This window comes from Kribbella solani (assembly GCF_014205295.1).
GTDB lineage: Bacteria > Actinomycetota > Actinomycetes > Propionibacteriales > Kribbellaceae > Kribbella > Kribbella solani.
Map to the genome: position 1 here is coordinate 6623688 of NZ_JACHNF010000001.1, position 57296 is coordinate 6680983.

Annotated in this window: 54 protein-coding genes and 2 tRNA genes (2 of these 56 cut by a window edge); 43 read left to right on the forward strand and 13 right to left on the reverse strand. The window is 68.3% G+C overall.

Translation table 11 applies throughout. The annotated features are described in order from the left end of the window. The 10 genes from HDA44_RS30620 to HDA44_RS30665 form a co-directional block, all read left to right on the forward strand. Positions 1-772: the 3' portion of a carbohydrate ABC transporter permease gene (locus HDA44_RS30620; protein ID WP_337906605.1), read on the forward strand. Its footprint begins 125 nt before the window's first position; the window shows 772 of its 897 coding nt (coding positions 126-897); its start codon lies off the left edge, out of view; its stop codon occupies positions 770-772. Then, entirely contained in the window at positions 769-1554 is a 786-nt protein-coding gene (locus HDA44_RS30625) for an SDR family NAD(P)-dependent oxidoreductase (protein ID WP_238352585.1), read from the forward strand. The genes HDA44_RS30620 and HDA44_RS30625 overlap by 4 nt, the downstream gene beginning before the upstream one ends. Then, positions 1542-3269, forward strand: coding sequence for a heparinase II/III domain-containing protein (locus HDA44_RS30630; RefSeq protein ID WP_184840357.1), 1728 nt, complete (start codon positions 1542-1544; stop codon positions 3267-3269). Before HDA44_RS30625 ends, HDA44_RS30630 begins: the two co-directional genes overlap by 13 nt. Then, on the forward strand, positions 3262-5193 hold the full coding sequence (locus HDA44_RS30635; RefSeq protein ID WP_184840359.1) for a heparinase II/III family protein: 1932 nt from the start codon (positions 3262-3264) through the stop codon (positions 5191-5193). Before HDA44_RS30630 ends, HDA44_RS30635 begins: the two co-directional genes overlap by 8 nt. A gap of 59 nt (positions 5194-5252) precedes the next feature. Then, positions 5253-5891: a hypothetical protein gene (locus tag HDA44_RS30640; RefSeq protein ID WP_202887649.1), complete on the forward strand. Its 639-nt coding sequence runs from the start codon at positions 5253-5255 to the stop codon at positions 5889-5891. Positions 5892-5928: 37 nt separating this feature from the next. After that, positions 5929-6981, forward strand: coding sequence for a DUF1565 domain-containing protein (locus HDA44_RS30645; protein WP_184840361.1), 1053 nt, complete (start codon positions 5929-5931; stop codon positions 6979-6981). After that, entirely contained in the window at positions 6981-8231 is a 1251-nt protein-coding gene (locus HDA44_RS30650; protein WP_184840363.1) for a GDSL-type esterase/lipase family protein, read from the forward strand. Before HDA44_RS30645 ends, HDA44_RS30650 begins: the two co-directional genes overlap by 1 nt. 10 nt (positions 8232-8241) lie before the next feature. After that, positions 8242-10776, forward strand: coding sequence for a polysaccharide lyase 8 family protein (locus tag HDA44_RS30655; protein ID WP_184840365.1), 2535 nt, complete (start codon positions 8242-8244; stop codon positions 10774-10776). A 41-nt stretch (positions 10777-10817) separates the two neighbouring features. After that, the gene (locus HDA44_RS30660) at positions 10818-11792 is read left to right on the forward strand and encodes an acetylxylan esterase (RefSeq protein ID WP_184840367.1); all 975 of its coding nucleotides are present in this window, start codon (positions 10818-10820) and stop codon (positions 11790-11792) included. Between the two features lie 88 nt (positions 11793-11880). Then, positions 11881-13719, forward strand: coding sequence for a glycoside hydrolase family 127 protein (locus tag HDA44_RS30665; protein WP_184840369.1), 1839 nt, complete (start codon positions 11881-11883; stop codon positions 13717-13719). Positions 13720-13781: 62 nt separating this feature from the next. Here the strand turns inward: HDA44_RS30665 and HDA44_RS30670 are convergent, their stop codons facing one another. Together HDA44_RS30670 and HDA44_RS30675 are read right to left on the reverse strand one after the other, a co-directional pair. Continuing rightward, a complete protein-coding gene (locus tag HDA44_RS30670) occupies positions 13782-14990 on the reverse strand; it encodes a TerC/Alx family metal homeostasis membrane protein (RefSeq protein WP_184840372.1) in 1209 nt (402 codons plus the stop codon). After that, positions 14987-15562 carry a helix-turn-helix domain-containing protein gene (locus tag HDA44_RS30675; protein ID WP_184840374.1) on the reverse strand — a complete coding sequence of 192 codons (576 nt, stop codon included), beginning with the start codon at positions 15560-15562 and terminating at the stop codon, positions 14987-14989. Before HDA44_RS30675 ends, HDA44_RS30670 begins: the two co-directional genes overlap by 4 nt. 39 nt (positions 15563-15601) lie before the next feature. Between HDA44_RS30675 and HDA44_RS30680 the strand changes: the two genes are divergently transcribed. Together HDA44_RS30680 and HDA44_RS30685 are read left to right on the forward strand one after the other, a co-directional pair. Continuing rightward, positions 15602-16123 carry a GNAT family N-acetyltransferase gene (locus tag HDA44_RS30680; protein WP_184840376.1) on the forward strand — a complete coding sequence of 174 codons (522 nt, stop codon included), beginning with the start codon at positions 15602-15604 and terminating at the stop codon, positions 16121-16123. A gap of 59 nt (positions 16124-16182) precedes the next feature. Then, the gene (locus HDA44_RS30685; protein ID WP_184840378.1) at positions 16183-16674 is read left to right on the forward strand and encodes a GNAT family N-acetyltransferase; all 492 of its coding nucleotides are present in this window, start codon (positions 16183-16185) and stop codon (positions 16672-16674) included. Positions 16675-16705: 31 nt separating this feature from the next. On the opposite strand, the gene HDA44_RS30690 is transcribed toward HDA44_RS30685, so the two are convergent. Beyond that, positions 16706-17683 (reverse strand): M23 family metallopeptidase, encoded by a 978-nt coding sequence (locus tag HDA44_RS30690; protein WP_319043287.1) that lies wholly within the window; start codon positions 17681-17683, stop codon positions 16706-16708. Positions 17684-18023: 340 nt separating this feature from the next. Between HDA44_RS30690 and HDA44_RS39020 the strand changes: the two genes are divergently transcribed. The 11 genes from HDA44_RS39020 (at position 18024) to HDA44_RS30740 (ending at position 28725) form a co-directional block, all read left to right on the forward strand. Continuing rightward, positions 18024-18098, forward strand: coding sequence for a putative leader peptide (locus tag HDA44_RS39020; RefSeq protein ID WP_420488556.1), 75 nt, complete (start codon positions 18024-18026; stop codon positions 18096-18098). An 88-nt stretch (positions 18099-18186) separates the two neighbouring features. Continuing rightward, positions 18187-19080 carry an ABC transporter permease subunit gene (locus HDA44_RS30695; protein WP_184840382.1) on the forward strand — a complete coding sequence of 298 codons (894 nt, stop codon included), beginning with the start codon at positions 18187-18189 and terminating at the stop codon, positions 19078-19080. After that, positions 19077-19829, forward strand: coding sequence for an amino acid ABC transporter ATP-binding protein (locus HDA44_RS30700; RefSeq protein ID WP_184840384.1), 753 nt, complete (start codon positions 19077-19079; stop codon positions 19827-19829). Before HDA44_RS30695 ends, HDA44_RS30700 begins: the two co-directional genes overlap by 4 nt. Further along, positions 19829-20773, forward strand: coding sequence for an ABC transporter substrate-binding protein (locus HDA44_RS30705; protein WP_184840386.1), 945 nt, complete (start codon positions 19829-19831; stop codon positions 20771-20773). The genes HDA44_RS30700 and HDA44_RS30705 overlap by 1 nt, the downstream gene beginning before the upstream one ends. Positions 20774-20992: 219 nt before the next feature. Further along, entirely contained in the window at positions 20993-21811 is an 819-nt protein-coding gene (locus tag HDA44_RS30710; protein WP_337906606.1) for an ABC transporter substrate-binding protein, read from the forward strand. A gap of 8 nt (positions 21812-21819) precedes the next feature. Beyond that, complete coding sequence (gene ssuE, locus HDA44_RS38295) at positions 21820-22875, forward strand: NADPH-dependent FMN reductase (RefSeq protein ID WP_184840390.1); 1056 nt, start codon at positions 21820-21822, stop codon at positions 22873-22875. Continuing rightward, positions 22872-23960: an LLM class flavin-dependent oxidoreductase gene (locus HDA44_RS30720; RefSeq protein WP_184840392.1), complete on the forward strand. Its 1089-nt coding sequence runs from the start codon at positions 22872-22874 to the stop codon at positions 23958-23960. The genes ssuE and HDA44_RS30720 overlap by 4 nt, the downstream gene beginning before the upstream one ends. Beyond that, positions 23957-25273: an NtaA/DmoA family FMN-dependent monooxygenase gene (locus HDA44_RS30725; RefSeq protein ID WP_184840394.1), complete on the forward strand. Its 1317-nt coding sequence runs from the start codon at positions 23957-23959 to the stop codon at positions 25271-25273. The genes HDA44_RS30720 and HDA44_RS30725 overlap by 4 nt, the downstream gene beginning before the upstream one ends. Then, the gene (locus HDA44_RS30730; protein ID WP_184840396.1) at positions 25270-27168 is read left to right on the forward strand and encodes an FAD/NAD(P)-binding protein; all 1899 of its coding nucleotides are present in this window, start codon (positions 25270-25272) and stop codon (positions 27166-27168) included. The genes HDA44_RS30725 and HDA44_RS30730 overlap by 4 nt, the downstream gene beginning before the upstream one ends. Beyond that, positions 27158-28255, forward strand: coding sequence for an LLM class flavin-dependent oxidoreductase (locus HDA44_RS30735; protein WP_184840398.1), 1098 nt, complete (start codon positions 27158-27160; stop codon positions 28253-28255). Before HDA44_RS30730 ends, HDA44_RS30735 begins: the two co-directional genes overlap by 11 nt. Next, positions 28252-28725 carry a DUF1684 domain-containing protein gene (locus HDA44_RS30740; RefSeq protein WP_184840400.1) on the forward strand — a complete coding sequence of 158 codons (474 nt, stop codon included), beginning with the start codon at positions 28252-28254 and terminating at the stop codon, positions 28723-28725. The genes HDA44_RS30735 and HDA44_RS30740 overlap by 4 nt, the downstream gene beginning before the upstream one ends. An 18-nt stretch (positions 28726-28743) precedes the next feature. On the opposite strand, the gene HDA44_RS30745 is transcribed toward HDA44_RS30740, so the two are convergent. Continuing rightward, a complete protein-coding gene (locus tag HDA44_RS30745) occupies positions 28744-29376 on the reverse strand; it encodes a DUF899 family protein (RefSeq protein ID WP_184840402.1) in 633 nt (210 codons plus the stop codon). Between the two features lie 189 nt (positions 29377-29565). Here HDA44_RS30745 and HDA44_RS30750 point away from each other — a divergent pair. The 3 genes from HDA44_RS30750 (at position 29566) to rpmG (ending at position 29988) form a co-directional block, all read left to right on the forward strand. After that, positions 29566-29638 (forward strand) — tRNA-Thr (locus HDA44_RS30750). 45 nt (positions 29639-29683) lie between these two features. Then, positions 29684-29757, forward strand: a tRNA-Met gene (locus HDA44_RS30755). Positions 29758-29820: 63 nt separating this feature from the next. Next, on the forward strand, positions 29821-29988 hold the full coding sequence (gene rpmG / locus HDA44_RS30760; protein WP_167205752.1) for a 50S ribosomal protein L33: 168 nt from the start codon (positions 29821-29823) through the stop codon (positions 29986-29988). A 72-nt stretch (positions 29989-30060) separates the two neighbouring features. On the opposite strand, the gene HDA44_RS30765 is transcribed toward rpmG, so the two are convergent. Beyond that, the gene (locus HDA44_RS30765; RefSeq protein WP_337906612.1) at positions 30061-30807 is read right to left on the reverse strand and encodes a hypothetical protein; all 747 of its coding nucleotides are present in this window, start codon (positions 30805-30807) and stop codon (positions 30061-30063) included. 71 nt (positions 30808-30878) lie between these two features. Between HDA44_RS30765 and HDA44_RS30770 the strand changes: the two genes are divergently transcribed. The 7 genes from HDA44_RS30770 to HDA44_RS30800 all read left to right on the forward strand — a co-directional run bounded on the left by HDA44_RS30770 (position 30879) and on the right by HDA44_RS30800 (position 35491). After that, positions 30879-31301, forward strand: coding sequence for an FAS1-like dehydratase domain-containing protein (locus HDA44_RS30770; protein WP_184840404.1), 423 nt, complete (start codon positions 30879-30881; stop codon positions 31299-31301). Next, on the forward strand, positions 31298-31699 hold the full coding sequence (locus HDA44_RS30775; protein ID WP_184840406.1) for a MaoC/PaaZ C-terminal domain-containing protein: 402 nt from the start codon (positions 31298-31300) through the stop codon (positions 31697-31699). The genes HDA44_RS30770 and HDA44_RS30775 overlap by 4 nt, the downstream gene beginning before the upstream one ends. After that, the gene (locus tag HDA44_RS30780) at positions 31696-32721 is read left to right on the forward strand and encodes a UDP-N-acetylmuramate dehydrogenase (protein WP_337906613.1); all 1026 of its coding nucleotides are present in this window, start codon (positions 31696-31698) and stop codon (positions 32719-32721) included. The genes HDA44_RS30775 and HDA44_RS30780 overlap by 4 nt, the downstream gene beginning before the upstream one ends. Positions 32722-32959: 238 nt before the next feature. Beyond that, positions 32960-33715, forward strand: coding sequence for a DUF559 domain-containing protein (locus tag HDA44_RS30785; protein WP_337906614.1), 756 nt, complete (start codon positions 32960-32962; stop codon positions 33713-33715). Positions 33716-33806: 91 nt separating this feature from the next. Beyond that, positions 33807-34190 (forward strand): discoidin/SUN/FTP domain-containing protein, encoded by a 384-nt coding sequence (locus tag HDA44_RS30790; protein WP_184840410.1) that lies wholly within the window; start codon positions 33807-33809, stop codon positions 34188-34190. Between the two features lie 225 nt (positions 34191-34415). Continuing rightward, the gene (locus HDA44_RS30795) at positions 34416-34742 is read left to right on the forward strand and encodes a hypothetical protein (RefSeq protein WP_184840412.1); all 327 of its coding nucleotides are present in this window, start codon (positions 34416-34418) and stop codon (positions 34740-34742) included. Beyond that, positions 34742-35491, forward strand: a complete 750-nt coding sequence (locus HDA44_RS30800; RefSeq protein WP_184840414.1) for a helix-turn-helix domain-containing protein — start codon at positions 34742-34744, stop codon at positions 35489-35491. Before HDA44_RS30795 ends, HDA44_RS30800 begins: the two co-directional genes overlap by 1 nt. Positions 35492-35528: 37 nt before the next feature. On the opposite strand, the gene HDA44_RS30805 is transcribed toward HDA44_RS30800, so the two are convergent. After that, positions 35529-36152 (reverse strand): 2'-5' RNA ligase family protein, encoded by a 624-nt coding sequence (locus HDA44_RS30805; RefSeq protein WP_184840416.1) that lies wholly within the window; start codon positions 36150-36152, stop codon positions 35529-35531. 11 nt (positions 36153-36163) lie between these two features. Then, the gene (locus HDA44_RS30810) at positions 36164-37480 is read right to left on the reverse strand and encodes an NsdA family TPR-like regulatory protein (protein WP_238352586.1); all 1317 of its coding nucleotides are present in this window, start codon (positions 37478-37480) and stop codon (positions 36164-36166) included. A gap of 320 nt (positions 37481-37800) precedes the next feature. On the opposite strand from HDA44_RS30810, the gene HDA44_RS30815 reads away from it, so the two are divergent. After that, positions 37801-38307: a hypothetical protein gene (locus HDA44_RS30815; protein WP_184840418.1), complete on the forward strand. Its 507-nt coding sequence runs from the start codon at positions 37801-37803 to the stop codon at positions 38305-38307. On the opposite strand, the gene HDA44_RS30820 is transcribed toward HDA44_RS30815, so the two are convergent. After that, a complete protein-coding gene (locus tag HDA44_RS30820) occupies positions 38300-39670 on the reverse strand; it encodes a TrpB-like pyridoxal phosphate-dependent enzyme (RefSeq protein ID WP_184840420.1) in 1371 nt (456 codons plus the stop codon). The genes HDA44_RS30815 and HDA44_RS30820 overlap by 8 nt on opposite strands. Positions 39671-39798: 128 nt before the next feature. Further along, a complete protein-coding gene (gene tsrT, locus HDA44_RS30825; RefSeq protein ID WP_184840422.1) occupies positions 39799-41469 on the reverse strand; it encodes a tryptophan 2-C-methyltransferase in 1671 nt (556 codons plus the stop codon). Between the two features lie 255 nt (positions 41470-41724). On the opposite strand from tsrT, the gene HDA44_RS30830 reads away from it, so the two are divergent. Then, the gene (locus HDA44_RS30830; protein ID WP_202887652.1) at positions 41725-41988 is read left to right on the forward strand and encodes a helix-turn-helix domain-containing protein; all 264 of its coding nucleotides are present in this window, start codon (positions 41725-41727) and stop codon (positions 41986-41988) included. On the opposite strand, the gene HDA44_RS30835 is transcribed toward HDA44_RS30830, so the two are convergent. After that, the gene (locus HDA44_RS30835) at positions 41960-43315 is read right to left on the reverse strand and encodes a tryptophanase (protein ID WP_238352587.1); all 1356 of its coding nucleotides are present in this window, start codon (positions 43313-43315) and stop codon (positions 41960-41962) included. The genes HDA44_RS30830 and HDA44_RS30835 overlap by 29 nt on opposite strands. A 212-nt stretch (positions 43316-43527) precedes the next feature. On the opposite strand from HDA44_RS30835, the gene HDA44_RS30840 reads away from it, so the two are divergent. From HDA44_RS30840 to HDA44_RS30850, 3 genes are all read left to right on the forward strand, one after another. Continuing rightward, positions 43528-44580, forward strand: a complete 1053-nt coding sequence (locus HDA44_RS30840) for an AraC-like ligand-binding domain-containing protein (protein ID WP_184840427.1) — start codon at positions 43528-43530, stop codon at positions 44578-44580. A gap of 103 nt (positions 44581-44683) precedes the next feature. Further along, the gene (locus HDA44_RS30845; RefSeq protein ID WP_184840429.1) at positions 44684-46132 is read left to right on the forward strand and encodes a helix-turn-helix domain-containing protein; all 1449 of its coding nucleotides are present in this window, start codon (positions 44684-44686) and stop codon (positions 46130-46132) included. Positions 46133-46216: 84 nt separating this feature from the next. Then, entirely contained in the window at positions 46217-47683 is a 1467-nt protein-coding gene (locus HDA44_RS30850; protein WP_184840430.1) for an MFS transporter, read from the forward strand. Positions 47684-47687: 4 nt separating this feature from the next. On the opposite strand, the gene neuC is transcribed toward HDA44_RS30850, so the two are convergent. Beyond that, the gene (neuC, locus tag HDA44_RS30855) at positions 47688-48851 is read right to left on the reverse strand and encodes a UDP-N-acetylglucosamine 2-epimerase (RefSeq protein WP_184840432.1); all 1164 of its coding nucleotides are present in this window, start codon (positions 48849-48851) and stop codon (positions 47688-47690) included. Further along, a complete protein-coding gene (locus HDA44_RS30860; RefSeq protein WP_202887656.1) occupies positions 48851-49987 on the reverse strand; it encodes a DegT/DnrJ/EryC1/StrS family aminotransferase in 1137 nt (378 codons plus the stop codon). Before HDA44_RS30860 ends, neuC begins: the two co-directional genes overlap by 1 nt. 171 nt (positions 49988-50158) lie before the next feature. Here HDA44_RS30860 and HDA44_RS30865 point away from each other — a divergent pair, with 171 nt between their 5' ends. Genes HDA44_RS30865 through HDA44_RS30875 form a run of 3 tightly spaced genes read left to right on the forward strand, consistent with a single transcriptional unit; the run spans position 50159 to position 53705 of the window. Further along, a complete protein-coding gene (locus tag HDA44_RS30865; RefSeq protein WP_184840434.1) occupies positions 50159-51454 on the forward strand; it encodes a nucleotide sugar dehydrogenase in 1296 nt (431 codons plus the stop codon). Then, entirely contained in the window at positions 51451-52401 is a 951-nt protein-coding gene (locus HDA44_RS30870) for an NAD-dependent epimerase/dehydratase family protein (protein ID WP_184840436.1), read from the forward strand. The genes HDA44_RS30865 and HDA44_RS30870 overlap by 4 nt, the downstream gene beginning before the upstream one ends. Then, complete coding sequence (locus HDA44_RS30875; RefSeq protein ID WP_184840438.1) at positions 52401-53705, forward strand: glycosyltransferase; 1305 nt, start codon at positions 52401-52403, stop codon at positions 53703-53705. The genes HDA44_RS30870 and HDA44_RS30875 overlap by 1 nt, the downstream gene beginning before the upstream one ends. A gap of 5 nt (positions 53706-53710) precedes the next feature. On the opposite strand, the gene HDA44_RS30880 is transcribed toward HDA44_RS30875, so the two are convergent. Continuing rightward, complete coding sequence (locus HDA44_RS30880; protein WP_184840439.1) at positions 53711-55126, reverse strand: amidase family protein; 1416 nt, start codon at positions 55124-55126, stop codon at positions 53711-53713. A 201-nt stretch (positions 55127-55327) separates the two neighbouring features. On the opposite strand from HDA44_RS30880, the gene asnB reads away from it, so the two are divergent. Both asnB and HDA44_RS30890 read left to right on the forward strand, forming a co-directional pair. Further along, positions 55328-57163, forward strand: coding sequence for an asparagine synthase (glutamine-hydrolyzing) (gene asnB, locus HDA44_RS30885; RefSeq protein WP_184840442.1), 1836 nt, complete (start codon positions 55328-55330; stop codon positions 57161-57163). A gap of 4 nt (positions 57164-57167) precedes the next feature. After that, positions 57168-57296, forward strand: the 5' end (the start) of a protein-coding gene (locus tag HDA44_RS30890; RefSeq protein WP_184840443.1) for a polysaccharide pyruvyl transferase family protein. Its footprint extends 687 nt past the window's final position; the window shows 129 of its 816 coding nt (coding positions 1-129); its start codon is at positions 57168-57170; its stop codon lies beyond the right edge, outside the window.

Below are 57296 nucleotides of genomic sequence, written 5' to 3' on the forward strand. Positions count from 1 at the left end.
CACCTCGGTCAAGACCCCCGGCGACATCGCCGCGGTGCCGCCCCGGCTGTTCCCGACGAAATGGGCCTTCGGCAACTACGTCGACGCCTTGCGCGCGGCGCCGTTCGCGACGTACGCCCGGAACAGTTTCGTGATCGCGATCAGTCACACCCTGCTGAACGTGGTGATCGCGTCGATGGCCGGGTACGCGCTCGCGCGACTGCGGTTCCGGGGCAGTTCGCTGATCTTCCTCGGTTTCGTCGGCGCGCTGATGATCCCGACGTACACGAAGATCCTGCCGGAGTTCCTGATCGTCCGGTTCATGCCGTTGTTCGGCGGTAACGACATCACCGGCCAGGGCGGTACCGGCTGGCTGGACACCTGGTGGGCGCTGATCATTCCGGGCGCGGTCAGTCCGTTCTCGGTGTTCCTGTTCCGGCAGTTCTACCTGGACCTGCCGGTCGAGCTGGAAGAGGCGGCCCGGCTGGACGGTCTTGGTGAGCTGGGTATCTACGCGCGGATCATGACGCCGTTGGTGAAACCGGCGTTCATCACCGTCGCGCTGCTCACCTTCGAGAGTTCGTGGAACAACTTCCTCTGGCCGCTGCTGGTGACCAAGAGCGACAGCCTGCGGGTGATCCAGGTGGGCCTGTCGGTGTTCCGGACCGAGAACGACACGCAATGGGCGTTCCTGATGGCCGGTACGACGCTGGCCACCGTACCGATGGTGGTGCTGTTCCTGATCGGGCAGCGCTACTTCGTCCAAGGTTTCGCGACCGCGGGCATCAAATGACAGCCACCGAAGGGAAGCACGTGATGGAACTGCAGGGCACGCGCGCACTGGTCACCGGGGCCGGGCACGGCATCGGCCGCGGGATCGCGCTCGGTCTGGCCGCGGCCGGCGCGGACGTCGTGGTGCACTACGGCAAGTCCGCGGACGCCGCCGCGCGGACCGTTGCCGAGATCGAGGAACTCGGCCGGAAGGCGATCGCGGTCGGCGCGGACGTGACCAGCACGGCGGAGGTCAACCGGCTGCTCGATGAAACGATCGGTTTCCTCGGCGGACTGGACGTACTGGTCTGCAACGCCGGGCACCTGATCGGCCGGGTCAAGGTTGAGGAGATGACCGACGAGCACTTCCAGCAGGTCGTGGACGTGAACCTCGGCGCCACCTTCCGGACCACCCGGGCCGCGATCCCGCACCTGGCGCAGTCGGCGAACCCGCGGATCGTCACGATGTCCTCGCTCGCCGCGCACAACGGCGGCGGACCGGGCTCGGTGGTGTACGCGGCCGCGAAGGCCGGGGTCCGGGGGTTCACCAAGGGTCTGGCGAAGGAACTCGGGCCGCGCGGCATCACGGTGAACTCGGTCGCGCCCGGGTACATCGCCGAGACCGCGTTCCATCAGACGTTCTCCACGACCGAAGCACAGGCGAACATGGTCGCGGGTACGCCGATCGGCCGCGCCGGGCAGGTCGAGGACGTCGCGAACGCGGTCCGCTTCCTGGCGCTGCCGTCGTCCGGTTACCTGACCGGGATCACGATCGACATCGACGGTGGCACGTGGCCCCGTTGACGGGACATCCGCCGGCCGAGCGCGGTGGCTGGTGGCACGAGTACGTGTGCCCGGCGCACGGCGTCGAGCTGGAGCACATCGGGTTCGAAACCGGTGAGTTTCCGGCGGGCGGCGTGCCGTGCGTCCACGGCTGCCGCGTCGACAGTCCGGCCGTACGCGGCGCGTGGACCGTCCTTGCGCATCACTGGTGGGCGCGACGGATTCGGTTGCTCTCGTACGAGGGTGGTGGCGGCGAGCTGCTAACGGCGTACGCGCGGTTGTACTTGGAGCTGACGAAGACCGGCGAGCACGAGCAGGCGCAGGGGTGGATGCAGCGCGGCCGGCTGTTCCATCAGGCGCTCACGGATGCGGTTTGGGGTGTGCCGATCGCGCACTCGATTCTCAATCTGGCCTCCGCTGGAGCCGCGTCGGCTGACTTGGTCGAGACGCTGCCGATGCTGGACGACATGGTCGTCGGCGCGCGCCGGGCCCGGGACGCGATGGTTGCGCAGGGCAAGTTCTCGTCCAACTACACGGCCTGGTTCAACGCGCTGGGCACGACCGCGGGCCAGGCGGCGGCCGCGGTTCGGGGCGAGGCGTGGGACGGCGCGGGGGAGTGGCTGACCGGCGAGCTCGGGCAGTTCGCGCACCTGGAGATCGCGACCGGCGAGGACGGTTGGGAGTGGGAGGCCAGCACGTACTACCACGGGTTCGTGCTGCGGGCGTACCTGCTCAGTCTTCGCGGCATCGATCCGGCGTCCGTACCCGATCGGCTCGAAGCGATGATCGCCGCGCTCGCCGGGATCGCCACTGACGGCGGCATCCTGCCGGCGCTGCACGACGGACCGTACCTGCGGGTGCCGTTGGCGTTGGAATGGCTGGAGATCGCCGCGTTGGCCCGGCAGTTCACCTCGGCGGTTGAACTCTCCTCGGTCGCGCAACGGGCGCAGGCGGAGGTCGGACCGGAGTACGACGGTCTGGAGCGGAAACTGATCGGTTGGTTCGCCGGGCCGCCGCGGGCCGGTTCGCGATCGTCGCGGGCGATCACCGGGTCGTACGCGGTGGTGCGGGTCGGCGGGATCCACGCGATCCTCGACCATGGTCCGCACGGCGGGTCGCATGGGCATCACGACAAACTTGCGCTGTACCTGTACGGCGCGACCACTCCGTGGCAGCCGGATCCGGGGCAGGTGCCGTACGGGCATGCCGAGTGGCGACGGCACTATCAGTCGGTCGCCGCGCATCCGACGATCCGCATCGACGGACTCGAACCGGCGGAGGCGACCGGCGTACTGACGCGGAACGGGACGTCCGTGACCGTGGAGGTCGAGGGCTGGTACGAGGGTGTCCGCGCCACGCGGCAGCTGATTCCCGGTGACGGGTACTTGGTCGACATCGTTCGCGTGACGGCCGACCGGGAGCGCGAGATCGTACTGCAGTTCCGGCCGGACGTGGAGCTGACGGTCGAGGTCGAACCGGATGGGGTTCGCACGACGTGGGTCGGCGCGGAGACGTTATATGCCTTCCACGTCGGACACGGCAGCGCTGACACGGCCGGTGAGGAGCGGACCGATTCGGTGCCGGTGCCAGTCACGCGGCCCGGGCCGGGCCCGGCGGACGATCCGCAGCGGGTGCGGACCTGGGTGGACTGGACAGTCGTGGGTACGTCCGCGACCTTCCGCTCCGTGTACGCGACCGCGCCGATCGACTTCGAGAAGGTGATCGGCGATGTATGAGCAGCGTCTCGACGTACTGCGGGCCGGCCTCGACGGCAGGTACGCGGCGCAGTGGAAACGGCTGCGCGAACAGTGCGACTGGTACCGGACGCAGACCCCGCCGACCGAACATCCGTCCGCCAGCATCACGTACTTCGGCCCGGCCGCCGCGAACCTCGCGCTGGCCTACCGGCTCACCGGCAACGAGGGGTACCGGAGTGAGGCCGCGCGATGGATCGCGGCGGCCATCGGCTTTCCGCACTGGGGCAAGGCGCACCTGCCCGATCACGACCTGGACGCGGGCTGGCTGCTGCACGGTCTGTCGCTCGCCCCGGTCTGGCTCGGCGACGACTTCGAACTCGCCAAGGAACTGCGCGCGAAGCTCGAACTGCAGGGCTCGCGGTTGTACGACTTCGCCGTCGAGTCCGAAGGTACGTGGTGGAGCTCGTCGTACTGGCAGAACCACAACTGGATCTGCTACACCGGCCTCGCCACCGCCGGGTACGCGCTGCAGCGGCCGGAATGGACCGAACGCGCGAAGGCCAACTTCGCCACGGTCATCGAGGTCCTACCGGCCGACGGGTCGGACATGGAAGGCGTCGTGTACTGGCGGTACGGCGTGCCGTGGCTCGCGACGTACCTGGATCTCCTGCAGGACCAGGAAGAACTGGACTGGTGGGATCGCTGTGCGTTCCTGAAGAACACGTTCTCGTACCGGTTGCAGCAGTGCGCGCCCGGCTTCGAGGAGAACATCGATCATGGCGACTGTCATGACCGGCGCAGTGGTCACAGCGTCGCGCTGTACCGGAAGCTCGCGGCCGCGTACCGGATCGGTGAAGCACAGTGGCTCGCGGATCAGGTCGCGGAACGGTTCTTCTGGCGTGAGGCGTACGCGAGTGGCGTCAAACCGGGGGTGATGCCCGAGGCGTACCTGGAAATGCTCTGGTACGACGACACGTTGCCGGCGGTCGCGCCCGCGGAGCGTACGCCGTTGTCCGCGTACTTTCCGGACCTCGGCCTGGTCACCGCGCGGACCGGGTGGGACGACGACGCGACGATGGTGTCGTTCAAGGCGGCGCCCGGTGGTGGGCATCAGGCGTGGGAGCTGTCGCACCAGCTGGATCGTGAGCATGGTTGGGACACGTTGAGCGCCGGGCATCACCATCCCGATGCCGGGTCGTTCGTGCTGACCTCGCGTGGCGCGTTTCTCGCGGTGGACGAGGGATACAGCAACCGGAAGCGCGCGGGGGACCACAATCTGATCCTGGTCGACGGTCTGGGGTACGCGGACGAGGACCGGTATCACGTGTACAAGGGGATTCCGTACGAGCGGCAGGCGCGGATGGTCGACGTGTACGCGGCCGATGGGGTGGTGCACGCGACGGCACGACTCGCGGCGATGTATCCGGCTGAGCTGGGGATCACGCGGCTCGACCGTACGCTCGTGTTCACGCCGGCCGGGCGGATCGTTCTGCTGGATCGGTGCGCGGCTGACGCGCCGCGGGACTGGACGTTGCTGCTGCACGCGGATTGGCCGATCGAGTACGGCGCGGAGATCGCGCTGCGGTCCGGGTCGGCGCAGGCGTGGGTCCGGTTGCACGGTCCGGTCTCCGTCGAACCGGCGATCACCGAAGTCGAGGCCAACCCGACCTCGAGCACCCCCAGCCTGCGCCTGACCCGCACCATGCACACCCTCCGCGCCACCGCTTCACAGTCCACGACGGCCACGTTGCTGACCACCATCGAACCCACCTCCTCCCTCCACCCAACCCCACCCACCGCCCGCCGCCTCCCCGTGCGCCGCGGCCACGCCATCACCTTCGCCGACGAAACCGTCCTGCTCCCGGACGACGCCGGCCTGCTCCCGGACGACGCCGGCCTGATCGAGGGCACGAAGGGTCTCCACGCCATCATCCGAACCATCACGACCCGGATCACGATATGAACGCCTCTCAACCCAAGCGGCCGGCGCGGGGCCGGGGTGCTCCGGGGAATGGAGGTCCGGTGCCGGGGATCCGGACTCCTGCGCCGGGGAGCCGCACCCCGAACGCGTCGATCAGCACCGCCGGCGCGATGGGGCGGCGGGTGCTGGATCTGCTCGGGTGGGTGACTTTTCCGGCCATGGCGGGGGCTGCGTTTGTTGTGCTGGCGCTGGGGATCGTCACCTGGTTGCCGGCGCTAGCGGGGGTTGGATTCGCTCTGGAGCGGTGGCGGCGGGACGGTGACAGCCGGTGTTTCGCCGGCGTGTTCACCGGATGGCGGAAGTTCTGGCGCCCGTTGCTGCCGCACTCGATCCTGATGACCGTCGCGACGCTGGTTGCTGTGAGCAACTTGTGGTTCCTGGCCGGCAAGTCAGGGCCGCTGGTGGTCGCACTGTTCATGGTCCACGTCGGCCTGCTTGCCGCCGCGATCACCTACCACCTCGCGCTAGCCGTCGCCGCCGCGCGAGCCCCGGACGAATTACCAACCACCTGGCGCAAAACCGCCTTCCGGCTCGCGTTCACCTCCGTCCCGCGCGGTACCGCCCTGCTCGGCGCCGCGATCGCCGCACCCGTGTTCTCGCTCGTCGTCCCGGCGGGCCCGTTGCTTCTCGGCACCACCGTTCCGGTTCTGGTCGGCCTGCTCGTCGCCGACCGCGCTTGATATCGCGTCATCCGACCGCCCAATCAGGAGGACCAGCATGTCCAGAACCGTCCCGATCCTGCTCCTCGGCATCACGCTCGCGCTCCCCGCCGTACCAGCACACGCCGCGACCGACTACTACGTATCGACCACCGGAAACGACACCAGTTCGGGTACGTCGGCCAGTACGCCGTTCGCGACCATCCAGAAGGCACTCGACACCGCCCCGCGCGGCGCGACCGTACACCTTGCCTCCGGCACCTATCTGCAGGACGCGGTGACCGTACGCTCCGGCGTCACCATCACCGGACCGTCGACCGCGGTGGTGAAAGGCGCCGGCAACTCGCGCATCCTCCAGGTCCAGCACGACGGCGTGACTCTGGACGGATTCACCATCGATGGTCTCGCCGGATCGTCGTCCAGCAAAGCCGGCTACCGCGACAAGCTCGTGTACGTGATGAGTACGTCGCCCGGTGACGGCGTAGGTACTCTGACGATCCGGAACATGCGCTTGAAGAACGCGGGCAGTGAATGCCTGCGACTGCGCTACCTGGTCACCAACGCGGACGTCCATGACAACACCATCGGGCCGTGCGGAGTTTGGGACTTCAAGTTCAACGACGGCGGGAAGAACGGCGAGGGCATCTACCTCGGGACCGCGCCCGAACAGCAGGGCGCGAACGGCGCGCCGGACGCGCAGGCCGACCGCAGCCGGAACAACCACATCCACGCCAACACGATCGCGACGTACGGCAACGAGTGCGTCGACGTGAAGGAGAACTCGACCGCGAACGTTGTCGAGTACAACGACTGCAGCCAGCAGCAGGACCCGAGCTCGGGCGGGCTGGACGCGCGGGGGAGCGGGAACACCTTCCGCTACAACACGATCCACGACAACGTCGGCGCCGGGGTCCGCCTCGGCGGTGACACGGAAACCGATGGCACCGGCAACGACATCTACGGAAACACGATCACGAACAGTGCGGCCGGTGGCATCAAGTTCATGCGTACGCCGCAGGGTCAGGTCTGCGGGAACACCATGTCCGGAAACACCACCGGCAACTCGGTCGGAACGTTCGGCGCGGACTACAACCCGACAGCCGGCTGCTGATGGGCAAGGTGTCGCGGCGGCTCGTCCTCGGTGGGGCGGCCGCCGGTTCGGTCACGCTGTGGGGTACGCCTTCGTACGCGAGCAGTGCGCGTGGGTGGGTCACCAGTTGGGCGACTGCTCAAACCGCGCCTACCGCGGCTGATGCGGATGCGATGAACGGGTTCAGCGACACGACGATCCGGAACGCGTTGCGGCTGTCCGCGGGCGGACAGGTTCGGCTGCGGTTCGCCAACCCGTTCGGTACGGCGCCGATCGTGGTCGGACCGATCACGGCCAACGCGACGCCGGTGCGGTTCGGCGGTGCGCGGGACGTACTACTCGCGGCGGGTGCCACGGTGGTGAGTGATCCGGTCGACGTGGTCGTACCGGACGGCGGCGATCTCGTCGTCTCCATGTACCTACCGGGACCGACAGGACCGATCAGTTTCCACCGCAACGTACACGCGACCGGAACGATCGGGGAACGGTCGAACGCGGATGTGACTGGGACGGTCGGGGATCGGTCGACGAACTCGGTGTTTCTGTTGGCTGGGGTGGATGTGCCGGCGAACGGACGGTCGACCGTGGCGGTGCTCGGGGACTCGATCACCGAGGGTGTGGGCACGCCGGACAACGCCGACCTGCGCTGGCCGGACCAGTACGCGGCCCGATTCCGGCGCCGGCCCGCGATCGCGAACCTCGGCATCAGCGGCAACCGGCTGCTGCTCGACGACGCCCGCTTCGGCCCGAGCGCTCAGGCGCGGTTCGACCGCGACGTACTCGGCCTGCCCGGCTTGCGGAAACTCATCGTTTTCCTGGGCATCAACGACATCCAGCAACCACCGAGCCAGCCCGATCCGGGCCGGATCCTGCAGGCATACGAGCAGCTGGTACGACGCGCGCACGATCACGACTTAGAGGTAATCGGCACAACCATCCCCCCATTCAAGGGCTGGCCCCGCTACACCCCAGAACTCAACCAGACCCGCAACAAGGTGAACGCCACCCTCCGCCAAAACCAACCGAACGCCACCCTCAACCGGGACCAGCTGAACGCCACCCTCCGCCGGGACCAGCTGAACGCCGGCGTCCGCCCGGACCAGGCTGGTCGCCGGACGGATCTCCCCTTCCCTGGCTTCGATCGGTTGGTCGACGTCGACGTGATCCTCCGCGACCCGGCCGACCCGGCCCGTCTCCACCCCACCTACAACAGCGGCGACGGCCTCCACCCCAACCCCACCGGCGCCAAAGCCATCGCCCAAGCGTTCTGAGAGGACCCTCATGCCGAACCGCACCCCCGGCGAACGCACACCGGACCTCACCTCCCCTCGGCTCACGTCAAACCCGCCTCCGCCCACGCCAGACCTCACCCCGCGCCGGCGCACCTCAACCCCCGCCGCCCCCACGTCGGACGGCACTTCCCGCGAGGGCACCGCCGCCACCCGCACGTCAGAGATCACCCCGCGTCGGCGCGCCGTGCTCGGTGGTGCGCTGGGTGGTGCCGCGCTGCTTGCTCTGCCCGGCCCGGCAGCAGCCGCCTCCACGATTCCGGCCGTCGCCGGTTCACCTCTGACCTCCAGCGCCCGCGCCGCCTCCACCGTTGACGAGCTTCGGTTGCGTTGGGGGACGCTGTTGACCGGTGGTCCGTCCGTCGACCCGACCGACCCGGATCTTGCCGTCGCGATCGCCCGCGTCGACCGCGCCGCTCAGTCCGCCCTCACCACCCTCGACCGATCGGCGAACCGCACCTTCCTCTGGCCCGATCTCGCCAGCACCACCCTCTCCAACCACGTCGCCTCGAACTTCCGCCGGATCAAGCAACTCGCCGTCGCCTGGGCAACCAACGGCTCGTCCTACCAAGGAAACACCTCGGTAGCCGACGACATCCGCGGCGCCCTGGAATGGATGCACACCAACCGCTACAGCCCGACCCTCCCGCGGTACGACAACGACTACGACTGGGAGATCGGCGGCGCATCCGCCTTCGCCGACACCCTGGTTCTGCTGTACGACGCGATCCCGGCCGCCGTACGCACGACGTACACCCAAGCCATCAACTACTACACCCCCGACCCGAATCTCTGGCGCGCCGACCGCCAGATCGCGACCGGCGCGAACCGCGTCTGGATCGCAACCGTGGTCGCCATCCGCGCCGTCCTCGACGGCGACACGCCAGCTCTGGTGCGCGTCCGCGACGCACTGAGCGACACCGAAGGCGCCGGCGCGAACAGCGTGCTCGCCTTCAACGACGCGCCCGGCCGGGTCGACGGAACCGGCGAAGGGTTCTACAGCGACGGCTCGTTCCTCCAGCACTACAAGCACCCGTACAACGGCGGGTACGGCAAGGAACTGCTCGGCACGCTGTCCTCGTTGCTCTACCTGCTCGGCGGCACCGAGTGGACCGTCACCGATCCGGATCTGGAGAACATCTACCACTGGATCGACGACGCCTTCGACCCGCTGATGGTGCGCGGCGATCTGATGGGTTCGGTCTGTGGTCGCGAGATCGCCCGGCCGAGCAAGCAGAACCACGCGCCGACCCAGACGATCATCGAGGGGACGCTCCGGCTGATTCCGGCCGCGCCGGCCCCGCGGGCAACCCAGTTGACCGCGTTGGTGAAGCAGTGGATCACCGAGGACACCTTCCGCGACTTCCTCAAGGTGACCGACCCGGCGTCGTTGGTTGCCGCGCGCACCATTCTCGCGTCGTCCGCGCCGGCTCGCGGTGCGCTGGTGGTCCACAAGCAGTACCCGTTGATGGACAAGGCGGCGCATCACCGGCCGGGTTTCACGATCGGGCTGAGCGCGTACTCGTCCCGGATCTACAACTACGAATCGATCCAGAACGAGAACCTGCACGGCTGGCATCTGTCCGACGGCATGGTGCTGCTGTACGACGACGACCTCGGTCACTACTCCGGCGACTACTGGCCGACGGTCGATCCGTACCGGTTGCCGGGGACAACGGTCGACACCCGGCGGCTGGCCGACTCGTACGGTTTCCGCAGTACCAGCGCGGCGGACTGGGTCGGCGGCGCGGCCGTACCGGGCCGGACGATAGGTGCCTACGGCATGGATCTGCGCGGGTACGGGACGAACTTGCGGGCGCTGAAGAGCTGGTTCCTGATCGACGACGTGATGGTGTGCGTCGGTTCGGGCATCACCGGTGAAGGCACGGTCGAGACGATCGTGGAGAACCGCAAACTGCGAACCGGGAACGAGACGTTCACCGCAGCCCCCGGCTGGTGCCATCTGGAGGGTACGGGCGGCTACATCTTCCCGGACCGGACTCCGGTCCAGAGCCTGCGTGAGAACCGGACGGCGACCTGGCGCGAGATCAACTTGAAATACGGCACCGACGATCCGATCACCCGGCCATACCAAACCGTTTGGTATGCCCACGGCGCCGCACCGGTCGGCCAGGGCTACTACTACGTGCAGCTCCCGACGGCGACCCTGGACCAGACGAAGTCGTACGCCAACAAGCTCCCCGTGCAGAAGCTCCGCTCGGACAGTACGGCACACGCGATCCGGTTGAACGACGTACTCGCGGCGAACTTCTGGACGGCCGGCACGGTCGCCGAGCTCACCACCGACGGCCCGGCATCGGTCGTTTCGGTCGGTGGCGTGGTCACCATCTCCGACCCGACCCAGACCCGTACCTCGATCACCGTGGACCTCGACAAACCCGGCCTGAGCCCGGTCACCACTTCGCTCACCGCCGGCTTGCGTGTCAGCCGCCGCGGACGTGGCTGGCGAATCGTCGTCGACACCACCGACCGGCATGGCCACAGCGCGGTCGTCCGCTTCCGCTGAGCGCCCACAACACCCTGAGCGCCCACCAAGAGAGGAATCAAATGCTGGTTGACATGCCGCTGGAGCGGTTGCGCGAGTACCGGCCGGCGCCGGAGGAACCCGCCGACTTCGACTCGTTCTGGAAGCAGACACTGTCGGACACGGCCGGCCATCCGATCGACGCCCGCTTCGAGGCGTACGACGCGCGCCTGGCGACCGTTGAAGTTCAGGACGTGACGTTCCGCGGGTGGGCCGGGCAGCCGGTCAAGGCGTGGCTGTTGCTGCCGCGGCACCGGAGCGGTCCGCTTCCGGCGGTCGTGCAGTACATCGGCTACAACGGCGGCCGCGGCATTCCGTACGAGTGGCTGACCTGGAGCGCCGCCGGGTACGCGCATCTGGTGATGGACAATCGCGGTCAGGGTGGTGGCGGGAAGACCGTTGCCGACACCCCAGACATCGCGCCGGCCGGGCATGGTTCGTCCTCGCCCGGGTTCCTGACTCGTGGCATCGAGGACCCGGCGAAGCACTACTACCGGCGGTTGATCACCGATGCGGTTCGCGCGGTCGACGCGGTGAAGTGCAGCCCGGACGTGGACGGTGATCGAGTCGCGGTGGTCGGTGGCAGTCAGGGCGGCGGGCTCGCGCTCGCGGTCGCCGGGTTGCGGGTCGACCTCGCGGCCGCGATCGCCGACGTACCGTTCCTCTGTCATTTCCGGCGGGCGTCGCAGATCACGGACAACGGCCCGTACGCGGAGATCGCGCGCTGGCTGAAGGGGCATCGGTTCGAGGCGGACACCGCGATCGGCACGCTGTCGTACTTCGATGCGGTGAACTTCGCGGCCCGCGCGACCTGCCCGGCGTGGTTCTCGGTCGCGCTGATGGACAACGTCTGCCCGCCGTCCACGGTCTTCGCCGCGTACCACCGCTATGCCGGCCCGGCCGAGCTCGAGGTGTTCACCTACAACGGGCACGAGGGCGGTGCCGAGTACGACCTGCCGCGAAAACTCGCCGCGCTCGCCGGCACCCTTGGGGGTTGATCCGGGCGCCTGGGTTCTCTACCTTCGGAGTCTAGGAAAACGTGTGCCGTTTTTCCGTGCCATCAAGTCCAGAACCCAGGAGCCAAGCATGAGCGAAGCCCTCCGCGGCCCGGCCGCCACCACGAGGGGCCGGCTGCGCCCCCTCGGACTCGGCGCGGCCACCATCACCGGTGGTTTCTGGGCGCCCAGGCAGGCCCGCAACGGCGCCGACGCGATCCCCAGCGGTCAGGATCAGCTGGAAAAGGCCGGCAACCTGCACAACCTCCGCCTCGCCGCCGGGATCGGTACCGGCGAGGCGATCGGTCCGGTGTTCGCCGACTCCGACGTGTACAAGTGGCTCGAGGCGGCCGCGTGGGAGTACGGGCGCAACCCGGACGACGACCTGCACAAGCGAATCCGCGACCTGACCGTCGTGGTCGCGGCCGCGCAGCGCGAGGACGGGTACCTCGACTCGGTCGTCCAGCTCCGGCAGGGCGACGAGGGTCGCTACCAGGAACTGGTCTGGAGTCACGAGCACTACTGCGCCGGCCACTTGATCCAGGCCGCGGTCGCGCAGGTCCGCTGCACCGGCGATCGCGGGCTGCTCGACGTCGCGATCAAGCTCGCCGACCACCTGTTCGCGACGTTCGGTGACGACAAGACCGTCGACGTGGACGGTCATCCGGTGATCGAGATGGCGCTGGTCGAGCTGTACCGGGAGACCGGCACGACGGCGTACCTGGAGCTGGCCAAGTGGTTCGTCGATGCCCGCGGCCACGGCATCATCGAGCGGCACGGGCACTCGGCGGCGTACTTCTCCGATCGGGTCCCGGTCCGCGAAGCGACGTCGGTCGAAGGGCATTCGGTACGTGCGGTGTACCTCGCCGCCGGGGCAGCGGACGTCGCGCTCGAGACCGGTGACTCGGATCTGCTCGATGCCCTGAAGCGGCAGTTCGATCACATGTGGTCGACCAAGACGTACCTGACCGGCGGTCTGGGCGCCCGCTGGGAGGGCGAGGCGTTCGGCGACGAGTACGAGCTGCCGCCGGACCGCGCGTACGCGGAAACGTGCGCCGCGATCGGCGGAATCCAGTGGGCCTGGCGGATGCTGCTGGCAACCGGCGACGCCGCGTACGCGGATGCGATCGAGCGGATGCTGTACAACGGTTTCCTGGCCGGGGTGTCGCTGAGCGGAACCGAGTACTTCTACGTCAACCCGTTGCAGTTGCGCGGCGCCGCGTACCCGGACACCGGGCGCAGTCCGGCGCACGGGCGGCGCGGGTGGTTCGACTGTGCATGCTGCCCGCCCAACATCATGCGTACGCTGGCCAGTCTCGATGCGTACTTGGCGACTGCCACCGAGGATGCGATTCAGCTGCATCAGTACGCGGCCGGAACGATCACGTCCGGGGAGGTCGAGCTCACTGTGGACACGGCCTATCCGTGGGACGGGTCGGTGCGGATCAGCGCGAGTACGCCGACCGTGGTCGAGCTGCGGATTCCGGCTTGGGCGGAGGGGGCCACGCTCAACGGGGAGGCAGTGGCGGCGGGTGGGTACGCGCGTGGTTCCGGTCAGGAGTTCGAGTTGCTGTTGCCGCTGGTTCCGCGGATCGTGGGTGCTGATCCGCGGATCGACGCCGTGCGTGGGTGCGTCGCGTTGGAGCGCGGTCCGCTGGTGTACGCGGTCGAGCAGGCGGACAACACGGCGAACGTCGACGACCTGCATTTGTTGCCCGAGGCCCCGATCGCGACGCCGAGCGACGTACTCGACGGTGTCACGATCCTGACCGCTCGCGGAAAGATTGGCACCGGGCATCGGGGTGGCTGGGCGTATCGCACCGATGCGGACGACTCCACCGGCCCCGAGGTCGACGTGGTCGCCGTCCCGTACTACGCCTGGGCCAACCGCGAAATCGCCGTCATGCGCGTCTGGCTCCCCCGTGCCTGACCCCACTTTGCGAAGCCACCGCGCACAACTCCGCGGTGGGAGTGCGCGGTGGGTTCACAAAGTCAGAGGTTCGGGTGGATTTCGTGGGTGGGGTGGGCGGTGGTATGGGCGTTGGCGACCTGGCGGCAGAGGGCCATCAGGTCGGCTTCGTTGCGGACCTGCTGTTTGGCTTTCGGGCCGAGCGTGGTGATGTGGTCGCGGGCGCGCAGCAGGCGCTGGAAGATCCGCTCCCGCTCGGCCGGGTCATCGGTGTACTCGGGGTCCAGGTACGCGGTCGCGTCCCGGCGGATGTGGGCCATCGCGGTCTGCGTACGGCCGCGCGTACTGAACAACGACGCGAAGATCGTCAGCAGGAGTACCACCAGGATCACCAGCAAGGAGAAGCCGGTGCTGATCTCCAGGACGTCGACGGGATCGCCACCGTTCACGAACGGCAGATTGTTCTCGTGCAACGCATGCAGGATCAGCTTGGCGCCGATGAACGCGAGGATCGCGGCCAGCCCGAAGGACAGGTAGATCAACCGGTCCAGCAACCCGTCGAGCAGGAAGAACAACTGGCGCAGTCCGAGCAGACTGAACGCGGTCGCGGTGAACACGACGTACACGTTCTGGGTCAGGCCGAAGATCGCCGGGATCGAGTCCAGCGCGAACATCAGGTCGGTGCCGCCGATCGCGACCATCACCAGCAGCATCGGCGTCAGCATCCGGCGCCCGTCGACCACGGTGGTCAGCCGATCGCCGGCGTACTCGTCGGTGGTACGGAACACGCGGCGCGCCAGCCGGACGACGAGGTTCTGCGCGGAATGTGACTCCTCGGTTTCCGGCCGCAGCATGTTGCCGGCCGTCAGCAGCAGCGCCAGCCCGAACAGGTAGAAGACCCAGGAGAACGTGTTCAGCAGCGCCGACCCGACGAAGATGAACGCGGACCGGGCGAACAGGCTGACCACGATCCCGACCAGGAGCACCTTCTGCTGGTTCTCCCGCGGCACCCGGAAGCTGGTCATGATGATCAGGAACACGAACAGGTTGTCCACCGACAGTGCCTTCTCGGTGACGTACCCGGCGAAGTATTCAGAACCCATCGCGCCGCCGCCGACGATGAGTGTGCCGAGACCGAACAGCACCGCGATCCCGACGTACAACGCGGACCAGACAGCGGCCTCACGCAGCGTCGGCACGTGCGCGGACCGGACGTGGAAGAAGTAGTCGAACAGCAGCAGGCCGACGATCGCCAGCAACGTCAGCACCCAGACCAGCGGGGACACGGTCACCTACCCAGCCAACCACGTCCTTTGACCAACGCGACCAGATAGCGGCACGGTGTCGTACCAGGATTGTGGAACGTCGTCGCGGTTGGTGGGCCCAGTTGCAGGCAGTCGCCCGTACGCAGCTCGTGTACTTGAGCGCCCTCGTGGAATCGCAACCAGCCGGCCAGGATCCACAATTGCTGGTACTTGAAGATGTACGCATCGGCCGCGTACGAGACCGATGCACCCACCGGCAACTCGACTTCGACCAGCTCCAGCGGGCTGTCGGTCATCGGGGACACCGCGCGCCGGTGATATCCGGTCACCGGGTCCGTCCAGACCGGCTGATCGGCCGCGCGCCGCAGCAGCTCGCCGGTGTTCTCCGCGCGGGCGACCAGCTCGGACAGGGTCATGCCGAGCGCGCCGGAAAGCTTTCCGAGCAGTACGGCGGTGGGTTGCGCTTCGCCGCGTTCGATCTTCCCGATCATCGCGCGGGACACCCCGGACCGCTCGGCCAGCGCGTTCACGGACAGGTCCTGGGCCGTCCGCGCCTGCTGCACGGTCGCGGCCAGGGAGCGGGACAGGTCATCGATCACAGTTGCCACTATAGCGGCATCTGTGGCTACTATCGTGTCATGTATTTGGTCAGAGACGCCATGGCGAGCGATGCCGCGGCCTGCGCCGCGATCTACGCGCCGTACGTCACCGGCACCGCGATCACGTTCGAGATCGAGCCGCCGAGCGTGGCGGAGATGGCGGCGCGGATCGCCGCGGCGCGGAAGACGCACGCCTGGTTGGTGCTCGAGCTTGATGATCAGGTGATCGGTTACGCGTACGCCGGACCGATGAAGCCGCGGGCCGCGTACCGGTGGTCCTGCGAGGTCAGCGTCTATCTGGAACAAGGCCGGCGCCGTACGGGTGGGGGCCGGGCGTTGTACGAGGCGCTGTTCGATCGCCTCGCCGCGCGCGGGTACCGCACCGCCATCGCCGGAATGACCCTGCCGAACCCCGCCAGCGAAGGCCTGCACAAATCCCTCGGCTTCGAACCGATCGGCACCTACCGCAACATCGGCTGGAAGCTGGACACCTGGCACGACGTCGCCTGGTCCCAACGCCCCCTCGCCGAACTCCCGGACCCACCAACCGAACCACGCTGAAGCCGTACCGGCGGATCAGCCGGCTGTCGGCGACCCCTCGGCGGGGGCAGGATTGTGTTGTGAGTGCAACCGAGGTGACCGTACGGCAGGCTGTCGAGTCGGATGATGCGGCGTTGCTCGCGATCGAAAAGGTCGCCTGGACGGCGATGTCGGGATTTCCGTCGTTCCAGGAGCTGCTGACCGAGACGTTCTTCACCCGGAGCGGGCCGGAGGCACACCTGGTCGCCGAGCACGACGGCGCGGTGGTCGGCTATCTGCGGCTGCAGGAGAAGTACAAGTTCCCCGAGGGTGCCGGGGTGCTCGCGATCAACGGCCTCGCCGTCGCGCCACGAGCCCGCCGCCTAGGCGTGGCCAGCGCCCTGCTCCAGGCCGCCACCACCGAAGGCCGCCGCCGCGGCGCCCGCAAGATCACCTTGAACGTCCACCACACCAACCTCCCCGCCCGCCACCTCTACGAACGCCACGGCTACATAGTCGAAGGCACCCACCCCCGAGAGTTCCTGATCGAGGGCGCCTACGTAGACGCCCTGACCATGTCGAAAACACTCTGAGAGCAGGTGCCTGGTACCGCGGGGCTTGGGGTTACGGGTTGAGGCCGTGGGATTCGAGCCAGGGTTGGGGGTTGATGGGGGAGCCGCCGCCGGGGAGGACCTCGAAGTGGACGTGGGGGCCGGTGGTGTTGCCGGTCATGCCGATGCGGCCGACCATGGTGCCGGCCTGGACCTTGTCGCCGACCGAGACGTCGAACTCGGACATGTGACCGTACGAAGTGACCGTGCCGTCGGCGTGCCGGACCTTCACCTGGCGGCCGTACGCGCCGGCCCAGTCGGCCTGGATGACCTCGCCGGCCATCACCGAATCGACCGGCGTACCCATCGGTGCGGCGAAGTCGAGGCCGGTGTGGTTGTGCGCCCAGCGGCCGCCGGCCTGGTTGAAGCGGGCGGTCAGGTGGTAGCCGGTGGTCGGCAGCACGATCTTCGGGGCGGCGGCCGCGATCTTCGCCTGCTTGGCGGCCGCGGCCTCCTTCGCGGCGGCTGCCTCCTTGGCTATCGCCGCCGCCTTGGCCACGGCCGCGGCCCGCGCGTCGGCGAGCGCCTTCGCGGTGGCGGCGGCCTTCTTCGCCGCGGCCGCCTTCGCCGCGGACAGCGCGAGCGCCCGGCGCTGCACCAGCGCCGCGTTCGCCGCGAGCTGCCGGGCCCGGACCTGTACGACCTTCTCCGCGTCGGCGTTCAGCGACGACTGCAGCGACAGGCTGATCCGGGACGCGTCCCGGGAGCCGAGGTCGCGCCGGTCGATCCGGGCCGCGGTGAGGGCACTGGCCTGTGAGGGGTTCAGGCCAGTGCCCTCGTTCGCGGTGGCCGGATCGGATTCCTTGGCCGCGAGTCCGACGGTGGTGGTTCCGGCCGCGGCCGCCAGCGCGGCGGTCAGACCGATCAGCTGGGTACGACGGGTGGAACCACCACGTCGGAGGAGTGCGCGGTGCTTGGCCACCCGGCGCGGTGCGTCGGTACGACGGGCGGCCGGCCGATCTGCTTCCGGCACGTCTTGGTGAGTGGGCACGAAAAAACCTTCCAGGGGAGGGGCGCCGCCGTTGAGGGGGTACGACGGCTGTTCGACCATAAAGGCCTGATCACGGGCCCCTCAAACACGGATTGCGAAAAGTTCAACGAATTCGCGCACGCTCGGTGAGGGCGTCCTCCCAGCTTGTGCAAGTCCAGGCGTGAACCGCGCAGGCAAGAAAGTCGCCGAAACAGTGACGCGGATCACTGCAACTTTGGCGTAAAGCAGGCCCCGTGGACCGGTATAAGCCGTCCATATAATGAGAGCTTTGTCGACCAACTTACTTTCCTTTCACGGGCGTCTCATACTGAAACGACACGACCCACGGGAGGAGCCGGAGATGACGCGCAAACCGCCGTACTACCGCCTCCACATCGACCTGCTCCGGGTCTCCAGCGCGCTCTGTCCACGCTGAGCCCAGCCTCCACAGCACCCCACTGATCTCACCGACGTCCGGTCTCCGGACGTCCGCCCTGCTCTGCCCACCGCCAGGGAGTCGCACCGTGTCCTTCACTTCAGTCACGTCCACCTCCGGTACCACCGGACCGCCGGCCACCGTCGTACCGCTCGAAGCCGACCTGCCCGTCGTCGCCCGCAAACACCCGTGGCGCTGGGTCGGCGTCGGCGTCGTGCTGGTCCTGCTCGCGATGTTCGTCCACGGCCTGGTCACGAACCCGGGCTGGGACTGGCCGACGTTCTTCCAGTTCTTCACCACCCGGACAGTGTTCTCGGCGCTCTGGGTGACGGTTCAGTTGACCGTGTACGGAACGGTGCTCGGCTTCGTACTGGGCGCGGTGCTGGCGTCGATGCGCTTGTCCAGCAGTCCGTTCCTCCAGGTCGTTGCCTGGGGCTACATCTGGGCGTTCCGCTCGATCCCACTGATCGTGCAGCTGCTGTTCTGGTTCAACATCGCCTATCTGTACCAGGAACTCAGTCTGGGCATCCCGTTCGGCCCGGAGTTCGTGCACTTCAGTACGAACAACCTGTTCGGCCCGCTCGGCGCCGCGGTGCTCGGATTGGCACTGCATCAGGCCGCGTACGCGGCGGAGATCATCCGGGGCGGGATCATCTCCGTCGACGCCGGACAGACCGAGGCCGCGGCCGCGCTCGGGATCCCGAAGGCGCGGCAGTTCTTCCGGATCGTGCTGCCGCAGGCGATGCGCTCGATCCTGCCGAACGGCGCGAACGAGGTGATCAGCCTGTTCAAGGGCACCTCGATCGTCTCGGTGATGGCGATCCCGGAGCTCTTCTACCAGGTTCAGGTGATCTACGGCCGGAACAGCCGGGTGGTTCCACTGCTGATGGTCGCGACCGTCTGGTACATCGTGCTGACCACGTTGCTGTCGATCGTGCAGTACTACGTGGAGCGCCGGTTCGCCCGAGGTACGACGCGATGATCGACGTACTGGGAGTACACAAGAGCTTCGGCGACCTGCACGTACTGAAGGGCATCGACCTGGAGGTGCGGGCCGGCGCGGTGACCGTGATCCTCGGGCCGTCCGGTTCCGGGAAGTCGACGTTGCTGCGGGCAATCAACCACCTGGAGAAGGTGGATCGCGGCCTGATCAGGATCGACGGCGAACTGATCGGCTACCGGCGGCGCGGCGACAAACTGCACGAGCTGCGCGAACGGGAGATCCTCCGGCAGCGTTCGCAGGTCGGGTTCGTGTTCCAGACGTTCAACTTGTTCGGGCACCTGACCGTCCTGGAGAACGTGGTCGAGGCGCCGGTGTCCGCGCAGCGGCGGAAACGCGCCGAGGTGGAGCAGTACGCGCGTGAGTTGCTGGAACGGGTCGGTGTCGGTGACAAGGCCGACGTATACCCACGGCAGTTGTCCGGCGGTCAGCAGCAGCGGGTCGCGATCGCCCGGGCGCTGGCGCTGAAGCCGAAGGTCCTGCTGTTCGACGAGCCGACCAGCGCGCTCGACCCGGAACTGGTCGGCGAGGTCCTGGACGTGATCAAGGAGCTCGCCCGTGACGGCGCCACCATGGTCGTCGTCACCCACGAGATCGGTTTCGCCCGGGAGATCGCCGACACGGTGGTCTTCATCGACGACGGCCGGATCGTCGAAGCGGGCCCGCCACGCGAAGTACTCGACAACCCTGTCCACGAGCGCACCCGCGCGTTCATCTCGAAGGTGCTCTGATGAAACGTCTGACAGTCGCCCTGCTTGCCCTGCTCACCCTGCTCACTCTGGCCGGCTGCGGCGCAGAGTCGAAGGCCACGGCCGCCGAGACCGGGGTGAACACCTCCGCCGAACAGCACCGGATCACCACGCCGAAGAACGCGGCGGCGGCCGCGTTGCTGCCGGCGAAGGTGCGCGACCGCGGCACCCTGGTCGTCGGCGGTGGATTCGGCTCCGGCAGCGTCCCGCTCGGTTTCTACGCGGACGACAACAAGACCCCGATCGGCCTCGAGGTCGACATCGCGTACCTGGTCGCGGACGCGCTCGGTCTGAAGCCGGAGATCGAGGTGACGAGCTGGGAGAACCTGTTCGTCGGGCTCGACTCGGGCAAGTACGACGCCGGGTTCTCGAACATCACCGTGACGGAGAAGCGGAAGCAGAAGTACGACTTCGCCACGTACCGGAAGGACGACATCGCGTTCGAGGCGAAGAAGGGTGGCAGCTGGCGGGTCACCGGCGGGAAGGACATCGCCGGGAAGAGCATCGCGGTCGGCTCCGGGACGAACCAGGAGAAGCTCCTGGTCGACTGGAACGAGGCGAACATCAAGGCCGGGTTGCCGGCGGCAACGATCATGTACTTCCAGAAGAACACCGACACGTACCTGGCGCTGAGCTCCGGGCGGATCGACGCGTACTTCGGGCCGAACCCGTCGATCGCGTACCACGTCCAGACGTCCGGTGAGACGGAGACGATCGGCAAGTTCTCCGGCGCCGGTCCGTCGTTGCAGGGGTTGATCGCGGCCACGACCAAGAAGGGCGACGGCCTGGCGAAGGCGTACCAGGCGGCGCTGAACGCGGCGATCGCGGATGGCAGCTACGCGAAGGTCCTGGCCCGCTGGAACGTGTCGAACGAGGCGGTCACGATCTCCGAGCTGAACCCGCCCGGCCTCCCGCTGACGAGCTGAGGAGTGACGATGAGACGACAAGCGTACGGAAGCACAGGAAGTGGTAGGCGCCGGCCGCTCCGCGGCCGCGGAGCTAAGGCGGAACGGTCGCGGCGGAGGGCACCACTACCTGTCCTTCGGTACGTTGCCTGCGGGCTGCTGGTGCTTGCCGGTTGCGCGGATCCGCCGGCCAAGGACGTTTCCCAGGTTGCTTTCGATACCTCGGCTACGCAGGAGCATGTGGCGTCTTCGAAGGTGGATGCGATCGCGGCCGAGTTGCCGGCCGGGGTGCGGGAGTCGGGGAAGCTGGCGGTCGGGAACGGGTCCGCGGGTGGCGGGCAACCGCCGCTGGGGTTCACCGCCGACGACAACAAGACCCCGATCGGTGTCGAGATCGACATCGCGTACCTGGTGGCGAGCGTGCTCGGGCTGAAGGCCGAGATCCAGACCACCAGCTGGGAGAACCTGTTCCTCGGCCTCGACTCCGGGAAGTACCAGGTCGGGATCTCGAACATCGGGGTGTCCGAGCTGCGGAAGGAGAAGTACGACTTCGCCACGTACCGGCTCGGGCTGCATGCGTTCGAGGCGAAGCAGGGCTCGGGGCTGAAGATCACCGGCCCGGCCGATCTCGCCGGGAAGAGCGTCGCGGTCGGGTCCGGCACGCTCCAGGAGGCGATCCTGGTCGACTGGAACAAGCAGAACGTCGCCGCCGGCCGCAAACCCGCGAGCATCAAGTACTACCAGCAGTCCGCCGACATCTACCTCGCACTGCAGTCCGGGCGGATCGACCTCTACCTCGGGCCGAACCCGAACGCCTCGTACCACGTGGCGACCCGGCATCAGACCGAGATCGTCGGCACGGTCTCGTCCAGCTACCCGGTCCAGGGCCTGGTCGGGATCACCACCAAAAAGGACAACGGCCTGGTCAAGCCGCTCGCCGACGCGCTGAACGCGGCGATCGCCGACGGCAGCTACGCGAAGGTGCTGGCCAAATGGGGCCTGCCGGCCGAGGCCGTCCCGAAGTCGCTGATCAATCCGCCCGGTCTGCCCAAGAAGTAGGAGAATCCATGGCGATCATCGCAACTCTTTCGAGCAGTCCGTCCGTACCGTCGCGCACCGACGCCGTACTGGACCATGTCAGCAAACGGCTGATCAGCCACGGCCACACCGTCACGCCGATCGTGCTCCGGGACCTCCCGGCCGATCCGTTGCTCCGCGGTCAGGCCGATCACCCGGACATCGCGGCCGCGGCCTCGGTACTGGAAGCGGCCGATGCGGTCGTGGTCACCACACCGGTCTACAAGGCGGCGTACTCCGGTTTGCTGAAGGTGTTCCTCGATCTGCTTCCGCAGTATGCGCTGAAGGGCAAGACTGTGTTGCCCTTGGCAACAGGTGGGACGCCGGCGCATGTGCTGGTGATCGACTACGCGCTGCGGCCGGTGCTGACGAGTCTCGGCGCCGGCGCGATCGGGCAGGGCTGGTTCGTGTTGTCGTCACATGTTCGGTTGTACGACGGTGGCGGTCTGTTGCTCGATCCGGCCGCGTCGGTGCCGCTGTATCAGGTGACCGAGGCGTTTCTCGCGACTATCGCGGGCGATCAGCCGAAGGAGAGTACGCCGGTGCAGGCGGCGGCCGTTGAGGCCGTACGCGCTCGACCGGAGGATCCGGAGGCGGCGCCGTTGCTGGCGGATCTGGTCGTGGAGTACAGCACGCGGTACGGGCGGACGAATGTGAACACGCAGCTCACCGAGGTGCCGGCGGCTGACTTTCACGCTGAGCAGGGTGGGGCGTTCGTGCTGCTGCGGTCTGGCGGGCAGACGGTCGCCGGGGGTGCGATCCGGCGGTACGACGATGCGACCGCGGAGGTGAAGCGGATGTGGACCTCGCAGGTGCATCGGCGGCAGGGGTTGGGGCGGCGGGTGCTGGCGGAGCTGGAGGCGGCGGCGCGTGACCTCGGGTACCGGCGGTTGTACCTGACGACCGGGCCGAGGCAGCCGGAGGCGGCCGGGTTGTACCTGGCGGCCGGGTTCGAGCCGCGGTTCGATGTCGAGGCCGATCCGGAGTCGATCGGGCCACTGCCGTTCGTCAAGGAAATCCCGGCCGAGCTGAAGGTGGCGTCATGAGCACGCCGGAGAGTACGTCGGGCGGTGCGGCGAGCGGTCGGCGGCAGGCGGTTCTTGGGATTGAGATCGATGGGGCCGGGGCCGATCCGGGTGCGTGGCGCGGGGCTGAGGTCGATCCGCGGGCGATCCTGACCGGGGAGCTGGCGGTGCGGGCGGTGCAGCGGGCGGAGGCGGCCGGGATCGACTTCGTGACCTTCGCGGACACGTTGGAGGCACCAACGGACGTACCGGGCGAGGTCAGCGTGCGACTCGACGCGCTCGGCCTGGCGGCTCGGGTCGCGCCGGTCACCCAGCGGATCGGCTTGCTGCCGACGATCACCGTCACGCACACCGAGCCGTTCCACGTGCAGGCGTCGGTCGCGACGCTCGACCACGTATCGGGCGGACGGGGTGGATGGGTCGCGGACGTTTCGGACTCGGCCGAGGCCGCCGCGGTGATCGGCCGGCGTACGCCCGCGCCGGCCGCCGAGACCTGGCGGGAGGCGCGGTACGTCGTGGATGTCAGCCGCCGGTTGTGGGATTCGTGGGAGGACGACGCGATCATCCGGGACGCGGCGACCGGACGGTACGTCGATCGGGAGAAGCTGCACTACGTCGACTTCGAGTCGCCTACGTTCAGCATCAAGGGCCCGTCGATCGTGCCGCGACCACCACAGGGTCATCCGGTCACGGCGGTGCTGGCGCGTACGCCCGAAGCATTGGAAGCGGCCGCTGACGCGGACGTTGTGCTGTTGCCGGAGTCGGATGAGCTCGTGTCACAGCTCAGCCACCTACGTCGACAGAGCGTGACGCTCGGTCCGGCGGCGCGGGCGGGTCTAGTGGTGCTGGCGTCGGTGGTGGTGCGGCCGCGGGCGGACGGGGTCGCGCGAGTAGTCGAACAGATCGAGAACCTGGTCGAGGCAGGCGTCGACGGCGTGCACCTCCGGCCGGGGTCGCTTGAGCTCGACGTGCCGTTGATCGCGGGCGAGGTGGTTCCGCGCCTACGCGACCGCGGGCTGATCGGTACGGCCGACCGGGGTGGGAGTCTGCGCGGCCGCCTCGGGTTGCACAAGGCAACCAACAGATACGCGAGGAGCACCCGATGACCAAGCAGGTTCACCTTGCCGCGCACTTCCCCGGTGTCAACAACACGACCGTCTGGTCCGATCCGGCCGCCGGTTCGCAGATCGACTTCGCGTCGTTCCGGCATCTTGCGGAAACCGCCGAGCGGGGTACGTTCGACTTCTTCTTCCTGGCCGAAGGGCTACGGCTGCGGGAGGTGAAGGGCCGCATCCATGACCTCGACGTCGTCGGCCGCCCCGAGTCACTGACCGTACTCAGCGCGCTGGCGGCCGTCACCACCCACCTCGGCCTGGCCGCGACCGTGAACTCGACCTTCAACGAGCCGTACGAGCTGGCCAAGCGGCTCGCCACGCTCGACCAGCTCTCCGGCGGCCGCGCGGCCTGGAACGTGGTCACCTCCTGGGACGCGTTCACCGGCGAGAACTTCCGCCGCGGCGGCTACCTGGACAAGTCCGATCGGTACGTCCGCGCGCAGGAGTCGTTGCGGATCGTCCGCAAACTCTGGGATTCGTGGGCGGCGGACGACCTGATCGCCGACCAGGTCACGGGCCGCTTCGCCCGCGAGGGCGCTGGGGCCTTCGCGGACGACGGCGACCACTTCCGGATCAGCGGGCGGTTCGGCCTGCCGCCGTCGCCGCAGGGCCGGCCGGTGATCATCCAGGCCGGGGACAGCGATCAGGGCCGGGAGTTCGCCGCGTCGGGCGCGGACGTGATCTTCAGCTGGCACGGTACGTTCGCCGCCGGGCAGACCTTCTACAAGGACGTGAAGGCGCGGCTGGCCAAGTACGGCCGGAGTGAAGACTCGCTGAAGATCATGCCCGCGGTGACCGTGGTCGTCGGCGACACGGACGCGGACGCGGTCGAGAAGGCGGCGTACATCCGCGAACAGCAGGTGTCCGGGCCGACGGCGCTGGTACTCGCCGAACTGCTCTGGGGGCGCGACCTCTCCGCGTACGACCCGGATGGCCCGCTCCCTGAGCTGGAGCCGGTGGTCGGATCATCGGTAACGCAAGGGCGGGTCGGATACAACGATCCGGGCCCGATCGTCGCCGAGTGGCGCGCGCAGGCGGAGGCGCACGGCTGGTCGCTGCGCGAGACGGTCATCAACCAGCAGAACCGCCAGACCTTCATCGGATCGCCGGCAACGGTCGCCGAGGCGATCAACCGGCACGTCCAGGAGGACGCGGCCGATGGGTTCGTGCTCGTACCGCACCTCACGCCAACTGGACTGGATGACTTCGTCGACCAGGTGGTGCCGCTGCTGCGGGAGCGGGGCGTGTTTCGTACGGAGTACGCCGGACCGACGTTGCGCGATCAGCTCGGGCTACGGCGATGAGGGTGTACCCGTGGAAGGAACCGCCCGCGACGTTGGTGTTCGTGGGCGGTGGGCCGCGGACGGTCGGGTTGCTGGAGCGGTTCGCCGCAAGTGCCGACGAGTTGCTCGACGGGCGCGAGGTCGAGATCCACGTGGTCGATCCGTACCCGGTCGGCGGCGGGCGGATCTGGCGGCGCGAACAGTCCCGGCTGCTGTGGATGAACTCGATGACCTCCGACGTCACGATCTTCACCGACGAATCGGTCGACTGCGAGGGGCCGATCACCCCGGGGCCGGATCTGGCCGCCTGGGTCGCCGGGCCGGGCGCGGTGATTCTCGAAGAGGCAGGGCTCGAACCGCCGGGCCCGATGGACTTCCCACCACGGCTGGTGCAGGCGGAGTACCTGGCGTGGGTGTGGGAGCGCGTCGTCCGCGATCTCCCCGCGACCGTCATCACCCACCGGGAGCGGGCGGTCGAGCTCACTCCGGACCAGCGGGTGGTGCTCGAGTCGGGTACGGAGATCGCGGCCGACGCGGTAGTACTTGCCCTCGGCTACCTCGATCGGTTGCCGACGGCATCGGAATCGGCGTGGGCGGCCCAGGCGGCGGACGCCGGCCTGACGTACCTGCCGCCGGGTTACACGGCCGATGTCGACCTGGACGGGCTTTGGCCGAAGGACCCGGTGATCGTACGCGGGTTCGGGCAGGCGTTCGTGGATCTGATGGTGCTGCTGACCGAAGGACGCGGCGGCTGGTACGACGAGTGCGACGGACTGCTCACGTACCACCCGTCGGGTGACGAGCCGGTGTTGTACGTCGGTTCGCGGCGCGGCGTTCCGTACCACGCGAAACTCGGCTACACGGTCGCCGGTACGAAGCCGGTGCCGACGCGGTACCTGACCCGCGAGGCGCTGGGGGAGGGTGTACTCGACTTCGATCGTGAGGTGCAGCCGCTGATCGAGAAGGAACTGGCGTACGCGCATTACCGGCAACTGTTCAGCGCACACCCGGAGCGAGTCCGCTGCTCCTGGGAAACCTTCGAAAAACTCCTCGACACCTGGTCACCAACGGCGGCCTCCGCCGCGTTGAAGGTCCGGTTCTTCGCGGCCGTGGCGGGGGCCGTTCCCGACCCAGCCGACCGGTTCGTCCGGGCCGAGGTCGACCGGCCGTTGGCGGGGCGGGTGTTCGCGGATCGAGCGCAGTTCGAGCGGTACCTGGTCGAGTTGATCGAGGGCGACCTGCTGCGGCGCGCCGACCCGGCGTACTCCGCGGATCTTGCCGTTTTCAACGCCCTGCTCAGCATCTACGGCGTGCTGTCGCAGGCGATCACCGACGGCCAGTTGAGCGACGAGGATCGCGTCCGCCGGGTGGAGAGCGACTGGCACGGGTTCTTCTCCTTCGTCGCGAGCGGTCCGCCACCGCGGCGGCTCGAAGAACTGCTCGCGCTGCACCGGGCCGGGGTCGTCCACTTCGCCGGACCGGGTCTGGAAGTTGCTCTGGACAACGACCAGTTCGTTGCCCGGAGCCCCGGTGTCGCGGGCGAGATCCACGCCCGGGCGTTCGTCGAAGCCCGGTTGCCGCGCCCGGACGTACTCGCGACGACGGATCCGTTGCTGTGCGGTCTGCTCGAATCCGGTGCGCTGGCGGCGGACGAGTTGTTCGCCACCGACGGTACGAGTCTCGGCGGCGGTCAGCTCCAGGCGGACTCGCGCTCGCGGGCGATCCGCGACGACGGCTCCGTACACCCCGCCCTGTTCTTGCTCGGCCCGTCGGTTTCCGGATCGGCCGGCTCCTCCGGGTTCTCCCGGCCGTACTTCAACGGTCCCGGCTTCCGGCAGAACGACGCCGTCGCCCGGGACCTGCTCAGACTGCTCGCCGCATCCACTGCTCGGAAGGAAGAACGTCATGCCAGTTGAGTTCCTCGGTATCGCCGGCACCAACCCGGCCAGTGAGGTGACGCCGCGGCCCGGCGGCCCGCTGGACCTGGAGTACACCTCGAAACTCGCCCGCGCCCACGAGGACAACGGGTGGGACCGGATCCTGTTCGCGTACCACTCGGGCGCACCCGATCCGGCGCAGGTCGCGGCGTACGTCGCCGGGCGTACGGAACACATCAACCTGGTCGTGGCACACCGGCCGAACGTCGCGTACCCGACCCTGACCGCGAAGACCTTCGCGACGCTCGATCACCTCAGCGGCGGCCGGTTCGAGGTACACGTGATCACCGGCGGCTCGACCGCGGACCAGGCGGCGGAGGGTGATTTCCTCGCGAAGGACGACCGGTACGGGCGTACGCGGGAGTTCATCCAGATCCTCAAGCAGGCCTGGACGTCCGATCAGCGGTTCGACTTCGACGGTACGCACTACCGGTTCGAGCAGTTCCTGGCCGACATCAAACCGGTGCGGCAGCCGCGGCCGCGGATCTCGTTCGGCGGGTCGTCCGCGGCGGCGTACGCGGTCGGTGCGGCCGAGGCGGACATCTTCGCGCTCTGGGGTGAGCCACTGGCCGGGACGCGGGAGCAGCTCGCGACCATCGACGCGGAGGCGGCGCGGGCCGGGCGGACGGACCGGCCGGTGATCCAGATCGCGTTCCGGCCGATCATCGCGCCGACCGAGGAGCTCGCCTGGGCGAAGGCGGAGAACATTCTCGGCCGGATCAAGACGGTGCAGGCAGGCGGTACGCCGGTCACCCGGCTCCGGTCGGCGACGCCGGAGAACGCCGGATCGCAGCGGCTGCTCAAGGCGGTCGCCGCCGGTGAGCGGCACGACCGCGCCCTCTGGACCGCGCCGACCGGGCTGACCGGTGGGGGTGGAAACTCGACGGCGCTGGTCGGGACACCGGACACGGTCGCGGCCGCTTTGCTCGATTACTACGACCTCGGCGTGCGGATCTTCTCCGCACGTGGGTACGACATCTACGACGACGCGATCGACTTCGGCCGGTATGTCATCCCACTGGTCCGCTCCGAGGTCGCGCACCGCGAACAGAGGAAGGCGTCATGACCGTAGTTTCCGATCTGGAGCAGGACTGGCATACCTGGCATGCGGCCCGCGAACGCGACCTGGACACCGACTACGGCTGGCTGTCCATCGTCGCCTTCGACTGGCTGTCGTCCGCACCGACAGGGCTGCAGGGCCTGCCGGGGCAGTGGTGGGCCGATGAACGCGCGCACGTGTCGGCGTCCGGTGAGCTGACGCTGGGCGGTGAGGATCGGGCGTACGAGCTGGTGGCTACCGCCGCGGGGGACAGTCGGCTCAACCTGTCCTTCCACGACCGGACGAACGGTGCCGAGACAGCTCCGTGGCGCACCGTGACGACCGGTCCGGTCGCGCGGGACGGCTCGGTGTCGATCGACTTCAACCGGGCGATCAACCTCCCGTTCGCGTTCACGGCGTACGGCACGTGCCCGGCGCCCGTACCCGGCAACCGGATCGACCTACCGGTGACGGCCGGAGAGAAGAAGGTGCGCTGAGAGCTTCGTCACAGCGAGTCAGCCGTAGGTCGGCGCCTGCGGCCAGCCGGCGGGGGAGTCCTCCCAGTCCTCCTGGCGGCCGTACGGCGCCAGGTCGAGGATGTTGTTCACGAACAGCAGCCGGTCGACGCCGCGCTGGCCGGTCGAGTACGTCCGGTACACGGCGTCGCCGTCGCGGAAGAACAGGCTGAGCAGGAACCCGCCGTCGGCGCCACAGTCGGCGGCGAACGTCGTACCGGCCGAGGACGCGAACGGGATGCCGTCCCAGCCCTGCTCCTTCCAGTAGCCGGCCATCTGGTCGAGCGGCATGTCGGACACGGTCGCCCAGGCCACGCCGTTGTGTGCCAGCCCGGCCAGATCGGTTACCTGCTTGGTGAAGTGGGTGCAGCCGGGACAGAAGTTGCCCGGGCCGTTGTTCATGAACTGGTACAGCGCGAGCTGCTGCTGATCGCCGAAGAGGTCACGGAGCGTGACCGGTCCGCCCGGTGCGGAGAAGGTGTACTCGTCGAACCGCACCATCGGCAGCCGCCGGCGCCGGGCCGCGATCCGGTCCTGGACGCGGGTCGCCTCCTTCTCCGCGACCAGCAGCTCGGCCCGCGCCTGCTCCCACTCCTCGGCCGTTACCACCGAGGGCATGACTGTCTCGGACATCTCTGGTTCCTCTCGTTGGTCTTGCCCTGATGACGAAGCCGTCGCGCGGTTCTCGACAGGGGGCCGAAAATTGGTCAAGAGCACTCCGCGGAACCGGTATGCTTTCCGGGACGGACCGAGGGCCTGCAAGGCGCTCCAGACCCGATTTCACATCGGGCCCGGAGACCGTGTAATCTCTCTCCTCGGCCCGCCCCTTTAGCTCAGTCGGCAGAGCGTCTCCATGGTAAGGAGAAGGTCTACGGTTCGATTCCGTAAAGGGGCTCGGAGAACGGCATCCCACCTTCGGGTGGGATCGCTCATCTCACCCGGCGGGGTAGCTCAGGTGGTTAGAGCACACGGCTCATAATCGTGGTGTCGCGGGTTCGACTCCCGCCCCCGCTACCGACTCAGTATTTCGAGAGTGCGATCACCCAAGTTGCGTACTCATGACCCGAAGAGGTAGCAGTGGCCAAGTCGACCGACATTCGCCCGAAGATCACGCTGGCATGCACGGTGTGCAAGGAGCGGAACTACATCACCAAGAAGAACCGGCGCAACGACCCGGACCGTCTTGAGCTGAAGAAGTACTGCCACCGCTGCAACGACCACACGGAGCACCGCGAAACCCGCTGATTTTTCAGTACTCCCACGAAGCCGCTTCGGACCATCCGAGGCGGCTTCGTGCTGTTAGGAAAGAGTTGGGATTCAAGTAGTGAGGATGGGGCGGCCGGCTTCGTAGGCGGCTTGGCGGGTGGGGCGGGGGGTCAGGCAGCAGGAGCCACAGAGGGTGTTCTTGCCGGTTTCGCTTGTGTAGTACAGGCAGCAGGTGTTGCGCAGGTACACCAACTTGCCGGCCGCCACCTCCACATCACCGAGCCGCGCCAGCCCGCCGGGCGCCTTCGCAACGAACGACCGCCACCGCTCCAGCAAGAACCCCGGATCCACCGTGACCTTCTCCCGGGTCGCGGCACAGAACCCCATCGCGCACCCGGCCGCCACCCCGCCGTACACCTGCCGCAGTCCGGCCCGCGTCCGCCGATGCAACTCCTCGGACAACGGAAGCAGATGCTGCCGAAGCACCACGTCGTACAGCGTCTCCAACCCACCCGGCAAGAACTCGGCGGAGCGTACGGCGACCGCCGCGATCCCATGCCCTTCCTGCGGCCGGACCCACAGGTTGCGCGGCCGGATGTCGAGTACGCGACCCTCCAGCGCCCACAGCAGCAGCGCCGTCGCCGGCGCGCGACCGGCGTAGAACGACATCAGGCTGAGCGCGTTCGCATGCGCCGATCGGTGCCCGCTCGCCTCGTCGTCACGCTTGAGCAACTCGGTCAGCTCCGGGCCACCCGGCTCCAGGATGTGGTCCACCCGCAACCACTCCGAACCCGCCGGCTCCCCGATCTCCACCCGATACCGAGCCGCGTACTCCGCCAGCGCCGCCACTGCCGTCACGATCAACCTTCCATCCCAGAACCGTGGGCGGCGGACACCCGGGTCATAGTGTGCCAGTAAGGTTTGCGGATATGACGATCGACGCCACGATGGTCGGCCGGGAGTACGCGGCCGCCGGGTCCTACCAGGTCGGCCGGGAGAAGATCCGGGAGTTCGCCGACGCGATCGGTGACGGTAACCCGGCGTACCGGGGTGATGACGCGATCGCGCCGCCCACCTTCGCGTTCGTGATCGGCAGCCGCGCGCTGGAGCAGCTGCTGAACGACGCGGAGCTCGGGCTCCGGCTGGACCGGATCGTGCACGGCGCGCAGAAGTTCGCGTACACCCGTCCGATCAAGGCCGGTGACGAGATCGCCGCGACCGCCACCATCACCACCGTACGCAAGGCCGGTCCGGTCGAGGTGATCATGTACGAGACCACGCTGACCACCGTCGCCGGCGAGCCGATCGCCACCGCGACGTCGACCCTCTCGCACAACCGGGCGGACGCATGATCGAGGCAGGTTTTGAGCTGTCGCCGCTGACTGTCACCTTCCGTCGTGAGGACCTGGTCCGGTACGCGGGGGCGAGCGGTGATTTCAACCCGATCCACTGGAGCGACCGGATGGCCGAGGCGCTCGGTCTGCCCGGTGTGATCGTGCACGGGATGTTCACGATGGCCTCGGCGGTCCGGGTCGTGACGGACTGGATCGACGACCCGGCGGACCTGGTCGAGTACGGCGTCCGGTTCACGAAGCCGGTGGTCGTACCGGATGACGACAAGGGCGCGAGCGTGACGTTCTCGGCGAAGGTGGAAAAGGTCACCGACGGGTTGGCCGAGATCGACATCACGGCGGTCGCGGGCGAGGAGAAGGTCCTCGGCCGGGCCCGGGCGGTCGTGCGCGTCCGGTGAAAACTCAGGTGCCGCTGGCCGGGTACACCACCCTGCGGGTGGGTGGGCCGGCCGACAAGTTCGTCGAGGTCGAGACCGAGCCGGAGCTGATCGCCGCGGTCCGGGACGCCGACGCCGCCGGTGAGCCGGTGCTGGTGCTCTCGGGGGGCAGCAACCTGGTGATCGGGGACGACGGGTTCCGCGGGACGGTGGTGAAGGTCGCGACGTCCGGCATCCGGGTGGACGCGGACGCCTGCTCCGGCGCGACCGTGCACGTCGCGGCCGGCGAGGACTGGGACACCGTGGTCCAGCGCGCGATCGCCGAGGAGTGGAGCGGACTCGAGTCGATGTCCGGCATCCCCGGGCTGGCCGGGTCGACCCCGGTGCAGAACGTCGGCGCGTACGGGCACGAGGTCGCCGGGACGATCGCGTCGGTCCGCGTCTGGGACCGGACCGAGAACGCGATCCGGACGATCTTCGCGGCCGAGTGCGGCTTCTCGTACCGGAACTCGCGCTTCAAGGCGGATCCGGATCGGTACGTCGTCCTCGAAGTCGCATTCCATCTTCGGCTAGGCGATCTGTCCGCACCGGTCGAGTACGCCGAGCTGGCCCGCGTACTGGATGTCGAACCCGGGTCGCGCGCCCCGATGACCGAGGTCCGCGAGGCAGTCCTGGGCCTGCGCCGCGGCAAGGGCATGGTCCTGGACCCCGCCGACCACGACACCTGGAGCGCCGGCTCCTTCTTCACCAACCCCATCCTCGACACCCCCGCCGAGGTCCCCGCCGGCGCCCCCCAATGGCCGCTACCCGACGGCCGAGTCAAAACCAGCGCCGCCTGGCTGATCGAACATGCTGGCGTCTCCAAGGGCTTCACCATCGGTGCCGCCGCCGTCTCCACCAAACACACCCTGGCCCTCACCAACCGAGGCCAAGCCACCACCAAAGAACTCCTCACCCTGGCCACCCACGTCCGCTCCCAGGTCCACCAGGCCTTCAACATCACCCTCGTCAACGAACCAGTCCTGGTGAACTGCACCCTCTAACGACAGGAGGTAGTGCGCGCCGGCCTGACCTCGAGCGGCCGGCTGAGCGCACAATCCGATAGCCAAAGGAACTACCTCTTGTCCTTACAGCACCTGTGGATAACTTCGGCCGCGTATCCAGCCAACCCTGCAAGATCTGGGGATGATTGATGTGGCCGAGGTTTTGGCTCGGCTTGGGGGTTGTGCGACATCCGTTGAGCTGCTCCGGGTGGTCTCGCCCGGGGCCTTGAAGGTGGCGGTGCGGCGAGGTGAGGTTGAGCGGCTCGCCCGAGGTGTCTACGGGCTGCCGAGTCTGGGGCCTGACCGGCTGGCCGCGATTGCTTATGACGGCGTCGTTTCGTACACGAGCGCGGCGGTTGCCTGGGGGCTGCCATTGCTTGTGCGGCCGGAGAAACCTCATGTCACGGTCCCGGCGCAGCGCAGGCCCCGGCCGGGCCGGCCGGTGGAGTTGCATTGGGCGGCAGTTTCGCCGGCGGAGCGGGGTGTTCGACTGACGTGCATCCTGCGAACAGTGCTTGATTGCGCCCGCCTGCTGCCCTTCGGCGAGGCGCTGGCGGTCGCCGACGCGGCACTGGTCACCGGCGAGCTGGTGAAGGAGGAACTGCAAGCAGCTGCGAACGCGATGCGTGGCCCGGGGCGCCCGAACGCGATTCGCATCGCGGCTGAGGCCAGCCGGAGATCGGAGAGCTTTCTGGAGTCGATGTTGCGGAGTCTGCTGGTCAGCGCCGGGGTCGACGGCTTCGAGCCGCAGGTCGTCGTAGCCGCCGGTGGTATCCGCGTTCGCGTCGATCTCGGTCATCGGACGGCCCGGATCGCGCTGGAGGCCGAAGGGTACGAGTTCCACGGCTCGGCCCGGAAGTTCGCCGCCGACTGTCGGCGGTACGACGATCTGGTCGCGGCCGGCTGGCTGGTGCTCCGCCTCACCTACCAGCAGGTCATCGGGGACCCAGCTTGGGTGGTCGAGACTGTTCGGGCGACGCTCGCGACCCGCTAACGACAGGAGGTAGTCCTCCAGCCACACCGATCGCGGTGGCGGTTGAGCGCAGATCAGCCAGCAGGGGCACTACCTCCTGTCGTTAGACCCCTTGAAAATCTTTTGCACCACAGTTCCGTCCGAGGACCTTGGTTGGGACGCGGCGCCCTGGCTGCAACTCACCTGGGCCGAGCCGGTGACCTTGTCGGAGATCGTCGTCGTGCTGGACGCCGATGTGCAGGAGGATCTGATCAACCTGCACCACCACCGGAGCCCGTTCGAGGCGCTCCCCACTCTCCTTGCCGACTACACGCTCGAAACGCGCACCGCCGGCACCGACTGGACGCCTGTCGCCGAGGTCAAGGACAACCACCACCGCGCGCAACGGCACGTTCTGCCCACGCCCATCGAGGCGACCGACCTCCGGCTGACCGCGTTCCGGACGCACGGCAATTCCCGCGCCCACGTGGTCTCGATCCGCGCTTACAGATCCTGAAGTTTCTGTCAACGGCATCTCGGACGGCCGCGGGACAGTCCCGCCGGGGTTCGCGCAGGTCAGTTTCGTGCGGCGCACCACGGCGCGCACCGGATCGGTGAAAGTCGCGCCATCGGGGCCGTTGGGCTGCCCTCGGACGGCTTGTCCAGTACCGGGCGTGACCGGTACCTTCCTCTGTGTTCCAGTGGAGCACGTGCAAATGCACGTGCATATGGAGGGAGAAGCATGTCCCGGACACCTCAACCGGTCGAACCACACCGGGCGGCGCCGACAGTGGTGATCGTGATCCTGGTGCTGCGCGTAGCTGTCTTCGCAGTGACCGTGGGTCTGGCCGCGGCGCTGCTGATCAGCGGACAGGACCTCGGAGCCGTCTCGTCAGCCGTCAGCGGCCTGGTCACCGCGGCAGTCGCGGCCGCCTGCGTCCTGACCGGCCGACTCGGACTCGGGCAGCGTGGACTCGGGCAGCTCGGACTCGGCCAGCTCGGAGTGGGGCAGCTCGGAGTCAGGGGGCCAGGGATCGGGCGGCCAGGGATCGGGCGGGTGGTGCGGTGATGCAGGTGGACACCAGTCAGACCGCGCCGGAGTTCTATCTGCGCGAGTTCGCCGAGATGCTCAAACAGGTACGCGGGGACGCCGGCCTGACGGTCCGTGAGCTCGGTGCGGCGATCGGCCATCACCACAGCCGCATAGTCCGCGCCGAGCAGGGCGCGAACCAGCCGACCTGGGAGCTGACTCGCGCGTACTTGTGCCGCTGCAGTGTCAGAAGCCAGGAGCTGTCGGCCTGGTCATTGCTCTGGGACGTCACCTACGAGGCGGAGCGCCTCCGCAAGCGCGGGCCCGACGCGATGGAGCAGAGCGAGGGGGTGAAGCTGCGCCAGCTGCTGCAGGAGCGCTGGCCGGCTGCGGTCGCTCGGCTTGCCGCGCCGCACCCGCTGGTGACCAAGCTCCGGATGGTCACCACCAAGCGCGAACTGGGGATCGCGTTGCAGGAGCTCGGCGCCAGGCTCGAGCCGGTGTCGATCCGGCAGTTGGCGGAGTGGGCAGGCGTTCCGAAGACGACGCTGCACGACTGGACCTCCGGGCGCCGGCTGCCGGACTCGAAGCGTCTCGTCACGGTGGTGTCGGCGCTGCGGGCGACGAAGAGTGAGGCCGACGAGTTCAGGTACGCGCTGGAGCGGATCAGTGGCAAGCGGTGCGACGGCGTACACGTCGGGAACCGGCGGCCGTGCGTGTTGTGGGAGTACCACCGCGGGCCGCATCGTACGTCCCGCGGTCATGAGTGGCTGGACGACGGCGACTGAGCTGGTCGGGGCTGGTCGGGGCTGGTCGATGGGCTGGTCAGGGGGCTGGTTCGAGGGGGAGGGTGCGGGAGGTCGTCCAGTGGTACAGGTGGTCGGAGCGGGTCAGGGCGAGCAGTCTGAGGGCGGTGATCGACACCTTGGCGGAGTGCGCCGGATGCGCCGTCAGCCGGGTGGCGGTCGCGGCGGCCGGGGACTGGCTGTTGCTGTAGGCAAGGGTTATGTGCGGGTCGAGTCCAGGCAGTTCGGGGACGGCGTCGTCGCCCCAGATGTCCACCATGGCGGCTCTGGTGAGGTCGCGGAGATGGCGGAGCGGTTCGGCCGGGTCGACCTGGAGGCGGATCGATTCCGGGTCGAGGACAGCCGGCCCGACGGTGACCGGGACGGCGCCGAAGCCGGAGACGCGCAGCCGGGTCGCGTCCACGATGTCGAGCAGATCGGCCTTGGGTACGCGGTCCGCGAAGCCGACGCCTTGCACCGCGAGGTGCAGCCATTGGACCGGGACCGGGGTGAAACCGGGTAGTTCGTCGAGCAACCCGGCGTACGCGGCACGCAGGCCGGCGATCTCGGGATGGTCCTCGAACGTGACGTGCCAGGTGTAGAAGATCCGGCCCGGGCGCCAGCCCGGACGCCAGGACCAGTGATCTCGGAGTTCGTCGGACATCGGCTGATCCTTCACTTGCTGACGGTGGCCCGGCTGGCGGGATGGCGGGTGAAGACCCGGATCGCGTCGTGCAGCGCGCGGGCCTTCGGGTCGGTGGCGTGTTTGCTCATCCGGGTCAGCGCGGCGACCTCGCTGATCCGGTGCACGAGTGGACGGACCCGGTACTCGACCGGGGTGTTCAGGACCACGAAGACCGCGTCGTTCGCGCCGTCGAGCTCGTCCAGGTGCAGGTGCGCCTTGGCCTGCTGCAGCCGCACCATCCGCTCGGAGCCGAAGTTCCGCAGTAGATGTGGTGATGCCTCGAACGCGGCGATCGCGTGATCCGCGTGCGCCAGCGTCAGCTCGGCCTCCCCGAGTGTCAGGTGGACGTCGGACCAGATCCCCTCGGCGCGTTCGGGCGTACACAGGAACGGGCCGCCGCGCTCCGGCCCGTCGGTGCGTACGGTGGTGCGCTTGGCGATCATCAGCGCTTCGCGGGCCTCGGCGTGCCGGCCGGACCGGGCCAGGTCGACGGCGACGGCGCTGGTGAGGAACAGCGTCGAGCTGCCGACCGCGTACCGCAGGCCGTCCGCGGCGTACGTCGCCGCCTGGTCGAAATCGTCCTGCCAGAACGCGATGGTGTGCTGGGTCGCGCGGACCCAGGCGCGCAGGTCGTCCTGGTCGGCGGCCTCGGCGCAGGCCCAGGCGGTCCGGGTGTGGTTCTCGGCGATGTCGGGCCGGCCGAGATCGACCGCGATCCAGCCGAGCAGACTCAGTGCCCAGCCGGCCGCGTCGTACAGACCGCGGCTCTGATGCGGCGACTGCCGACCGGTGAGCAGCCGGAACGCGCGGTCCCGGATCGCGAGCGCGCGCTGGTAGAGCGGCCTGGTCGGCGTCCGCAGGTAGTTCTGGGTGATCCGCAGCAGGTCCGCGTGCAGTTGCTCGACGGTGAGCTCGCCGACGTTCGACTCCTCGGCGAGCGCGAGCTGCGCGACCGACTCGTCGCCGGTCCGGACCAGGTCGTCCTCGAGGTCGATCACCGAGCTGACGCCCGGCTCCGGATCGGTGACCCCCGGACCGCCGGGCGGGACGAAACCCAGCTCGAGGTCGTCGGCGACGTTGAGCACATGCCGTAGGCCGGAGCGGTACGCCGCGCCGGGCCACCGGACCGCGCCGCGTTCCAGCTTCGCGATGTAGTGGCCGTCGAGTTCGTACTTCGTCTCGGTCGTCTCCCACAGCCAGGCGCACACCGCGTCGGCGAGCTCGGCCCGGGTCATCTGCTCGCCGGGCGCGATCCGCGACGGGGTGCGCTCCCGGGCGGCGCGCAGCAGTTCGTTGGGCTCTGGCATGCCGGTAACAGTAGGTGTTCGAACACCCTCAGCGACGGCAAAGACAGGGCCTGTGGACGATCTGCCCGGTGATTCCCCGAGATGCCCCGTGGAGCCCCGATTTTCCTGTCCTGCAAGGGGTTTCGGCCGCTGCCGGGAGCTGCCGAGGTGGCTCTGCGGGCCGATCGTGGGTTAGCTGAGCGTAAACGATCCGGGCAGGCCCGGCCAGGCCGGGGCAGCGGCCCGGTGCGCGCGGGGCAGGTCCGGTCGTGGGAGGCCGGTCGGGGCATGTCCTAGTGCGCCGTGTCGGAAGTTCCGTTGCGGCGCACTAGGGTTGCCGGGTGCCGGAAGAAGCCGTGACGACGTTGCGCGCCGAGCTGGATCGGTTCGAGCGGGCCGAGGAAGGGTTCGCCCTGCTCGAGGTGTTTCTCGAGATCGGGCAGCCGTACCTGGGTGCCGCGGTACTCGATCCGGCCGGGTTGCGGTTGCCGGACGCGATGACGGCGGACCGCGCGGTGGTGCAAGAGCTGATCGAGGACCTCGAACGCGAGCCGGCCGGGAAGAGTCGCGTGGTCGAGCGGGACTTCGACCTCGCGGATCCGCGGGCGCGCTGGGATTACGTCCGGCTCGCGTACAGCTCGCGGCAGGCGACGGTGTGGAGTACGCGACGCCGAACCACCTACTTCGAAGTGCACGAGCAGGTACGAGCTACGTACTGGCTGCCGGACGGCTTGAAGGCGGAGTACTTCGAGGCGATCAAGGCCCGCGGCTGGGCCGTTCCGGACGACTGGCTGACCGCAGTCGCGAAACGGCCCAAACCCTGGTGGAAACGCGGCGGTTTCAGCTGATCGCCGGTAGTCGCGTGAGCGCCTGCGCCACGGCGGCCTGGATGTCGGCGTCGTCCCAGGCGCGGTCGGTGATCCGGTTGCCGAGATAGGCGTCGTACGCGGCCAGGTCGAGGTGCCCGTGCCCGCAGAGCGCGGTCAGGATGACCTTCTCCTCGCCGGACTCCTTGCAGCGCTGGGCTTCCTCGATCGCGGCGGCCAGCGCGTGCGTCGGCTCCGGCGCCGGCACGATGCCTTCGGTACGGGCGAACCGCAGACCGGCCGCGAAGCACTCGGACTGCGGTTTCGCGACCGCCTCGATCTCGCCGGTCTCGTACAGATGACTGACCAGCGGGCTCATGCCGTGGTAGCGCAGGCCGCCGGCGTGGATCGGGTCCGGAACGAAGTCGTGGCCGAGGGTGTGCATCTTCATCAGCGGCGTCATCCCGATCGTGTCGCCGAAGTCGTACGCGTACGTCCCCTGGGTCAGCGACGGGCACGCGGCCGGCTCGACCGCCCGGACCACCGGCGACATCCGGCCGGCCCACTTCTCCCGCAGGAACGGGAACGCCAGACCGCCGAAGTTCGACCCGCCGCCGGTGCAGCCGACCAGCAGATCGGGGGTCTCACCAACCATCGCGAGCTGGATCAGCGCCTCCTCGCCGATGATCGTCTGGTGCATCAGCACGTGGTTGAGCACCGAGCCGAGCGCGTAGTGCACCTCGGGATCGCGGACCGCCGCCTCGACCGCCTCGCTGATCGCGATCCCGAGCGAACCGGTCGAGTCCGGGTCGGCGGCAAGGATCTTCTTCCCGGCCTCGGTCAACTCCGACGGGCTCGGATGTACGGTCGCGCCGAACACCTGCATCATCGTCCGGCGGTACGGTTTCTGATCGTACGAGGCGCGCACCTGCCAGACCTCGCACTCCAGGCCGTACTGCGCGCAGGCGAAGGCGAGCGCCGTACCCCACTGGCCCGCGCCGGTCTCGGTGCTGAGCTTCCGGATCCCGGCCCGCGCGTTGTAGTACGCCTGGGGGACCGCGGTGTTCGGCTTGTGCGATCCGGCCGGCGAGACCCCTTCGTACTTGTAGTAGATCCGGGCCGGCGTATCGAGCGCCTTCTCCAAACGATGCGCCCGGTACAAAGGACTGGGCCGCCACAGCCGGTACACATCCAGGACCTCGCCCGGAATGTCCACATACTGCTCCTGCGACACCTCCTGCAGGATCAGCTCCATCGGGAACAACGGAGCCAGATCGTCCGGCCCGATCGGCTGTCCCGTCCCCGGGTGCAGCACCGGCGGCGGAGGCGTGGGCAGGTCGTGCAACACGTTGTACCAACGGGTCGGCAGCTCATCCTCAGGCAACAGGATCTTCGTCGGCGTCATAACGCAAAGTTAGGCCCGTGCCCGGCGCCCGCACAACGACCTGAACCGGAACTCGACCGGCCCTTTTCCGGACGATACAGCTCAGGACGGTACAGCTCCGGACGGTACGGCTCAGGAAGGTAGACGGCTCAGGAAGGTACGGCGGCGGCGAGCTCGGTGCGCATGATCTCGTCGCGCTCCCGCCAGTGCGACCAGAACGCGCCCTTGTAACCGAGCTGGGTCAGCCGCAGCAGGAACGGGTTGTCCGCGTAGTTGTTGTCCTCCGGCGTCAGCCCGGCGACCGTCGGCAGCATCACCCGGTGCCGGTCCTGCTCGGGCACCCACTTCCAGAGCAGCTCGAGACTGGTCAGCCAGCGGTCACCCGGATGGTTGCTGTGATCACCCTCCGGCAGCTCGGGCGAGAAGAAGTAGATCGGCCGGAAGTTCCCCTGTGGATCGAACATGAACTGCCGCTCGTACTCGACCGTGCTCCCGCACTGATCGGCCGGTTTCAGCAAGATCGGTTCGGTCGCGGTGTTGGACTGCACCCCCGGCACCGGGCGGATACCGGCACTGCGGGCGGCGAGCCGGATCCCCAACGGCGAGTACGGGAACGCGCGGATGCCGAGCGTGAAGCCGACCACCGTCGCGTCGAGCGCCATCAACTCGTCCACACAGTCGTGCATGGTCGCTTCGGTCTCACCGGGCATCGCCAGCAGCGCTTCGACCATGGTCAGCATGCCGTACTTCTTCGCCAGCCCGCACACCGTCCGGATGTCGTCGGACGCGTAGAACCGGGTCCCCTTCGCGCTGATCTTCCACCCGTCGAGCACCTCGTCGCGGACATGGTCGGGCGCGACGTTGACGCCCGCGCAGCCCGCCGCGGCCAGCAGCTGGGCGTACTCCTCGTCGAACGGCGCCGGCTGGATGTAGATCCACAGCCGCAACCTGTGCAACGGCGACGACGCGTCGGCGTTCTTCCGGCGGACGATCTCCCGCAGTACGTCCTTGCTGTGGCTGATGCTCAGATTGAACTCGCTGTCGGTGGTGTGCAGATCGTGGACGCCCTGCGCCGTCAGCATCTCCATCTCGTCGACGACCACCGTCGCGGCACGTCGCGCGAACTGCGCCCCTTTCGCATCCGGTTCGACGCAGTGCGTGCAGGCGTACGTACATCCGTTCTTGGTAAGGATGTTGCCGAGACCGCCGTGCCGGTAGTACGCCAGGTTGTCGACCTTGTACGGAGTGCTGGATCGCCTTGTATACGGCGTGGTCCGGTTCACCAGCGCCGCCCGGCCGATCGAGATCAGGCGATCGGCGTGCGGTACCTGATGCACTTCACCGTCGCCGTCGTTGATGATCAGACCGGGTACGCGGGTGGCCGGCGTACCGGTCGTGAGTGCTTTTGCCAGCTCGACGATCGTCACGTCGCCAGGGCCTTTGACACCGAAGTCGATGTCGAAGTAGTCGACCAGCGCGAACGGCATCGACGAGAACCCGACGCCACCGGCCACGATCGGCGCGGCGCAGCAATGCTGGATCTCGCGGATGATGTCGCGATGCGAGTCCAGGAAGACCCGCTGCTCCTGCGGATAGATGGTGTCCGTGTTGCGCACCGTGACACCGACGAGCAACGGCTGCCGGCGCGCGAAGTACGCCGCGACCGTGGTCTGCCAGTGATCCCGGACCAGGGTCAGGTCGAGCACCTCCACCTCGAACCCGGCGGCTTCCAGTGAGGTGGTGAGGATGTCCAGCGAGTACGGCGTGATCGGTGGATGAACGAGATTGGGATTCACCAGCGTGATCAGGCGGTCGTTCACCACGGTCTCCTTCGGACGGCTCGATCAAGCTCCGGGACGACGGGTCAGGCATCGGTGCCGAGATCGTGTCACCGCGCCGGGGACCTCGGGCAGGGGCCAGTACGCCGGTACGCGCCGAATTTCGCAATGTGGTTCGCGAAGTGGACAGGACGATGCGTGAATCGGCTCTGGCGGCCCGATCCGCGCTCCTAGCCTGGATGGATCGTCAGAAAGGTCGCCAGGATTGCCATGGAGCCCCACTTGCTCGTTGGAGAAATGATTCGGCAAGCACGCAGCAGCCTCGGGTACAGCCAGTACGCGGTCGCGAACGAACTGGTCCGGGTGTCCGGGAACGACGCGCTCACCCGGGAGGAGGTCGCCCGGTGGGAACGTGGCAAGCGGATCCCGGGTCCGTACTGGCGGAAGTGGATCTGCACCGTGCTGGAGTTGTCGCTCGGCGAGGTGGAGGTGGCCGCGAGGTTCGCCCGGGCGGCGCGCTGGAGCTGTGAAGTCACTCGAGCGGCATCAGTTCGGCGGTGAAGTGGCGTAAGGACGCGGACTGTTCGGTGATGCGGTATCCGTTCAGTTGCGTGGCTTTCGCGGCCACGGCGGCGGCGACTTCGGCTACGTACTCGAGGTGGCTCTTGGTGTAGACGCGGCGCGGGAGGGCGAAGCGGACGAGCTCGCGTGGTGCGGTGATGTCCTCCTCGCCCGGGACTGCCCGGCCGAAGACCAGGGTGCCGAGATCGGAGACGCGTACGGCGCCGGCCAGGTACAGCTCGTTCGCCAGAGCTGTTGCCGGAAGCCGATGCGGTTCGATGTGAGGCAGTAGGCGGGCGGCGTCGACGTACACGGCGTGGCAGCCGGTCGGCTGTACTACTGGCAGGCCTGCGTCTTCGAGCTGTTCGCCGAACCAGCGTGCGGATCGCGCGCGGTACTCCAGGTACGCGGGTTCGGTGACCTCGAGCAGTCCCTGGGCGAGCGCGTCGAGATCGCGGCCGGCCAACCCGCCGTACGTCGGAAAGCCTTCGAAGGCGATCAGTTGTTCCCGGCAGCGGCGCGCCAGCTCCGGGTCGCGGAGCGCGATCATCCCGCCGATGTTGGCGATTCCGTCCTTCTTCAGGCTCGCCCAGCAGCCGTCGGCCTGCGTGAACACCAGTTGGGCGATCTCGCGCGGAGTGCGTTGCGCGTACTCGGGCTCGCGTTCGCTGATCAGATAGGCGTTCTCGGCGAACCGTGCCGCGTCGAGCAGCAGGAGTACGCCGTACTGGTCGCACAACCGGCGAACGCTGGTGACATTGGCGATCGAGACCGGCTGACCGCCTGCGGCGTTGTTGGTGATGGTCAGTACTACGCAGCGGACCCGATCATCGTTCAGTCTTTCGGCGAGTCGCGCGAGATCGATGTTGCCGCCGAAACTCGACGGTGGCGACGTTTGCTCGACCGGCAGGTCCAGCGCGGTGGCGCCGGCCGCCTCGACCGCGGCCCGGGTGGTGTCGAAGTGCGTGTTGCTGATCGACACCTCGCCCGGCCCGAGCAGGTTTCCCAGCACGATCCGCTCCGCCGCGCGGCCCTGATGCACCGGAAGCACCTCGTCGTACCCGGTGAGGTCCCGGACCACGGTCTGGAAGTTCTCGAACGAGGTCGCGCCGGCGTACGACTCGTCGCCGGAAATCAGCGCCGCCCATTGCGCGGCGGACATGGCGTTCGTACCCGAATCGGTGAGCAGGTCGATCGTGATCGCCCGGGACGGCACCCGGAACAGGTTGTAGCCGGCCGCGGCGAGTGCCGTACGCCGCTGCCCGGCGGTCGGGAACGGGATCGGCTCGACGGCCTTGATGCGGAACGGTTCCATGAACGCGGGCAAGGCGGAGTCCCTTCAGGCGTGGTCCTGGTGCCCCCAGTGTGGGCAGGCGGCCGGTGGCCGGGCAGGGGCCAGTTCCGCCGATCGCGCACCGGAAATACCGCGTGGCGGCGGAAATACGGCGCTGAGACGGGATCTTCACCGGACCGCCGGGTTCCGGTGATCTGTTCGGCGAGATATTCTCAATTCTGACTCTGAGTGACCGAGGGGGTCCAGTGCGCGAGAGGGCTGGAGGGTCCGGTCATGGGCAACCGTCCCGTGGATCGGCGCAGTTCGGCGATGAGGCGCGGCAACGGGCCGCGGGGGCACGGCCGCTGGAGCAGTTCGAGCTGTTCCACACCGGCGATCTGGACGACGCCCGGGACACGGTGGGGCGGGTGTTCGTACCGCACCGGCTGGACCTGGCCGGGAAGGCGGGGCACCTGGACGCCCGGATGCACACCCGGCGGTTCCCGAAGGTGGCGGCGAACTACGTCAGCTACGGCGCCGAGGTGCTGATCGATCCGGAGGACCTCGGATCGTTCTTCGTGGTGCAGGTGCCGCTGACCGGGTTCAGCCACGTCCGCAGCGGCCGGGAGGCGGTGCTGTCCACGCCACAGCTGGCTTCGGTGGTGTCACCAACGGAACCGCTCAGCATGCGCTGGTCCGCGGACTGCACCAAGCTGATCCTGCGGCTGGAACGGTCGGCGGTGGAGGACGAGCTGACCGACCTGCTGGAGGCGCCACTGCCGGAGCCGCTCCGGTTCGCGCTCGGGATGGACGTGACCAAGAACCCGGCCCGGAGCTGGCTGTCGATGTTCCGGCTGTTCGTCGACGAGATCGACGACGCGGACGAGGACCTGCTCGTGGTGTCCGGCTACGAGGACGTGCTGATCCGCGGCCTGCTGTACGCGCAGCCGCACAACTACACCCACCGGCTCGGCGACACCAGCCGGTCGAAGGTGCCGTCCCGGGCGATCGCGATCGCCCGCGACATCATCGAGAACCACCCGGAGTGGGACCACACCGTCACCAGCCTCGCGCGCGAAGCCGGCATCAGTCCACGCGCGCTGCAGAAGGGATTCGCCCGGTACCTGGGGGTCGGCCCGAAGGAGTACATGACCGCCGTCCGGATGCAGCGCGCGCACAGCGAACTCCGGTCGAAGCACCGCGACACCATCACCGTCCGCCAGGTGGCCGGGAGATGGCATCTCGGCCACACCGGACGGTTCGCCACCGAGTACCGCAAACGATTCGGTGAACTTCCGTCCGAGACACTGGCGAAGTAAAGGCGCGGCGAGGTTCTCAGGCGACGCAACGTGGACCAATTCGGTCGTAATTCGGCCATGCCCGGTACGCGTCCCGTCCGTAGTGTTACCGGCCTCAGCGGGAATGATCGCGGGGTGCTCTTCACCACCGCGGTCAAGCGTTTTACGGACGGTTCGTTCCGGAGTGGAGACGTGCGTGAACCCGAGTGGTCAGACAACGATTTCTCAGCTCATCAAGAGAGCCCGTGAAAACAAGGGTTTGAGTCAATCCCAACTCGCGAAAGAGCTCGGAACCCTCTCCGGGCGGTACACCATCAATCGCGACCTGATATCGCACTGGGAACGCGGCGCGCAGGTTCCCAGGGCCGAAACCAGACAATGGCTGGCAGTGTTCTTCGGCATTCCGCCGGAGGAGTTCGAACGGGCCGCGGCGCTGTCCAAGCGGCGGGCCAAGACCGGCAACGCGGTGGTCGCGCAGAACACCCCACGGCGGGCCGGCCCGGTCCGCCGGGCGCAAGGCACCCCCGAACTGCTGCCGGTGCTGCGATCCCGGGTCCAGGGCGGCATCCTGGCCGCCCTGCTGCTCAACCCCGACCGCTGGTTCTCACTCAGTGAACTCGGCGAGACCGCCGGCGCCGCGCTGGCCTCGGTGGACAAGGAAGTGCAGCTGCTGGAGACCTCCGGGATCGTCAGCAGCCGGACCGAAGGAACGATGCGGCTCTACCACGCCGCCCACCTCGGTCCCGGCCTCGCGCCCCTCGTCGAGCTGATCCGGCAGAGTTACGGCGTACCCCAGGTGCTCGGCGAAGAGTTCGGCCAGATCCACGCCGCCGCTCGCCTTGTAGTCGCCGGTACTTGGGCCGAACGGTTCGCCGGCGTACCCGGACCGGCCCCGGAGAGCCTCGATCTGGTCGTGGTGCCGCACCCCGGCCAGTACGCCGACGAGGACGAGGTACGCCTCGCCGCGGACCGCGCCGAACGAAGACTGAAACGCCCACTGCGCTGGCAAGTGGGCGAATCCGGCCCCGGCCGGACGCTGACCATGCCGACCCACTGGGAAGGCCACCCGATCGTCGAGGTCAGGCTGGTCCGCCCCCGCGAACCGCACCGCGCCCGCGGCACCGTCACCGCCGAGCCCGACATCATCACCCAACTGCTCGAATCCGGCCAGCTGACGATGACCAACGGCCCCGACGCCCGCGCCGAACCGGCCCTGGAACTGGCCGAAACCCACCTGGAGGCGGCCGAACGGATCGCCGCCGACGCCCCCGAATCCGCCTACCTCCTGCTGGTCGAAGCCGGCCAGCTCATCGCCAGCGGCCTCCTCGCCCAGCAAGGCCTCCGCCCCGACCTCGCCGCCCACCCCAACACCGCCGGCGAAGCAGTCACCATCCAGTTCGGCCACCAGTTCTCCCACGTCACCCAGATGCGCGAACGCGCCACCGCCCTGCACATCCGCGTCAACCGCCCCACCCCCGACGAAGCCAAGATCAGCACCGCCACCATCCGAACCCTCCTCACCGAAGCCAAGACCCTGACCCGCCAACTACGCCCCTTCGAACCCAAGACCTGACCGGCAGAACTCGCCACCTACCCCCACCCCAACCCCCACCCACACACTCGACAAGAACCCGCCCACGCAACCAGAAGGGATGCGATGACGCTTGACGAGAGGACCGTTCAAGCGACCGAGCGGCGGTGGATCGCCTTGGGCGTGCTCTGTTTCGCCGCGCTGCTGATCTCGCTGCACGGGTTCGTTCTGCTGCTGGCCATGCCCGCCGTGACCGCGGCGCTGGGGGCGTCCGCCACCCAGCAGCTGTGGATTCTGGACGTGTACGTGTTCATGGTGGCGGGCCTGCTGATCACCATGGGTTCGCTCGGCGACCGGGTCGGCCGGCGCCGGCTGCTCCTGGCCGGCGCGGCCGTGTTCGGGATCGTCTCGATCGTCGCCGCCTACTCGGTCGACCCGGTCATGCTGATCGCCGCTCGCGCGGTGCTCGGGGTGGCGGCGGCAGCGATCGTGCCGAGTACGTTGTCGCTGATCTCGACGCTGTTCCCGGACGAGCGGGAGCGGGTGACCGCGCTGGGTATCTGGGGAGGATGCTTCACCGTGGGCGCGGTCGTCGGCCCGATCGCCGGTGGCATCCTGTTGCACCGATTCTGGTGGGGCTCGGCGTTCCTGATCAGCGTGCCGGCCATCGTCGTCCTGCTCGCGGTCGGTCCGTTCATCCTGCCCGAGTACCGCGATGAGGACGGCGGGCGCATCGACCTCGCGAGCGCCGGACTGTCGTTGGCAGCGATCCTGTCGGCGATCTACGGGCTGAAGCAGCTGGCCGCGCAGGGCCTCGATCCGCGCTCGATCGCGTTCATCGTCGCCGGCGCGGCCCTCGGCTGGGTCTTCGTGCGGCGTCAGGATCGGCTGAGCGACCCGTTGCTCGACCTGCGGTTGTTCCGGCGGCGTACCTTCCGGGTGGTGCTCGTCAGCATGACGGCGTACGCGATGCTGTCCGGCGGCCTGATGGTGTTCGTCGCGCAGTATCTGCAGTTGGTCCGGGGCATGACCGCTCTGACCGCCGGGATCGCGATGGTTCCCGCCATGATCACCTCTACGATCGCCTTCCAGCTGACACCCAGGCTGGCGCGTCGGGTCCGGCCGGGCGTACTGATTCCGGTCGGCGTCGCCGTGACGGTCGTCGGCATGGCCGTGATGTCTCGGACCACCTCGACGACCGTGCTGCTGGTCGCGTTCGGGATCGAGTACCTCGGGGGTGCTCCGCTCGCGCTGCTGGGCACCAACCTGGTCATCGGATCCGTTCCGCCCGAGAAGGCCGGGACCGCGGGAGCACTGACCCAGACCGGCAACGAGCTGGGCCTTGCCCTGGGCGTCGCGGTGCTCGGCAGCGTACTCACGATGATGTACCGCGGCCAGATGGATGGCCGCGGCGGCGACTCGCTGGCCCAGGCGATCTTGAGCTCGGCGCCACCTGCGGTCCTGGACGCGGCCCGCAACGCGTTCACGGCCGGCTTTCAGTTGGTGGCGGGCATCTCAGCCGTGGCCTTGACTGTCGTAAGCGTCCTGCTGGCCCGGAACCTCCGCGATCTGCCCCTCCTGCGCCGGGACTGAGGCCTCAGGTGGCCCAGTCGGTGAAGTGCTTTTTGAACAGCCCGTCCAAGGGGGTGGTTTTGAGGAGGTGGAGGATTCGGGGGGCGGCGTGGCCGTCGCCATAGGGGGAGGGGCAGGTGGTGGCCCGTTGGGCATACTCGGGGGTGAGCGCTTGCTCGATGGCGGCGTGTATTTCCTCGGCGGAGGTGCCGCAGCTGATGGTGGACGCGGCAGTTGGGCGGCCTTCCTGGCGGGTGCCGATGTTGACGGTGGGGGTGCCCAGCGCGGGGACTTCGATCAGTGCGCTGGACGAGTTCCCGACGACGACGTCGGCGTGGTCGGCGAGGCTGAGGTAGCCGGTCTGGCCGAGGGAGGGGCGCAGCACCATCCGGCCGGGGTGGCGGGCCACGAAGTCCTGGAGTTCTCGGTCGGCGGACGGGCCGCCGAGGTCGACGTTGGGGCCGGTGAAGACGACTGTGCCCCGGCCGAGCCGGTCCAATGCCCGGATCAGGCCCTGGAGGCCGGCTTTGCTGCCAACGGGGTCCGCGGTGGCCGGGTGGTACGTGACGGCGATCGTCGGCGTACCGAGCTCGATGCCCAAGATCGCCGACAACTCCGTCCGGTCCAGCAAGGTGGTGGTTCGTACCGTGTCGAGCCCAGGTGATCCGACCGTGTGTACCCGGGCCGGGTCCTCGCCGAGCTGAACGACCCGGCGGCTGAACGCCGTGGTCGCGGTGAAGTGGAGATGCGACAGCTTGGTGATCGCGTGCCGCATTCCCTCGTCGGTCGATCCCGCGGTGACCTCACCGCCGCAGATGTGCGCGATCGGGAGCCGTAGGAAGGTGGCCGCGACCGCCGCGGCCAGCACCTCGTACCGATCTCCGAGCAGGACCAGGATGTCCGGGGCGATCCGCTCGAGCGCGTCGGCGTACCCCATCGCTCCGAGCCCGAACGACTTCGCCAGACCCACCGGCGTATCGCTCGCGACCACCATCGGTACGCACGCACTGACCGCGAACCCGTCGGCCGTGATCGCATCGATCGTGGCGCCTTGCTGTGAGACCAGGTGTGATCCGCTGACGAGGACCCGCAGATCGACTCCGGGATCGTTGCCGAGGGCCCGCAGTACGGCGGCGAGTGGTCCGTAGTCGGCCCGTGAACCGGTGAAGACGCAGATCTTGCGGGCCATCAGTTCGCTGCCAATGCCGAAGCCAGCTCGGCGCGGACGAGGTGTTGCTGCTCCGCGGTCAAATGCGCGGAGCTCGGCAACGAAAGACCGCGATCGTGCAGGTCATCGGCGACCTCGCCACCGAGCCGTTCCGTCCGGGCGTACGGCGGTTGCTGGTGGATCGGCCGCCAGACGCGTCGCGCTTGGACGCCACCGAACGACAACCGATCCGCGATCTTCTCCGGCTCGTCGGCATTGAGCAGGACCGAGTACAGCCAGTACGTCGGTTCGGCCCACTGCGCGTGGGGTGGCAAGGTCAGCGCGAGACCGTCGAGCTGTTCGGCGTACCACCGGGCGATCTCGCGTTTCCGGCGAAGGCGCTCGCCGAGCTGTTCGAGCTGCGCGACGCCGAGCGCGGCGGACAAGTTGCTGAGCCGGTAGTTGTAGCCGATCTCGTCGTGCAGGTAGGACGACGCCGGCACCTTCGCCTGGGTGGTCAGGTGCTTTGCACGCACAGCCAGCTCAGGGTCGTTCGTGGTCAGGATGCCACCGGCGCCGGTGGTGATGATCTTGTTGCCGTTGAAGGAGAAACCGGCCAGTTTGCCCACCGTACCGGTCTGCCGCCCGGCCGCCGGACCAGCGCGCCAACTCGCGCCAAGGGACTCGGCGGCATCCTCGACGATCCGGATGCCGAACCGATCGCGCAATTCGAGCAACGGTTCGAGGTCGGCCGGATGGCCGAGTACGTGCACGACTTCGACCAGATCGGGTATCCGGCCACCCCGCGCTGCCTGCCGGACGACATGGTCACGCAGCAGTTCGCTGTCCAGGTTCCAGGTCCGCGGCTCGCTGTCGACCAGCAGTACGTCGGCGCCGGTGTACCGGATCGCGTTGACCGAAGCGATGAACGTGAAGTCGGACACCGCGACCAGCCGCCCAGGTCCCGCGCCGGCGAGCTGCAGCGCGACATGCAAGGCCGCCGTGCCACTCGCGCAGGCGACCGCATGAGCCGCGCCGACCGTTTTCGCGAAGTCTCGCTCGAACCTGTCCACGAACGGTCCGACGGACGACACGAACCCGCTGTCCAGGCATTCCTTCACGTACGCCGCTTCGTTGCCACTGAAACTCGGTTCGCTCAGCGGGATCACGTTCGACACTCCGCCCCTGCCTTTCTGGAGATCAACCACGCTGCCAGAGCGGGCGGCGGCGAGCCAGGGGCCGTGTTCCGCCGCGGTCGGTGAAAACCGCCCACCTGCCGAACACCCGCGGAGATTGCCAGACTCGAAGCGCCCTGCTTCCTCGTCGGCCCGGTACAAAGGTGGACAAGAATGACCTTGGAATCACGGGAAAACCCCAGCGTCGGCATTGTCGGCCTCGGCTACGTCGGCGTCACGTTGGCCGCCGCGATGGCGCTGAAGGGATTCGAAGTACACGGCGCAGACGTGCAGCCGGCCGTACTGGATTCCCTGCGCCGCGGCAAACCGCATCTTTTCGAGCCGGGCGTCGAAGACGTCTTCGCTCGCTGCGTGAACCAGAACCTGTTCGTCGCCGAGGAACTGCCGGAGAGCCTCGACGCGGCGATCATCTCGGTATCCACTCCGGTGGACCCGGTCACGCACGAACCCGACCTGCGCAATCTCGCCGCCGCCGCGGCGGCGGTCGCGAAACGATGCTCGCCGGACACACTCGTGGTGGTCCGGAGCACCGTTCCGGTCGGCGCGAGCCGGGAGGTCGTCCTGCCGGCATTGCTTGCCGAATGGGGATCTGCCCACCTGGTGATGGCGCCGGAGCGTACGATCCAGGGCCAGGCGCTCCGTGAACTGGTCGAGCTGCCACAGGTCGTCGGCGCCCTCGATGCGGCCAGCCTCGAGCGCGGCGTACGGCTCTTCGGCCGGCTCTGCAAACAGGTCGTCCCGGTGTCATCGCTCGAAACCGCCGAACTGGTGAAGCTCGGCAACAACTGTCACACCGATCTGATCTATGCCTTCGGCAACGAAATCGCCATGCTGACCGAGCGTTTCGGCCTGGATCCGCTCGAGGTGATCCGGGCAACGAACCTGGACTACCCACGGCCCGATCTGGCCAAGCCCGGCTATGTGGGTGGCGGTTGCCTGTCGAAGGACCCGTACATCATGCTGTCCGCGGCCGGGCGCAGCGGTCACGCGCCGGGTCTCGTACGCGCCGCGCGGACGCTCAACGAGCAGCTGCCCGTGCATGTGGCCGAACGCGTCGCGGCCATGATGGGTGCCGGTACGTTGGCGGTGCTCGGGTGGGCGTACAAGGGCAGTCCGCCGACCGACGACATGCGGGGTACGCCGATCGCCGCGATGATGCCGGTCTTCGAGGCCGCCGGGATTCGCGTAGTGGGGCATGATCCGCTCGTACCCGACGCCGTGATCCGCGCGTACGGTGGCGATCCGGTCGGGTTGAGTACGGCCTTCCGGACCGCGGACGCCGTACTGGTCATCACCGACCACGCCGAGTACCGCGCGGTCGACATCGCCCAACTGCTCACCGACTCACCGGTTCGGCTGGTGTACGACTCGTGGCGCATCCTCGACCCCGCCGCGATCACCTCCCGAGGCGTTCGGTACGCGGGCATCGGTTATGAGGCGGCGGCATGAGAGTTCTCGTCCTCGGCGGCGCCGGGTTCATCGGGCTGCACCTGACCCGGCGCCTGGTTGCGGAAGGCAACGAAGTCACCATCGTCGACGACTTCTCCCGCGGGCACACCGATCACGACGTGACGGCGCTCGGCGTACCCGTCGTACACGCCGATCTGACCGATCCCGCGGCGCTGCGCGACCTGCCGCGTCCGTGGGACCAGATCTACATGCTCGCGGCGGTCGTCGGCGTACGGAACGTCGAATCCGATCCGGCCCGAGTGATCCGGACGAACGCGTTGTCGTTGCTCCACCTGCTGGACTGGATGCGCCCGGGGGAGCGGCTGTTCTTCGCGTCCACCAGCGAGGTGTACGCGGGCGGGGTCAGCGCCGGCGTCGTACCGGTGCCGACGGCGGAATCGGTGCCCCTGATGATCAGCGACATCACCGCGCCACGGTTCGCGTACGCCGCGAGCAAACTGTTCGGCGAGGCCGCCGTACTGCACACCGCGCCGGCAACCGGGATTCCGTTCGTCATCGGCCGTTTCCACAACGTGTACGGGCCCCGGATGGGCGCGGACCACGTCATCCCCGAACTGGCGTTGCGCGCGCTGCGCAAGGAGGACCCGTTCAAGCTCTACGGCGCGGACCAGTCCCGGGCGTTCTGTCACGTCGACGATGCCGTCGAGGCGATGATCCGCCTGATGGACAGCGACGACGCGATCGGCCAGATCGTCCACATCGGCAACGACGCGGAGGAAATCGCGATCGGAGCCCTCGCCGAGCTGATCCTGCGCGTCGCGGGACACCACCCCCGTACGGACCTGCTCCCCGCCCCCCGCGGCTCCGTCGCCCGCCGCTGCCCCGACCTGACCCTCCTCCGCAAGCTCACCGGCTACGAACCATCCGTCCCACTGGAAGCCGGCGTACGCCGAACCTTCGACTGGTACCGCGATCGAGGCGCGTAATGGACATCCTCATCCTCACCCACGGCACCCGCGGCGACGTCCAGCCCTTCGTGGCCCTCGCGGCAGCGCTGACCAGAGCAGGACACTCCGCGCGGCTCGGCGGCCCCGCGGCATCGGCCGGCCTGGCGGAGTCGTACGGCGTCAAGTTCGTACCGCTCGCGGACGGTCCGAACGAGCTGTACGGCGATGAGGCCATCCGCGAAGTGCTCGAAACCAACTATCGGGGTCTGCGTGGGAAGCGGCTGGCGATGACGGTGGCACACCGGTACCGCAACAAGATGGACGCGGTACTGGACGACATCGCGGACATCGCCCAGGAGGGGACGGACGTCATCGTGCACGACATCGTCCTCCCGGGGCGTCAGCTGGGCGAGTGGCTCGGCATTCCGACCGTACGCGTGTGCATGCAGCCGTTCTGGATCGCGACGAGCGCGTTTCCCAACCCGATGCACGCGTTGCCGCTGCCTGCCGCGTTCAATCGGTTCACGTACCTGACGACGAACATCTGGTACCAGATCCTTGCCGGGCACACACGAAGGTGGCGGACCCGGAAACTGGGCCTCGACCGGCGAGGCGGTTACCTGGACGCCATCCGGATGCCGGGAGGTGGGACCACGCCGGTGCTGCAAGCCTTCAGCGCACATCTGCTTACTCCGCCGCCCGACGACTATCCGTCGTGGGTCCACACGACCGGTCCCTGGCTCCTGCCCGCACCGCCCGGCTGGACGCCGTCCGAGGAACTGCAGAGCTTCCTCGCCGGCGACGGTCCGACCGTGTACGTCGGCTTCGGCAGTATGGCTGGGCTGGACCCGGCCCGAACCGGGCAGATCATCAGCGAGGCGGTGCGGCTGGCCGAAGTACGCGCCGTACTCGGAACCGGCTGGGGTGGCATCGGTGCGAGCCCGGACCGCGACGACATCCTGCCGGTCGCCGAAGTGCCGCACGGCTGGCTGTTCGATCAGGTGACGGCAGTCGTGCACCACGGTGGTAGCGGTACGTCCGCCGCGGCGCTGGCGGCCGGCCGGCCGCAGGTGGTGTGCCCCTTCGTACTGGATCAGCCGTTCTTCGGCCGGCGGATTCACGAGCTCGGCGCGGCTCCCGCGCCGCTGCCACAGCGTGAGCTGGACGCGGCGAAGCTCGCGGCCGCCATCACGGCCGCGGTCGAAGATCGGACGATGGCGTCGGCCGCCCAGGCGGTCAAAGCGCGCATCCTGGCCGAGGGCCGCCTCGACCAGGCCGTGGAGCTGATCGAGCAGGCGGCGGAGTCTCACCGGCCGAACGTCCGGTACCTGCGTTCCGGATGAGACGCCTAGCTGAACTGAGGATCCTCGAACGAGAGCCCGGCCCGGTACACGGTGCGCTCGTCGAACATCCGGCCGATGATCTGCAACCCGGTCGGCAGTTCGTTGTCGCCCGGGCCGGAGGGCACGGTCAGAGCGGGATGGCCGGTCAGGTTCGCCGGAGTCGTATTGGTCATCGCCCGGACATAGTCGGCGAGCAGGAACTCGTCGGTCCCCAGCTCGTCGAGTAGCTCCGGGCCCGTTGGCGTGGTCGGCGTGATCAGCAGATCGACCTCGTCCAGACGGTGCTCGACCTGCCGGCGAAGCTCGAGCCGCAGGTTCTGCGCTTTCCCGAACGGCACTCCGAGCCGGGTCTCCTGGATGTACTCGTAGGCGGCCGGAAGGATGGACGCCAGCCAGGGCACCTCGCGCTCACCGCGCCGGTACTGGCCGGCGACGGTGGCGAGCCGGTCCACGTCGATGCGGCCGAGATGTCCGTACCCCTGGCCGTTCGAGCCGGCCATCGCCATCAGGCCCGAGGTGAGGACCGCGAACCAGATGACCGCGCTGTCGGACCAGAGCGGAATCGAGACCGGCTCGACCTTCGCGCCGAGGTCACGCAGCCGCTCACAGGCCCGTTCGAACGCCTCGAGCGTGCCGGCCGTGCAGCCGACGGGATCCAGCGCTTCCTCGACCACCCCGATGCGCAGGTCCGCGATTCCCTCACCGGGCGTGCCGGTGTACCGCGCGCGCACCGGAGCCGTCCAGGTGCAGTGCGGATCGCGCCAGTCCGCACCTGCCAGCACCTCCAGCAACGCGGCATTGGCGGCGACGGTCGTGGTCATCGGTCCGATGTGGTCAAGAGTGTGGTCCCAGTACGCCAGGCCGTAGGTGGGGACCAGGCCGTGCGTGGGTTTCATGCCGACGATCCCGCAGTACGCCGCCGGGTTGCGCACGCTGCCGCCCTGATCGACACCGATCGCCGCGTCGACCAGCCCGGTCACGACAGCCACCGCCGAACCGGCCGACGACGCTCCGGCCGAGAACCGGGGATCGTGCGGGTTGCGCGGAATGCCGAAGACCGGATCGCTGGGGCTGATGGAGGTCTTGGCGGTGATCCGCGCCCCCGCGTCCAGCAGCCGCTCCACCACCGCGGCATCGCCGCTCGGCACGGTACTCAAGGCCGGCGCGAGCCCCTCCGTCATCGGCACGCCCGCGACCGCGATGTTGTCCTTCACCCCGACCCGAAGCCCCGCCAGCGGCCCCTCCGCGGCCCCCAGCACCTCGCACCACCGGGTGATCGCGTGATACGGGTCCTCCGCACCCCGCGGCCGCCGCCCCGGCCCCCGCCGCGGATACCGCAACTCCACCGCCGGCTGCCCCAGCTCCTCAACCCGATCAAAGACCCGCAAAAACTCCGCAAGCCCCACTGGCTTCCCGATCATCGCTCGTCCTCCCGGACGTCCCCGTCGTACTGCCGATCAAGAATTGAAACAGCCATTTCACTCTACACGGAGACGACCTCCGCTGTCAGCCGGTCCCACCCGGCCGGCGGTTCCTGGGTGTCGGGCTGAAGTCGCCGCCTGTTGGGGTGGGGTGGGGTTGCACATGATTGGGCGGGAGGACGTCGACGGAAGGGTGGACCGATGTGCGGTATCGCCGGGTGGGTTGATTTCGGGCGCGATCTGAGTTTCGAGGTCGAGAGCGTTCGGGCGATGACGGCGACGATGAGCAACCGGGGGCCGGATGCGTCCGGGACCTGGGTTCGGCGGCATGTTGCCCTCGGCCACCGTCGGCTGTCGGTGATCGATCTTGCCGGTGGCGCGCAGCCGATGACCGTCGGGCTGCCGGACGGTGAGGTCGCGATGGTGTACAGCGGGGAGGCGTACAACTTCCTCGAGCTGCGCGGGCAGCTGGAGGCGCGGGGGCACCGGTTCCGGACGAGCAGTGACACCGAGGTCGTGCTGCGTGGGTACGTGGAGTGGGGTGAAGCCGTCGCCGAGCGCCTGAACGGGATGTACGCGCTGTCCATCTGGGACGGCCGAGACGACAAACTGGTCCTGATCCGGGACCGGATGGGCGTGAAGCCGCTGTACTACCACCGCACGCGCGACGGCATTCTGTTCGGCTCCGAGCCGAAGGCGATCCTGGCGAACCGGCTGGTCGCGCCGGTGGTGGACGCCACGGGTATGCGCTGGCTGCTCGCCCCACTCGGTGTCACCGGCGGATCTCCGTGGAAGGACATCACGGAGGTCGAACCCGGCACGGTGCTGACCGTCCGTCGATCGGGCCTGTCGGTACGCAGGTACTGGCGGCTTCCGACCCGGCCGCACGAAGACGATCGGGACACGACCGTCGAGAGGGTCAGGGAACTCCTCGGCGACATCGTGCATCGGCAACTGGTGGCAGACGTTCCGCTCGGCGTACTGCTGTCCGGTGGGCTGGACTCGAGTTCGATCACCGCGCTGGCCGCGTCCTATCTGAAGGAACAGGGCGAGCAGGTTCGTACCTTCTCGGTCGACTTCGCTGACCTGGGCGAGAACTTCGCCGCCAACGAGATGGTGCGCGGGCTCGATACGCCGTACGCGAGCGAGGTTGCCGATCGGGTCGCTTCCAGGCATGAGGTCGTCACGCTCGATCCGGGCCGGATGGACGATCCCGAACTCCGCCGCGCCGTCGTTGCCGCCCGCGACGTGCCGGGGCTGGGCGAGCTGGACGCTTCCCTGTACCTGCTGTTCGCCGCGATCCGGCAACGCGCGACGGTGGCCTTGTCCGGCGAGTCCGCCGACGAGCTGTTCGGTGGCTACTTCTGGTTCCACGACGATTCCGCGCGGGTTGCCGAGGGCTTCCCTTGGCTGGCGGTGCCGCGGGACCAGGTCGTCGGGCGCGCGCCGGCCCGTGCCGACATCGTCCGTCGTACCGAGCTGTCCACCTTCGTCGCGGATCGGTACGCGGATGCGATCGCCTCGCTGGAGTACCTTGATGCCGAGTCGCCGACAGACCGGCGAATGCGGAGAATGTCGCACCTGTTCCTGACCGGCTTCGTCCGGAGCTGGCTCGATCGCAAGGACCGGATGTCGATGGCCGTCGGTCTCGAGGTACGCGTGCCGTTCTGCGATCACCGGCTGGTCGAATACGTCTACAACGTGCCATGGTCCCTGAAAACCTTCGACGGGCGTGAGAAGAGCATCCTGCGGCAGGCGATGCGGGACCAGCTGCCGTCCTCGGTGATCGAACGGGCAAAGAGCGGCTACCCGTCCAGCCATGATCCGCTGTACACGGCGGCGCTGCAGCAGCGTGCGAAGGAACTGCTCGCTGACAACGACGACGCGCTGTTCGAGGTGGTCGAACGGGTCTGGCTCGAGGACGCTGCCCGGTGCGATCCGATGAAGGCGCCGCAGATGCTGTCCCAGGACCTCAACTGGGTGCTGGATCTGAGCGAGTGGTTCGACCTGTACAAACCCACCCTGGAATTGGGCTGAACCGATGACGACACCGCATCCGCAAGCTCCCCTGCGCATGTACTGGTGGCGGCCGTGGTCGCCGCTCCGGGGCAACTTCGGTGACGAGCTCGGCCCGTACCTGGTCGACGCGCTGTTCGGCATCCGAACCGTG

Coding starts and splice junctions, on each gene's coding strand:
- HDA44_RS30700 (WP_184840384.1), top strand. CDS start 19,077: ATGATCGACGTACTGGGAGTACACAAGAGCTTCGGCGACCTGCACGTA.
- HDA44_RS30795 (WP_184840412.1), top strand. CDS start 34,416: ATGTCCCGGACACCTCAACCGGTCGAACCACACCGGGCGGCGCCGACA.
- HDA44_RS30660 (WP_184840367.1), top strand. CDS start 10,818: ATGCTGGTTGACATGCCGCTGGAGCGGTTGCGCGAGTACCGGCCGGCG.
- HDA44_RS30725 (WP_184840394.1), top strand. CDS start 23,957: ATGACCAAGCAGGTTCACCTTGCCGCGCACTTCCCCGGTGTCAACAAC.
- HDA44_RS30870 (WP_184840436.1), top strand. CDS start 51,451: ATGAGAGTTCTCGTCCTCGGCGGCGCCGGGTTCATCGGGCTGCACCTG.
- asnB (WP_184840442.1), top strand. CDS start 55,328: ATGTGCGGTATCGCCGGGTGGGTTGATTTCGGGCGCGATCTGAGTTTC.
- HDA44_RS30720 (WP_184840392.1), top strand. CDS start 22,872: ATGAGCACGCCGGAGAGTACGTCGGGCGGTGCGGCGAGCGGTCGGCGG.
- HDA44_RS30635 (WP_184840359.1), top strand. CDS start 3,262: ATGTATGAGCAGCGTCTCGACGTACTGCGGGCCGGCCTCGACGGCAGG.
- HDA44_RS30730 (WP_184840396.1), top strand. CDS start 25,270: ATGAGGGTGTACCCGTGGAAGGAACCGCCCGCGACGTTGGTGTTCGTG.
- HDA44_RS30740 (WP_184840400.1), top strand. CDS start 28,252: ATGACCGTAGTTTCCGATCTGGAGCAGGACTGGCATACCTGGCATGCG.
- HDA44_RS30805 (WP_184840416.1), bottom strand. CDS start 36,152: ATGTCCGACGAACTCCGAGATCACTGGTCCTGGCGTCCGGGCTGGCGC.
- HDA44_RS30770 (WP_184840404.1), top strand. CDS start 30,879: ATGACGATCGACGCCACGATGGTCGGCCGGGAGTACGCGGCCGCCGGG.
- HDA44_RS30875 (WP_184840438.1), top strand. CDS start 52,401: ATGGACATCCTCATCCTCACCCACGGCACCCGCGGCGACGTCCAGCCC.
- HDA44_RS30820 (WP_184840420.1), bottom strand. CDS start 39,670: ATGACGCCGACGAAGATCCTGTTGCCTGAGGATGAGCTGCCGACCCGT.
- HDA44_RS30845 (WP_184840429.1), top strand. CDS start 44,684: ATGATCGCGGGGTGCTCTTCACCACCGCGGTCAAGCGTTTTACGGACG.
- HDA44_RS30775 (WP_184840406.1), top strand. CDS start 31,298: ATGATCGAGGCAGGTTTTGAGCTGTCGCCGCTGACTGTCACCTTCCGT.
- HDA44_RS30655 (WP_184840365.1), top strand. CDS start 8,242: ATGCCGAACCGCACCCCCGGCGAACGCACACCGGACCTCACCTCCCCT.
- HDA44_RS30680 (WP_184840376.1), top strand. CDS start 15,602: ATGTATTTGGTCAGAGACGCCATGGCGAGCGATGCCGCGGCCTGCGCC.
- HDA44_RS30665 (WP_184840369.1), top strand. CDS start 11,881: ATGAGCGAAGCCCTCCGCGGCCCGGCCGCCACCACGAGGGGCCGGCTG.
- HDA44_RS30705 (WP_184840386.1), top strand. CDS start 19,829: ATGAAACGTCTGACAGTCGCCCTGCTTGCCCTGCTCACCCTGCTCACT.
- HDA44_RS30865 (WP_184840434.1), top strand. CDS start 50,159: ATGACCTTGGAATCACGGGAAAACCCCAGCGTCGGCATTGTCGGCCTC.
- HDA44_RS30800 (WP_184840414.1), top strand. CDS start 34,742: ATGCAGGTGGACACCAGTCAGACCGCGCCGGAGTTCTATCTGCGCGAG.
- HDA44_RS30745 (WP_184840402.1), bottom strand. CDS start 29,376: ATGTCCGAGACAGTCATGCCCTCGGTGGTAACGGCCGAGGAGTGGGAG.
- HDA44_RS30625 (WP_238352585.1), top strand. CDS start 769: ATGACAGCCACCGAAGGGAAGCACGTGATGGAACTGCAGGGCACGCGC.
- HDA44_RS30645 (WP_184840361.1), top strand. CDS start 5,929: ATGTCCAGAACCGTCCCGATCCTGCTCCTCGGCATCACGCTCGCGCTC.
- HDA44_RS30880 (WP_184840439.1), bottom strand. CDS start 55,126: ATGATCGGGAAGCCAGTGGGGCTTGCGGAGTTTTTGCGGGTCTTTGAT.
- HDA44_RS30735 (WP_184840398.1), top strand. CDS start 27,158: ATGCCAGTTGAGTTCCTCGGTATCGCCGGCACCAACCCGGCCAGTGAG.
- HDA44_RS30810 (WP_238352586.1), bottom strand. CDS start 37,480: ATGCCAGAGCCCAACGAACTGCTGCGCGCCGCCCGGGAGCGCACCCCG.
- ssuE (WP_184840390.1), top strand. CDS start 21,820: ATGGCGATCATCGCAACTCTTTCGAGCAGTCCGTCCGTACCGTCGCGC.
- HDA44_RS30850 (WP_184840430.1), top strand. CDS start 46,217: ATGACGCTTGACGAGAGGACCGTTCAAGCGACCGAGCGGCGGTGGATC.
- HDA44_RS30830 (WP_202887652.1), top strand. CDS start 41,725: ATGATTCGGCAAGCACGCAGCAGCCTCGGGTACAGCCAGTACGCGGTC.
- HDA44_RS30650 (WP_184840363.1), top strand. CDS start 6,981: ATGGGCAAGGTGTCGCGGCGGCTCGTCCTCGGTGGGGCGGCCGCCGGT.
- neuC (WP_184840432.1), bottom strand. CDS start 48,851: ATGGCCCGCAAGATCTGCGTCTTCACCGGTTCACGGGCCGACTACGGA.